This window comes from Sorangium sp. So ce375, assembly GCF_051473855.1.
In the GTDB taxonomy this organism is placed as follows: Bacteria; Myxococcota_A; Polyangia; order Polyangiales; family Polyangiaceae; genus Sorangium.
In genome coordinates this window covers 12634641-12692105 of the sequence record NZ_CP150335.1, presented here as the reverse complement: position 1 = coordinate 12692105, position 57465 = coordinate 12634641, and the positions used below count along the sequence as shown (strand labels likewise).

Below are 57465 nucleotides of genomic sequence, written 5' to 3'. Positions count from 1 at the left end.
GATCCGCGACGGCGGCCGCAAGTGGAACGGGCTCTGCAACTGCTACTCGAAGACAGGCACCGTCGGCGACGGCTGCGGCGAGATCAACGTGTTCGAGGTCGTGATGGACAACAACGAGTACAGCAACCGCGAGTTCATGAGCACCGGTGTCCGCTCGTACCAGGAGGGGCACGTCGGCGGCAGCGTGTGCGGGAGCGGCTGTGATCGCGACGCGCTCGCCGATGACGTGGAGGTCGTCGATGCGTGCGCGCAAAAGGCCTACGAGGAGGGGCCCGTCATCGAGGCCGGCGGGCGCTCGGACGGCTGCCCGACGTGGCGCCGGCCCATCGGTGATCGCTACTTCATGATCCTGCTCGACGAGGCGCAGCGCACGATCCAGGTCGCGGTCATCCACCCCGAGAGCATCCCCTCCCCCGCCGCCGAGATGCTCCCCGGCCTGCCAGGCAGGCTCTCGCGCGGCTCGATCGACGCCATGCTCTCGATGCGCCTGCCCGAGTGAGCCCCTTCACACACGTCGACGGCGTTGACCACACGCTCGCTCGCTCGCTCGCTCGCCTGATCCGCCGTGCGGCACCGAATTCTCGCACCACAGAAGCGGAGAAATCCGCTAGGCGTAAACGAGGAGGGGACGTACGTATGACGGATACGCCTAGCTCGAACGGCTCGATGGCCGCGCAGGCAAAGGGGCCGGAGGGCACGCTGGTCGAGCAGGGCTTCGACCTGGCGCCGACCATCCTCTGTGTCCTCGATGTCAGGGACAGGCGGATCGTCGCCCGCAATCGCGCCTTCGTCCGCGCGCTCGGGATCAGCGACCAGGAGACGCCAGAGCGCGCCTGGCAGACGCTGCTCTCTCGCATCCACCCCGAGGATCTCGACGCGTCAGCCGATCACGTGAGACAGCTCACGACTTCACTGGACGGCCAGCCCCTCGAGCGCGCGATACGCGCGCGGTGCACCGGAGACGTCGAGCGCTTCTTTACCCTGCGCTGCGTGGTCCTCGCGCGCGGCGACGACGGGGCGGCGCATCGGCTCCTCGTCTCGGCCGAGGATGTCACCGAGCGAGCGCGCCGTGAGGTGGAGCTGCAGAGGAGCGAAGCGCTGCTCCACGCGTTCCTCGAGTACATGCCTGCCATGATGTTTGCCAAGGATCCGGACAGCAGGTATGTCGTGGCCAACGCCCAGTTTTCGCGGTTCATGGGCGTCGGGCCACGAAGCGTCGCTGGCATGCGCGACCACGACATGTTTCCGGACGACGTCGTCGCGCAGGTGAAGGTCGCGGACGACGAGGTGAGGAACACCGGCGTTGCGACGTTGTTCGAGGAGAGCGTCCCTCACCCTACAGAAGGGATGAAGCTGTTCCATTCCGTCAAGTTTCCCGTCCGGGGTCCTGGCATCCCGGAGGGGACGATCGGGGGCGCGGCCATCGATATCACGGCCATCAAGCGGGCGGAGGTCGAGCGCCAGGAGGCGCAGCAGGCGGTCATCGCGGCGCAACAGGCGATCATCCGGGAGCTCGCGACGCCGCTCTTGCCGATCGCCGACGGGGTGCTCGTCATGCCGCTCGTCGGCGAGCTCGATCCCGAGCGGGCGGGCCGGATCATCGAGACTTTGCTCTCCGGGATCGGCGCGCACCAGGCGACGATCGCCATCATCGACATTACAGGGGTGAGATCGGTCGACACCCAGGTGGCGGGAGTGCTCATGCAAGCCGCTCGCGCGGTGGGGCTGCTCGGGGCGAAGGTCGTGCTCACGGGCATTCAGCCAGCCATCGCGCGGATGCTCATCGACCTCGGCGTGGATTGGCAGGGCCTTGTGACAGAGGCCACGCTGCGCAGCGGCATCGATTATGCGCTGCGGACCAGGGATCGCAGAGGGGGCTCCATCGCGGGCTGAGCGGCCACCTCGCCGCGTGGGCGACGTCGGCCGAACCGGCGTATGTGAACAAGACATCGCAGGAAGGGCGAGAGGACCGCAAGGGCGCGCCGTCGCCGGGCGGGCGCCCGGGGCCATCGAGGAATCGACCCGTCGCCTGTCACCTTCCGGCGCCTCCGCCGTAGAGGAGGGTGAGCCCCCGCGATGAGCTTCCTCTGGCCCTCCCGCGATGACCACCTCTGCGAGCTGATCGAGGCGTCCCGGCGCGGCGATCGCGGCGCGTTCCGGGCGCTCTACGTGGAGCTATACGACCCGGTGGCGCGCTTCGTTTCGCGGCGCGTGGGCCGGCGAGTGGACGCGGAGGATCTGGTCGCGCGGGTCTTTCACAGGCTGCTGGAGCGGCTGGGAGAGTTCGATCGGCGCAAGGGGACGCCGCGGATGTTCGTGCTGGCCATGGCCAGGAACCTGGTCATCGACCACGTGCGGGCGGCGCGGCAGGAGGCGCCGATCGACGATCTCGCGGGTGTGCTCGCGGACGAGGCGGGGACGCCGCTCGACGCGCTCGTGCGGGGCGAGGAGCTCCGCGCGGTCAGGGAGGCGCTGGAGGAGCTCGGGGCGGAGGCGAGAGAGGTGCTGGCGCTGCGGTACGGCGACGGGCTGAAACACCAGGAGATCGCGGAGCTGCTCGGGCTCCGCGCGGACGCGGTGAAGCAGCGCGCGTCGCGGGCGCTGCGCGAGCTCAAGGCGCGGCTCGAGGCGCGCGCCGAGCAGGATGCGGGTGAGTCCCGCGCAGAGGGTGTTTCCGATGTTGGACTTTGAGGTGCGACGAAAGCTGCGCCGGCTGTTCGGGGAGCCGGCGCCGCTCAGGCCAGAGCACGCGCGCGAGCTCCAAGGCGAGCTGATGGCGGCGTTCGGCCAGCTCTACCCCGAGCGGGAGGTCGTTCCGATGAAACGGCTCTGGTTGCGCAAGGCGCTGGTGGTGGCGGCAGCGGTGGTGGTGTGCGGGGCGGCGGCGTGCGTGGCGCCGGCGGACGTGGAGGTGCCCGTGGGGCGGAGCATCAGCATCCAGGTGGCGGACGGCGCGGAGCTGCCCGAGCCCGAGGCGCTCATGGCGGTCGTGCGCGGCGAGGGAGAGACGGAGCGGAGGGCGCGGGTCATGGTGCGGGGGCGACGCGGGGACGGGGCGACGACGCTGACGGTCGATATGTGGGGCGACGAGGCGCCGGAGGGCGACGTGGCCGAGCGGATCCGGGCGGCGTTCCCGGCGCTCGCCGGCGCGGAGATCCGGGAGGACGTGCTGGCGGGGACGGTGCGCGGGACGCTGGGCGCAAAGCTCGGGCACGAGCTGCTCGATCTGGACGTGCTCGACAAGAACGACGTGGAGGCGGCGCGCCGGCAGGTGATGGAACAGCTCGCAGCGCAAGGAGTCGAAGGGAAGGTCGACGTGCAGATCGAGGGAGACGGAGAGAAGCGGAAGGTGAAGGTGCAGATCAAGCTGGACGGCCCGCCGCAGGACGAAGCGGAGATGGCGCCTCCGCCGTAGCCGAACGAGGCGGAGGCAGACATGGCGCCTCCGCCGTGGCCGGACGAGGTGGAGGGCCCCGGCCGTGGATGCGGGTGTCCTCACGCTTGCTCGGGCACACCCCCCGGGACGCGCGCAGGCAACGGAAGCTCGACGCCCTCGGACAGGTTGCCCTTGCCGGGGACGTGGTTGATCTCGATCCGGATACCGTCCGGATCCTCGAACAGGACCGAGTAGTAGCCTGCCGCCCACGCACCCTCCTGCGGCGTGTGTACGAGCTTTCCGCCGAGCGCGGCCAGGGTGCTCTCGAAGAACTCGTGGAATGCGTCGATGTCCTCGCGGCTGCGGGCGCGGAAGCACAGGTGGTGCAGGCCGGGCCTGTACTGGTGAAAGCGGGCGCCGGCGTACTCCGGGTTCACGGGGCGAATCAACAGGCCGGTCTTGCCGCCGATGTAATAGAGGATGGGCCGTTCGTTCTCGCTGCCCGGATCGTCGTACTGGCACTGCATCTCGAAGTGCTCGCACAGCGCGCGGTAGAACGCGCGGCTGCGCGGGAAGTCAGTGACCGAAAGCTGGATATGGGCGATCCCGGCGAGGTTCATGGCGATCAGGGTAGCCGAACTCCGACCAGCGGAGCGCTCCTCGCGATCGGATAGCGCGCCGGGTCGTCCATTGTGTCGAGGCAGGCGAGGTCGGCCTGGAGCTCCGAGAGCATGTCGTCTCGGGCGGGAGCAGCCGACGCTCAGCGCGCGCAGCACCGCGGCATCGATCGATGTCCACTTCCGAGGAGGCGCGCTGGCCTGCAATTTGTCATCTGATCCAGATCGCCGCCAGATCGAGCTCCACCGCATCGAACGGCTCGGCCCTCACCTTCGCGTCCTCTTCGTAGGTCTCGAGCAGCACCCACCGCCCGCCCTCGAGTCGGTAGACCTCCAGCGTCCGCAGCAAGGGGCTGAGCAGCCACACGTGCCCCACGCCTTCGCGCCGGTAGATCCGCATCTTCTTTCCGCGGTCGACGCGCTCGGTACGCGGCGAGATCACCTCGCACACCCAGTCCGGAGGGACGTCGTAGTGCGCCGGCGTGTCCTCGTCCCCGAGGGCGTCCGGCATGCGCTCCCGCTTCCAGCCCGCGAGATCGGGTACCACCTTGTCGGGCCGCGGCCCGAGGTGGAGCTCCGGCTCATCCAGAAGCACCCAGCCGCCGGGCCCGCCATCGCCGAGGTCGAAGGCGCTGCCGAGCTTCATCGTGAGGCGCGATGCGCTCCGCGTGTGAGGGCGGCCAGGCCGCGGAAAGGTGAAGAGCTCCCCGTCGAGGATCTCTGCCACTTGCTCGGGCGGCACCGCCTCGAAGGCGGCCTCGACCTCCGGTGCGTTGCGGGCGGGATCCAGGTGGTGCGATAGCACGCCGGTGCTCATGGCCGACCCTACCACGGGAGCGCGGTTGCAGCCGGGGCAAGGGCCTGTTCCGGCGCCGTCCGAGGTCGGGCGCCTGGCTCACGATGCCACGTCCCCCGGTGGGGACGCAGCCGATCGCCGGAGGCGGCGTATGGAGGCGAGTCGACGTCGATACGGTGCCCTGGGTCAAATCCCACAGTGGCTACACGTGCTCCAGCTCTTGGCGCGCTAGCGGTCGTGCGGCTTCCGTAGACTTGCGGACCTCCCGACCGAGGCGGTGCCCTGGAGGCTGGCTGCTGGATGCGCAGGGGCGCTGCGCTCCTGCGGCGGGGGCGCAACGCGCCGCGATGGCCTACTCCGCGATGGCCTACTCGTGGACGGCGGCGTAGCGGCCGCTGGGCGTGACGACGACGTGGGCCGTGGGCGGGACGTGCACCTCCGCGGAGAGGTGGCGCAGCTCCAGGGTCATCGCTTCGTCCTCGCGGGTCGGCGTCGGGTCGCCGCTGGGGTAGTTATGGGCGAAGACGAAGCTGACGGCGGCCATGTCCAGCGCCGTGCGCAGGACGGTCGCGGCGTCGATGGTGAGGACGTCGGCGCCACCGCGGGCGAGCGGGCGCGTCTCGCGGACGCGCCCGTGGCTGTCGAGCGCTGCGATCCAGAGCTCCTCGTGGACGAGGGACGCGAGCCTCGGGCCGAAGTACCGCGCCACGCGGGCGGCGTCGGTCAGGAGCGCTCCCCGGCGCGCGCGGACGGTGTGGTAGCGGCGGCCGAGCTCGAAGGCGGCAGGCGAGCCGGGTCGCGTCGAACAGCGCGATCTGGGTGCGCTCGGCGAGGGCCGCGGGAGAGAGGCGACCGAGCGACGGCAGGGCGGCCGTGCCGAGGATGCGCGGCCCGACGCCGGGGAGGCCGAGCACCATTTCGATGAGGGCGGCCTCGGTCGCCGTCGGCAGCGCGGCCGCCGTCTCGGCGGGGGCGTCGATGGGGGCGCTGCTTCATCGGGCCACCTCCGAAAGCGGGTGAGGGCGCGGGCGAAGAGGCGGCGCGCGAGGCGGAGGCGGGTGGCGTCCGTGGGGCGCGGGAGCGAGAGGGAGGCGGCGATCTCGTGCAGGGAGAGGCCTGTGGCAGCGAGCGCGAGGACCTCGCGAAGCTCGGGGCGGAGACGGTGGAAGGCGCGGAGGAGGCCGCGCGCGACGATGCGGGCCTCTCGAGAGGGGGCGGCGAAGGCGGAGAGGCGATCGGGGTCGACCGCGGGGAGTTCGTGGCGGCGGTAGGCCTCGTCGCGGCAGTGCGAGGCCTGCCGCGAAGCGATCCCGGCGAGCCAAGTTTCGAGCCGAAGCCGGTCTAACAACTCGGTTCAGTTGACCGCGTAGTCGTTCGGCCTCGTGGACTGGAGCGACGCAATCGCCTGCGCGAGGTGAGCTCATGTGCGACGAGAGCGCGCCACAGCGAGTTTCATCTAGACGGACGGGCCGTCTGGCGACCTCCTCGGGGCGCTGCGCAAGATTTCAGTGGCCACGCCGATAGTTGCCTATGGTAGCGTCAGCAGCGGCGAGGTTGGGTCGCGTTGTGCTTCGCGCGTTGCAAGTAGGCAAGCTCTTTCACCGCACAGCATTCGGAGGAATGCCATGCCCAAGTCAAAGGCTCTCGTGAAGGCCGCTGAACACTCGATCAAGGTCGCCGCGGACGTGCAAAGGGGCATTGCGGCGTACGCGAAGGGCGACCCTGCGACCATCGTGGCCGTAGCCGCTGCCGCGGGTATCGCCGCCATCGGCGTCGGTCTCGGGGCCGGAGCATATTATGGAGCGAAAGCTCTCTTCGATCGCAAGGAATAACGCCCCCGCGGAGCTATCGGACGGCGGCGTCCCATAACCAGCATGAAGATCTACTCCGCGGCTGTCCTCGACGCGCTAGTCGACACCCTACGAACAATATACTGGTTTCAGAACGACCTTCGCTCGTTCCTCACGCGGGCGGGTGTGCCCACGGATGTTTTGGGTGCGCTGCCTTGGGGCCCGGGAACCTACAAGCGTGTCATTGCCCAGCGTCTCGTCGATCAACTTGCAGGCGAGCCAGCAACCGGCATGCCCATTATCAACATGATCATCGATTCCGTTGTCGAGATAGATGAGGCCATGCCACATCTCGTGCGGCTCGACGATGGAAAGAAGAAGGCCGATGACGCGCGCCGGGCCGTCCGCGCACTCAAGGATCTTCTGGGGCGAGAGACCATCGCAGAGCGAGCCGACCGGGCGCGTCGCGAAGCGCGAACCGAAGCGGAACGCGCGCGGGAAGCTCGCGTACAACGGCAGAGAAATCTGAAGGCGCTCAACGAGAGTTTTCTAGCTTTGAGCATGATCTCCGACGATGCGGCGAGCAAACGGCGTCGTGGATTTCAATTTCAGGAATTACTCCGAGACCTATTTGCTCTTCACGACATGGATCCTCGCGGCTCGATGGCCCGACCCGGCGAACAAATTGATGCCAGTATCGTCCTTGACGGCTCGTTCTTGGTCGTCGAGGCCAAGTGGGAGACAAAGCCTATTGAGCCGAAGGACGTACGTGACTTCCAAGGAAAGGTGCAGACCAAGCTCGACAACACGCTGGGCCTATTCGTATCAATGAGTGGTTTCACCAACCACGCGATCGAAGAGGCTGCACGAAGTGGCCGGATCTACGCCGTTCTTGTAGATGGAACCGACCTCGCGCAGGTCTTCCAAGGGCTCGTCGATCTGACGGAACTGCTGCGCCGCAAGTTGCGCCATGCGGCTGAATACGGTCGCGCGATGTACCACGTCGGCGACGACTAATTTGATGCAGCTTGTAGGACGACCGATGCGCATCACAAACGACATCCCGAGAAGACAGAAGATCTATTTCATTCGCCCCAGCCGGTACCATGTATTCGGCACCGATTTTGAGCAACGGGACACGATGTCCGACGATGAGGCTGTCCGCTGTTTCGACGATGCCTGGGATGCTACCATCAGAGACGCCATTGTTCGCGGCGATCCAGTCGACTACGAGGACGTGCTCGGTTTAATTCCGGAACCGTCTCGCCCGTTCTGCCATTATGAACATGAGCACCGGCGATTTCGACTCCTAGGCACGGTGTTTGTCGCGCAATTAAAAAAGCGAGATAACGACTTCAGCCACAACCAGATGTGGCCAGTCCCAGCCAAGAACTACGATACGCGCACGCTGTTCTTGACGTTTGCCACCCAAGCGGAGCGCGACGATTGGAACCGTCTGGCAACGCGCCTCGGCTACGACCCCGAGGAACTTGGCCTGCGAGTTCTACACGGGTTTGCGACCGCGTTTGAGGCCACCCAACAAGTCGTTGCAACCGACGGCGCCGGTAGCGACGGCCCAAGCCTTGGTCCGAGCCCTCAACCTCATGGTGCGCCCAACCGAAGGCTCGGGCGCCGCAGTTGAACGCCCACGGGTCGGGCGGGTGACCGTTGTACCAGGGAGAGCGTCAGGCAGACGCGACGACGACGGGGCGCGCCCGGTTTGGGGCGACCCGGGTTGGGGCGTCCCGGGGTCGGGCGGCCATCGCGTGGCGCCGGGGCGTCTCTGGCGACCCGGCACGGAACGGCTCCGCATGGCACACCGTTACTCCCGAGCGCTCCGGGATCTTCCCCTCTCCAGCCTCAACCATCCCATCAGCCGCTGCGCTCCCGGGACGGATGGGACCGCCTTTCTCCGCCGGGGTTCATCGCTCGCCGGCCCACCCCTATGCCGGGTGACGAGCCAGGGTCGCCCGAGGCACACTGCGCCCGATGAAGCTCGCCATCGACCTGTCGCCCGCGCAAGCCGACCGCCTCCAGGAACGCGCAAAGAGCCTCGGCTTGCAACCGGAAGAGCTGGCGCGCGCCGCCGTGGCGGATCTGCTGACGACGCCGGACGACGAGTTTCGTGCTACAGCCGAGGTTGTCCTCGAGAAGAACGCAGAGCTGTACAGGCGGCTCGCCTGAGCGTGCGTTACTCGACCTTGGCGGAGGTCCTCTTCACTCCACGAGCGGGTTCTTGAGGCGAGCGGTGGCGCCGCAGGCGTTCGTGACCTCCGCGCCGTCGAGGCAGCTGTGGCCCAGCCGAAGGCCACCTTCGGAGGTGAGGACCTCTATCCTACCGTCATCGCCAAGGCAGCAACTCTCTGCTTCTCGCTGGTGCAAGGCCACCCATTCATCGACGGCAACAAGCGTGTCGTTCATGCCGCGATGGAAGTCTTCCTCACGCTGAACGGGTACTCCCTTGATGCGCACGTCGATGATCAGGAGCGCATCATGCTCGCGCTTGCCTCCGGCGCGCTTTTGCGGGACCAGCTCCTCGCTTGGCTCGAACAGCATGTCCGGCAACGGGAACGCCCCATTTAACAGGATCTTGCACGTCGGGCGCGGGGAGCCGCGGAGGCCGACGTCTACCGTGACGCTTGTTCTGAGAGTCCGGGCTAACGCACCACCGGCGGCGGCCTGAACGCTGAAGAAACCTCGAAGCGCGCCGGAAACGCGCTGCCTGTGTGGCGTAAGCTGTCGCGCCCGATGAGCCGGACGCAGCGATCACCGGAGGCTCACGCGGAAGAAGCCCGTTCGACGAGGTCGGCAGCCACGGCCGCACCATCCACCGCCACGGCGCCTGCAATCGCGCCCGCGCGAGCGGCAACCCCATGCTCGAGCGCGCCCCCCAGCGCGGCCACGAAGGCCTCCGCGCTCAGCGCTCCACGCGCCACCGACTTCCCGATCCCGAGCGCCCGCACGCGCGAGGCCCAGTAGGGCTGATCGGCGAACATCGGCACGATCACCTGCGGCACACCCGCCCGCGCCGCGGTCGTTGTCGTCCCCGCCCCGCCGTGGTGCACCACCGCGGTGACCCTCGGGAACAGCGCCTGCTGGTTGACGTCGCCGATTGCGATGCAGTCGGCAGCGTCGTCGATCAAACCGAGCTCCGCCCACCCCTGCGACAGCAGGACGCGCCTCCCCGCTGCCCGCACGGCCTCGATGACGATGCGGCCGGTCTGCTGGTCCACTGGCATGCTGCCGAAGCCGACATAGACGGGCGGCTCGCCGGCGGCGAGGAACGCCTCCAGCTCGGGTGCGAGCGGCGCCTTGTCGGGAAGGAGCCAGGCTCCCGTCTGCGTGACCTCCTGGCCGGGCGTCGCCGGCAGCGGCCCAAGGACCGAGTCCGCCGCGAGCCACGGCGCCTTGCCCAGGATGTGGCTGTAAACGTCGCTCAGCGGACCCAGGCCAAGCCGCTCGCGATTGGCGTTGAGCCGCTCGAGAAGGCGCTCGTTCCAGCTCCGCGATTCGTCCTGCCAGCGTCGAAGGTTGGATTCCGGGTCGCCCCCGGGCTCCCCGCCGGGCGCATGGTCCGGCGACGGCAGGGTCACCGGCGCGTACACGGCGACCATGGACGGGATCCCCAGCCGTTCCGCGATCGACCGCGCGGCGTACTGGTGCGCTCCGCCGGCCACGATCACGTCGCATCCCTCGGCGGCCGCCGCGGTCGCGTCGAACTGGTCTCTCGCCAGGTGCTCGAGCAGCGCGCGGAGCTGCTCCGGCGTCGGTGGGGCGGCCTGCGCGGCGGCGGCCCCGCTCGGTTGCCGCATCGCGATTCCGATCGGGGTCGCCGTGAAGCCCAGACCGCCCACCCAGTCGATGAAGTTCGGCGGAACGCACAGCCTCACGTCGTGCCCCCGACGCCGCATCTCGACGGCCAAGGCCACAACGGGTTGCACGTCACCGCGAGTCCCCACTCCCGTCAGCAATACCCGCATCGTCTCTCTCCCTTCCGCCACGCACATCGCGTGGATGACGGAGACGACGATGGCACCGTGGATGCGTTTTTTCATCGTATCAACGCTTGAGTTCCGGTATACATGCTGAAGCGGGGGGCGGGGGGCGGGGCGAGGGCGCCGATACCACGGTTCATCCGTTCAGCCCGAGACGGCCGGAGCCTCCTGGAGCTGAGTTGCTCGTCGAGCCGTGTGAACGGAAGGTGCTCCTCCTCGGTGAGAGAGCAGGCTTGCTACGGCGCCGGCCAGGGAATCACGAAGCGGTCGATGGCGGCGACCTCGCTGCCTCCCTTGGGGAGCCCATGGAGCTCGACGGCGAGGCCCTCCGGGGCGGGCGCGATCAGCAGAAAATGAAATGGGCGGAGCGCCGGACCGCGGGCGAGATCGTCGGGGTGACGGCGGGCCGCGCCCTGGGCGAGCGCGGCCCGTGGGCCACCGCCGCCGCCAGCCACGATGAAGAGCTTTCCGCCTCTCAGAAAGCGCTCGTGGTTGTGCACGTGGCCGCTGATCAGCGCCAGCGCCTTCCGGGAGCGGAGGAGGGGCGGGACGATGTGGCGCTGCACGTGGAGCTCGTCGCCCGTCACCGTGCTGTTCGTGTACGGCGGATGGTGCGCGAGCACCAGCGCCGCGCGCGCTGAAGGATCGGCGTCGAGGCGGCGGAGCGCGCCCTCGTACCAGCGGATCTGGGCGTCCCACGCCGCGGGGGTGAGCTCGTCGATGTTGCTGTCGAGGACCACGACGCGGAGGGGGCCATAGGCGATCTCGTACCAGTGGCGCCCGCCGAGGTGCGGGAAGCGCGCGAAGAGGTGGCGCGCGTCGCCGCGGCCGCCCCAGTACTCATGGTTGCCGAACGCCGCGAACACCGGAATGCCGGCGTCGCGCACCGGCGCCATCAAGGCGTCGAGATCGGCCCAGTGCCGCGCCGAACCGCCGTCGAACACCAGGTCGCCGACCACGAACACGGCGTCGGGGCGAGCGGCCGCGAGCGCATGCACCAGCGCGGCGCGCTCGCGATCGTTCGACTCGCGCCAGAACTCCAGGTACGAGGTGCGCTGCAGATCGGCGATGACGGCGATGCGGCCGCTCGCGGTCTGAAGCGGCGCATCGAGGCTCCCCGCGAACTGGCGCGGCGCAGGCAGCGGCGCACACGCGGCGAGCAGCGCGCTCGCGGCGGCGAGCAGGGCGGCCGGGAGGACTCGCCTGCTCACGGCCCTGGCGCTCGGCGGAGGGCGGGGCGGCCCTCCAGGAAGACGCCGACGACGACGCCGAGGTAAGCGCCGGCATGGATCCCCCAGCAGACGAGGTACCGCGTCGCGGCGCCGCGGGACCACACGCCAAGGCTCGCCTCGCACACGCCCCCGGCCACCTGAGCACCTACCGACGCCCGAGCGCTTCCCGCATCACGCTGTCGTCGACCAGCGGCGCGAGCTCCGCGCGGGTGCGCGGGGTGCGGCCGGTCTGCGCGGCGACCCAGCCCTCTTCTTCCTCGAGCACGTCCATGATGTCGGGCACCAGCGTGCCCTGGAACCGCTCGTCCTCCCAGACCTGCTCGAGCACGGAGGGCTCGATGCCGATCGCCTCCGAGATCCTCGGCCAGACCGCTTCTGGCGTGGTGCGATAGACCTCCTGCGCGCTCGCGAGCGATCGCACGAACTCGACGATACCGCGCCGCTTCTCCGGATCCGCGAGCTTCTCGGCGGTGCTGTGGAGGTTCACGATCTCGCGGTAGAGCGAGCGATCCTGGAACACGACGGCGTCGCTCCCGATCGCGTTCGCCGCGAGCTGGCTCGAGGGCTCCCAGAGCGCGACGGCGTCCACGGTGCCCTCCTCGAGCATGGCCGGCAGGGTGTTCCTCCCGCAGGGCGCGGCCATGCAGATGCCGCCGGAGACAACCGTGTAGTCGGCGTCGGTGAGCCCCACGGTGCCCAGGTACTTGTGGATGAAGAAGGCCGCAGACGTGTTGGCGATCGAGCCGATCCGCTTACCTCGCAGATCCGCGAGCGAGCTGATCCCCGCCGCCCGATTGGCCACGATCCGGTAGAACGTCTCCGTCACCGTGAAGATGATCCGCAGGTTCGGGTGAGCCACCGACTGTCGCAGGGTCTGCGTCTCCGCGTTGGTGCCGAGATCGACGCCGGAGTCGTTGAGCATGCCCACGATGCCGCCTGACTGGACGGTCGCTTCACCGGGATAGAAGTCCTGCGCCGCGATCAGCGCCGGCGTGAACTCGATAGACGCCGTGTCGCTCGAGATCCTGAGCGGGGGAAACGACGCTGCCCCGCCCTGCCCTCCCGTGCCGGCGTTCGCCCCCGCGCCGGCCTCACCGCCCGCGCCGGCCTCAGCGCCTGTGCCTGCGCCCCCACCCGCACCGGCCTGGCCGCCGCTGCCGCTGCTCGCGTCGGCGGTGCCAGAGCCCGCTCCGCCCGAGGAGGCTCCACCCGCGCCGCCAGCCGTGAGCCCACCCGTCGTGCCGGAGCCTGCCGCAGCGACGTCCCCGCTGGGATCCGACCTGCCGTCACACGCGACAAGTCCAATCACAGAGAAAAATACGAAACGGAAGAGCGGGCGCATGTTCAGTCTCCTTCGGCCGGCGGCTTATAGCGCAGTCTCCGGCCGGCAGGGCTGCCCGCGTGAGCTCTCGAGGTACTACACTGCGCCTGATGAGGTTCGTCATCGACCTGTCGCCCGCGCAAGCCGACCGCCTCCTGGAACGCGCAAAGAGCCTCGGCTTGCAGCCGGAAGAGCTGGCGCGGGCCGCCGTGGCGGATCTGCTGACGATGACGGAGGACGAGCTTCGTGCTGCAGCCGAGCTCGTCCTCGCGAAGAACGCAGAGCTGTATATGCGGCTCGCATGACAGCGCGTTGCTCGACCTTGGCGGAGGTCTTCTTCCTCTACGAGCGGATCCTTGCGGCCAGCGGGGGCGCCGCAGGCATCGGGCGGCGGTTGCCATGAATCCCCTTCGCCACGTCCGCGCAGTCTGCTTTGATTGGGGCGGCACGCTGATGTCCGAGCAAGGCCCCGAAGACCTCCCCATGGGGGAATGGCCCGAAGTGCAGGCCATCGAGGGGGCAGCAGAGTGCCTCGAGACCTTGGCGGGCAGGCTTCCGCTGGCCATCGCCACCAACGCCTCGGTCTCGAGGCGCCCGATGATCGAGCTCGCGCTCTCCCGCGTCGGGTTCAAGAACTACTTCAGCCATATCTTCTGCTTCACCGAGCTCGGCTTCCGCAAGAGCCAGCCGGAGTTCTGGCAAGCTGTGGAGCGCAACCTCGGCGTGCCTCTCGAGAACGTCGCCATGATCGGCGACTCCTACGAGCAGGACGCCATGTATCCACGCCGGTTCGGCGTGCAAGGCGTCTGGTTCAACCACCGAGGCTCGGTCGAGCGAGATGAGGTCCGAGTCCCTGTGGTCGACGAGCTTTCCACGTTCGCACGCTGGGCCAGCAGCGCGGCCTGACCACTTCATCGAGCAGACAGGTCTGGCAAGCAGGTCCTTGCGGCTCATTTCGGGCGCAAGGCGGTTCAGGCGGAGGCACACGGATGCGCTGCCTGCTGCTGGATGTCAGGACGTCGAGCCGCTCCGCCCCTTCTGGAGCCGCCGCCCCAATCGCGGTTACATCGCCGGGGGCGGCGGGTTGCAGCCGCAGACCGACATGCGGCCGGGCTCGGTCGTCCTCCACTGACCGTTCCAGGTGACGCGGCGGAGCTGGCTCGGACATTTCGTCTGGGCGTCGTCGTTGTTCCAGATCGGCCCGACCGGCACGTCCACCCCCTGGACAGTGCCGCAGACCGACATCTGGCCAGGCACCGTGGTCGTCCACTGACCGTTCCACCTCAGGCTGCCACAGACCGACGGACATGTCGTCTGCGCGTAGGCGTTGTTCCAGATCGGACCGGCGTTGACGTCGAACGCCATGGCCGTGCGGAGGAACAACACGCCGCCGGCGATCGCAAGTACAGCAGCCACGCGCTTCGTTTTCATGATCGACGACTCTCCTTCGCTCTCGCCGGCGGCTCTCTGTGATGGGACCATCGTCCGTCCGCGCTGAATCGAGCGGCGCACGACGGTCTACAAGACACCTTGTGCCAGCCGACATGACGTCAACCTCTCGACGAGGTTTGCGCGGCGCCGGCGCTCGCATCGGCTGGAGGGGCAGGAAACCCGAGTATCTTTCCCCTGTGAGATCACCGAGCACCCGCGGCACGTGTTCTGCGGCCGCGCCGCGATACGTTCCCTCGTGGACGCGCGATGAGGGTGCGCAGGGCTCCACGGCGCGACAGCGCGAGCAGGGCTGCCGGCACAGGATGGCACCACCGCCATGCGCGACGCGCGCGTGAGCCCACGAGAACCTCGAGCCGGTCGTTCGAGTCGCCGTCGGCACGGTGTCTGCACACGCCCGTGCAGAGCTGGACCGCGTCGGGTCGCTCGAGGAGGAACTTCGATGCCTTATTCTCGCTTCACCGCGTTGACTCTCGCCGTCATGGGAGGCTTGGGCGCTCTCGGGTTCTCCCGTCCGAGCTCTGCCTGCTCTCCTCCGCCGGACGGGCCCTATGTGTCCAACATCCCGAGCGCCGTGCCGCTGGATGGGGTCATCGTGGCCCTAACCCGCTGTTACTCAAGCTGTCCGGCGAGCACGCCCGGGCTCGTGGTGAAGGACAAGGACACGGGCGAGGTCCTCACCGGCACCCAGGAGGAGGTCGCCGACGTGCCCGCGCGCGGGGACGACAGATTGCTCGTCTTTCGCCCCGCGGCCCCGCTCGTGAACGGCCACAAATACGAGGTCACGATCGAGGGACAGAACATCAGCGCCGAGCCCTGGGAGATCCAGGCCAGCGCCGCTATCGACATGAACGTGGGCGCCATGCCCATCCAGGCCAACGTCGGCCTGGCGGAGCGCTGGCACGGCGAGACGAGCTGCTGCACCGCCGATCGGGGCCCCGGGAGCTGCGGTCTGGAACAGGCCTGCGTGGCCGAGGAAGTGGAGCGTTACGTCACCGTCTCCCTCGATGCGAGCGGAGGGTCGGACCACGGCGTGAGCCAGCACGTGCAAATCTTCACCTTCTCGAGCCCGGACGGGGAGGTGCTCGACAAGAAGACGGTCTGGGGAGGGTACGTGAGCCAGACATACGACGTCGCGGCCACGGAGTACTGCTACCAGCTCACGTACAAGAGCCTCGTCGACGGCACGACGGTCGAGAAGGAGCGCACCTGCGTTCCGCACGGCAACGCGGGCGCGACGGGCGTCTTCCCGGCCAACGCGGCGCAGCTCCGCGAAGCCGTCGAGGCGTGCGCTTCTCCGCCCGAGGGCTTCGAGGAGGCCTGGTGCAGCGCGAGGGCGGCGTACTGCGGGACGCACCGCAGCCTCTGCGCCGACGATGACACGAGGGCGTGCGAGGACCCCGGTTCGGGTGCCGGCGGCTCGGGGGGATCCGGGGCGGGTGGTGGCGGTGACTCTCCGGCGGACCCGGAGGACGAACAGGTCATTGTCGGCTGCTCGGTGAGCGCGGGCCGCGGCGCATCGTCGGGCTGGGCGCTGCCCGCGATCGGGCTCGCGCTGTCCCTCGCGAGCCGCGCGCGGCGGCGTCGCGACAGCCGCTGAACTGGCCAAGCGCACCGTCGCAGTCGACCCCGCGCGGCGCGAAGCCGCCCGCTTCGGGCGGCGCTACTGGGCCAAATATCGGCGCCTTCGTACGCCTCGATGATGCTCTCCACCGCGCCGCGACAGGCGGTCCACGCAGCTTGGGCTCTCGAGGCAACGCCCGAAGATGAGCCCCGTCGAGGCCGCGCCGTTCGCGAAGTCACCCTGGTATGCGAGCTCGAACAGCGCGATGTGGCGCTTGCCGGAATCGCGGAAGGGCTTCCTCGAGAGGTCCATCCCCCACGGGAGCATCGGCGCATCTGGCCTCGATCAGCGCGATCAGGCGGCCTTCGGCGCGCGGCGCCGCCGCACGAGCGCGGCGAGCGCGAGCGCGAAGAGCGTCGCGCCTCCGGTGCGCTCCTCGCCGCCGGCCGTCCGGCAGCCGCAGCCATCCGCCGAGCTGCCCGGGCCGCCGCCGCTGCTCGTCGTCGACACGCCGGTCCCGGGCTCGCCGCCTCCTCTGCCGCCGGTCCCCGCCGCCGGGTCGCCGCCCGCGCCTGCATTGCCGCCGCCGGTCCCCGCCGCCGGGTCGCCGCCCGCGCCCGCATTGCCGCCGCCGGTCCCCGCCGCCGGGTCGCCGCCCGCGCCCGCATTGCCGCCGCCGGTCCCCGCCGCCGGGTCGCCGCCCGCGCCCGCATTGCCGCCGCCGGTCCCCGCCGGGTCGCCGCCCGCACCTGCATTGCCGCCGGTCCCCGCCGCCGGGTCGCCGCCCGCGCCTGCATTGCCGCCGCCCGCGCCTGCATTGCCGCCGGTCCCCGCCGGGTCGCCGCCCGCGCCTGCATTGCCGCCGCCCGCGCCTGCACCGCCGCCGCCGCCCGCGCCTGCATTGCCGCCGCCCGCGCCTGCACCGCCGCCGCCGGCCGCGCTCGCTTCGCCTCCACCGGCCGCGCCCGTACCGCCGCCGCCAGCAGCACCACCGGCGCCGCTGGCCCCGGCCGCCCCCACGCTCCCGCCCGCGTCGCCATGACCGCCGCTGCCGCCTGCACCGCCCGCTCCGGAGCTCGACGGCTCGGGCGGCATGGTCCCGTCCGCGGTGAAGAGGTTCAGCTTGATCGCCGTCCCGAGCCTGTCGATATCGCTCGTCTGGTACGCGACGATCCCGCGCGCGTTGCCGGTCGAGGCAACTACGGCGCTACTGAAGCCCTGGTTGTTGAAGGTGATGCGGCCGCCGTCCGCGGCGTCGCCCTCTATCGGATCGAGCGCGCGGTCGAAGCGCCGCAGGCGAAGGGAGAACCCGCTGCCGTCTTCGTCCGGGCCGCGCACCACGACGCAGAACGCCTCGCCGTCGAACAAGAACGCCGAGACCGTGCGATCGGCGGCGGCGGTCACGAGGACCTTCTCCGTCCCGGCCACCGGCAACCCGCTCTCGGCGTCGACGAACACGCCTTCCCAGTCGCCCGTGCCGACGTCGCGGCTGATCACGGCGATACGGGTTCCGTCCGACGCAACGATCGGAGCCGTATGATTTTCGGCGATCACCGTGCTGCGGAGCAGCGAGCCGGTCTGCGAGCGCACACGCACGGCGGCGACGCTCGTGATCAGGTCGCGCTCCACCGTGCCGACATAGAGGAATGTGCGCCGCTCGGGCGGGAGCGCGTAGTCGGCGGCGACCCGCGGAGCCGACTTCCAGGTCACGCCAAGACTCCGGATCCGCGACTCGCCCGCAGGCAGCGGGTCGGGCGCGACAACGTCGCCGTCGCTGTCGAAGCGGGCGTGATAACCGTTCCACGCGACGCCGTAGTAGCTGCCGCCCCAGGTGACCTGGGCCCGGGCGCTGTTCCCCGTATCGTAGGCCACCCCGGCTTTCTCCACGCCGAGCGTCCCGGTGGCGCGCACCTCGCGGGCGCGATACCGAGTCCCGCCGGCCACGGGCGCACGCCACAGGACCAGGTAACTGCTGCCGTCGGAGCTGACGGTGGGATCGTAGCCGATGCCGATCGGGAGGGGGGGATCGTCGAGGTACGCGCCCGTCGCCGGATCGATGCGCGTCGCCAGGATCTCATACCCATACTCGAGCGTGCGCGACTCCCGCGAGAATACCACGAGGGAGCCATTGCCGTTCGATGCGACCGCCGGATCCATGCGGGGGTAGGTCCGGAAAGACACTACCCTGTCCGGGCCAAAGCTCGTGGGGTAACCGGCCTGGACCCTGCCCGTGCGCAGGAAGGTGTCATCGTTGACGAGAAAAACGCTCTCGCCGAGCGGATGGAGCTCGAACGTCGGGTAGTGGAGGATCGCCGGAGCGAGCTCGAAGGCGATCGTGCGAGGCGACGTCCCGTTGATGGGCAGACCGGTCGTCAGGTCGACGCGGATCGCGTCCACCTTGCGAGCGTCGTAGCCCCAGCTCGCCACCACGTCTCCGCCGAGGTTCGTCACATCGACGACGCCCGTTGTCACCGTGTTCCGTAGGGTCCGGAGCAACTTCGCTCCCGTCAGCTCGTTGAACGTGTCGTCGGGATCGAGCACCTCGCCCGTGGCGGCATGAATGCGCGAGCCCTGGACAACGTCCGCCACGGCCCACACGAGCTGATAGACGCCGTCCTTGTAGACGCCACGCGTCAGCCTCGAGTAGCCCTGGCTGTAGCGAGAAATCACGAACGGGGCCGGATCGAGGGCGGCTCCGGTAGCCTCGCTGATCCGCAGAGCATTTCCGTAGCCGACCACGAGGTACTGCCCCTCCCCCGGGATCAAATCGTCCATCAGGGTCGGAGTGAGCGGAAAGATGACGGGATCGCCCACGGGGTTCAATTCCGCGTCGTAGAGGCGTACCTCGCTCTCCGATCCGGCGGAGGGCGTGAGGAAGAGATAGCTCGCGTCCGTCGCAGCGACGAGCGTCGGCGCAACGGCGGGCAGGCGCGGCGTCGGGTCATCGAGCACGCGGCCGTCGCTCCCGCGGATTCTGTAGTAATGGACGCTGTTGTCCGGGTGATCTCGAACGGTCACGACCAGAAATTCGTCGGCGCGCGCCACGACCTTCAGCACCGACTCGCCCCTACCCAGCCGGATGCGCGGCGTGTCCACGAACGCCCCGGTCCCGTCGATACGCGTCGCGAGCACGTAGGCGCCCGTGGTGGAGAACCTGTACGCCGCCAGGCAGCGCTGGGACCCGCACGCGAACTTGAATGGGCCCGGATGCGAGAGATCGAAGTCGGTCGGGTAGTCCTCCACGTCGAACGGCCCTGAAACGCGGACTTCGAGCGCGGACGCGGCCTGTGCCGTCGGTTCCTGCCGATCCGCCCCGCAGCCCATCGTCGCGAGCACGGCAGGCAACCACGAGGAGATTGAGAGAAAACGAAGTGCTCGTTGCATATTTCCAGATTATGCACACCCCCGGATCGCACGTCCAGCCGACGACCTCCACCCGGTAGATGTGGGCTGAGCGGGGCGCCCGCCACCGGGCCGCATCGCGGGCAGCGGCGGCGTCGCGACCGCCGCTGAACGGTCCAGGCGTGCCGTCGCAGTCGACCCGGAGCGGCGCGAAGGCAGAAGAGCACGGACATGGGCTCCCGGATATGCTGCCGCGACGCGAGCGCTCATGACCACCCCCCCGATCGCCCCAGCACCGACGGGCCCCGGCGCCCCCGCCCTGCGCCCTTACCAGCGCGCCGCCGTCGACGCCGTCCTCGCGGCCCGCAGGCGCGGCGTCCGGCGCATGGTCGTGTGCCTGCCGACCGGCGCTGGCAAGACGGTCATCTTCTCCCATCTCGCCCGCCTCGCGAGGCGGCAGGTGCTCGTCCTCGCCCACCGGGAGGAGCTCCTCTTCCAGGCCAAGGACAAGATCGAGCGCGCCCTCGCCGGACAGGCCACGGTCGCCGTCGAGCAGGGCGAGCTCCGCGCCCCGCAGGACGCGCGCGTCATCGTCTGTTCGATACGCTCCCTCCACGAGAAGCGGCTGGAGCAGGTCACCCGCGGCCGCGATATCGGCCTCGTGATCTACGACGAGTGCCACCACGCACCCGCCGAGGACAACCGCCGCGTCCTCCGCCAGCTCGGCGCATTCGACCCCGCGTGGACTGGCACCCTCCTCGGGTTCACCGCCACGACGGCGCGCGGCGACGGCAAGGGCCTCGACGATGTCTTCGAGGCGATCGTCTACAGCCGCTCCCTCCCCGAGATGATCGCGGACGGCTACCTCGCCCCGCTCACCGGCTACCGCGTCGCCACCGCCACCGACCTCTCCCGCCTCGACGCCGGCGGCCTCGACTTCGCCACGGACGAGCTCGAGGAGGCCGTCGACATGGACGAGCGCAACGCGCTCGTCGCCCGCTCGATTCAGGAGCTCGCCCGCGATCGCCGCACCATCGCCTTCTGCGTCACGGTCGCGCACGCCAGGAACCTCTCGAAGGCGCTCAACCACCTCGGCGTCCGGGCCGCCTATGTCCACGGCGACATGCCCTCCGATCTCCGCGGCCGGATCCTCGCCGATTTCCGGGAAGAGCGCGTCCAGGTCCTCACCAACGTCGCTGTCCTCACCGAGGGCTTCGACGACCCTGGCGTCTCCTGCGTCGCGATGGCCCGCCCCACCCGCTCGGACGGGCTCTATGCCCAGTGCGTCGGGCGCGGCACCCGCCTCCATCCAGGCAAGAAGGATTGCCTCATCCTCGATTTCGTCGACCTCTCCTCGCTCCAGCTGTGCACGCTCCCCTCGCTCTTCGGCATGCCGCGCGACCTCGATCTCGAGGGCAGGGACGCCGCGGAGGCGAGCCGCTTCTTTCGGCAGGTGACCTTCGATTATCCCGGGTTCGAGGTCGAGGCGGGCCGCATCACGCTGCGCGAGATCCAGGAGCGCGCCGCGCACTTCGATCCGCTGAGCCTCCGCGTCGACCCCGAGGTGATGGCCATCTCGCGCAATGCGTGGGCATCTCTCGGCCGCTTCGGGCTCGCGCTCCATTTCGAGAGGAAGCCCGGCGCGATCAGCGACGTCGTCGTCCTTGCCCGCGGCGCTCGCGGGAAGCGGTGGCACGTCCTGCTGGACGGCAAGCAGGTCGAGCGCTTCTCCACCCTCGAGGAGGCGGTGGCCGCTGTCGATTACGAGGTCGCGCGCCGCGGCCCCGCGGCCGGGGCATCGGCGCGCCACGACGCGGCATGGCGCAGGGGGAAGCCCCCCGTGCCCCTGCCGGCCGAGCCCCCGAGGGGCCATTCCCCGCCGAGCACCATGGAACAGGCCTTGATCCTCGCGGTGTGGGCGAGGGTCACCGCGCCGCGCGAGCAGCGCTGACAAGGCCCTTCATCGCGACGCGACGATCTCCTCTTTGCCATCGCGTTCCCGGCCCTCTCAGCAGCCGCCTTCCTGATCGCCGCTCGCTTCGCGGGCGCCTCGCCCCGCTTCCGCCCCGGCCTTTCAATGCCCGACCGCATGACGTAGCATGCGGTCATGTCATTCGGCGTGAACGTCCTCCGGAAGCTCATCGAGCTCGCCCACGAGCGCGTCAGCAAGGACGAATCCGTTATAAGAAAGAAGCTTCGCGATCACTTCGCGCTGGACCCCGCAGCGCTTCCCATCGTGGAGGCGAGCTTTCCGGAGTACGACCGTCCGAACGTCCAGGTCGCGCTCGACGGGATGCTGGAAGAGGGGGGACGATCGCACGCGCTCCTCGGGCTCATTGGACGCGGCGCCTACGACCGCATTCGGCTCGGGCAGCTCGCCACCGCGACCGAGGCGGGCCTGTTCGAGGGTGGCCCCTCCATCGGCCCCGTCGAATACAAGACCGTCGATCTCGATGCAGGCCAGAAGGTCTCGTGCCTTCAATGCGGCCTTCTCCTCGTACACACCCCCGAACGCCTCGCCGTGCTCGTCGGCGGCAGCGACAGACCATGGGACGGCGGCCTCACGGTCAGCGTCATGGCGCCGGAGCGCGAAGCGGGCGAGCGCTTCCTCGCAAAGCTCCGCCAGACGATGCGCGAGCGCAACGTCTACCGCGGCAAGGTGGTGTCGCTCGACCAGGTGGACCGCGGCACCATCGCGGTGAGCTTCCGTCCGTTGCGAGAGGTCGGAGAAGGGGACCTCATCCTGCCGGGAGACCTGCTCCGGCGCATCGAGCGCTCCACGATTCGCATTTCGGAGCACGCGCGCCCCCTCCTCTCCGCTGGCCGGCACCTGAAGCGCGGCGTTCTGCTGCACGGGCCTCCGGGGACCGGGAAGACGCTCACAGCCATGTATCTCGCGAGCCGCATGGAGGGGCGGACGGTCATCTTGCTGACGGGCCGTTCCCAGGGCCTCATCCGGCAATCGTGCGCCATGGCGCGCTTCCTCCAGCCCGCCACCGTCGTGCTCGAGGACGTGGACCTCGTCGCGGAAGATCGCACGCGGCCGGACCAGTCATGCAATGGGGTGCTCTTCGAGCTCCTGAACGAGATGGATGGCCTCGGGGAAGACGCTGACGTCCTGTTCCTCCTGACCACGAACCGCCCGGATATCCTCGAGCCTGCGCTTGCATCGCGACCCGGCCGCGTCGATCTCGCCGTCGAGGTGCCGCTGCCGGATGGCGAAGGCCGCCGCAGGATGTTCGAGCTCTACGGACGTGGGCTGACGCTCAAGGGGGTCGATCTGCCCCGGTGGATCGCGCGCACCGAGGGGGCGAGCGGCGCGTTCATCCGCGAGCTGCTCCGCAAGGCGGCCGTCTTCGCCGCCGAAGAGGGGCAGGAGATCGTGGTGGACGATCGGCACCTCGACGACGCGATCCGGGAGCTCGTGTTGTGCGGCGGCGGTCTCACGAAGAGCCTGCTCGCAGCACAGAAGATGACCGAGTGAAGGTGATCGCCCGGCCATCGCCACGGGCACGGCCGCGCGCGGCTCGCGCTGATCACCGACGGCTACCTGGCGAAGGAGCTCGGGCCGCGGACGCTCAAGATCCCCTCTTCGCGGTCGCCTTCCCGGGCCTCTTCGCAGCCGGTTTCCCCGCCTTCTTCGCCGGTGTCTTCTTCGCCGGCGCCTTCTTCACCGGTGCCTTCTTGACCGGCGCCTTCTTCGCCGGCGCCTTCTTCGCCGGCGCCTTCTTCGCCGGCGCCTTCTTCGCCGGTGCCTTCCCTGCCTTCTTCACCGGCGCCTTCCTCGCCGCCTCCCTCTTCGCCGGCGCCTCACCCCGCTTCCGCCGCTCGCCCGGCACCTTCCCGATGCGCGGATCGCCAGACCGGATGAGCGCGCAGGCCCGCAGGGCGGCTTCCTCGAAATCGGGCGCGTCCGCCGGGAGCACCTGCCAGCCCGTCACCCCGCTCCCGAGCACCTCGATGCTCCGCATGTTCGGGAACTCAGGGCGCAGGGCCGCGTGGTGCTCCTCCGTCGTGGCGAGCCAGACGCCGTTGTCCTGCGCGGGCGCGGGCTTGTCGCGCAGGATGAGGACGATCTTGTCCTCCACATAGACCGCCACGCATCCGAACATCGGCCGCGTCTCGGGCCCGAGCGGGGCGAGCGCGTCGAGCACGAACTCGTGCGGTACGGGCTTGCGCTTCCTCGCAGCGAACACCTCCTCCGCCGACGCGACTCCGCCGCTCCTGCTGCGCTTGATCATGGCGACCAGGATAGACGAAGCGGCGGCCGCCCGCACCGCCAGGCTGGTGCCCGCACGACGCCCCGAGAATACCCGAGGGCCGGAGCCCTGCCGAGAGGACCGCGGCGCGACAGCCCAGCGATGCTCCAGCCGCCGTGAGGCTCCAGCCGAAGCGGACGGGGTTGACACCTGCCCCCGCCCGGTGACACTCCACCGGTGGAACATCGGACGGTCTTGATCTCGGGTGCGAGCATCGCCGGTCCCGCGCTCGCCTTCTGGCTCGCGCGCCACGGATTCCGACCCGTCGTCGTGGAACGCGCCAACACACTCCGGCTCGGCGGGCAGAACATCGACGTCCAGGGCGCGGCGCGGAAGGTCGTGCGCCGCATGGGGATCGAAGGTGACATCCGGGCCGCCACGACGGGGGAGCAGGGGCTCCGCTTCGTCGACGAACACGACGTGACCAGGGCCGAGTTCCCCGCGGAGAGCTCGGACACCGGTGGGTTTACCAAGGAGCTCGAGATCCTCCGCGGTGACCTCGCCAGGATCCTCTACGACCGCACCCGAGACACGACGGAGTATGTTTTTGGCGACCAGATCACGGGCCTCCGGGACCACGGCGACCGGGTGACGGTCTCCTTCGAGCATGGCGCCGCGCGCGAGTTCGACCTCGTGGTCGCCGCCGATGGCATCCGCTCGCGAACCCGTACGCTCATCGTCGGGGATGAGCCCAGGATTCGCCCGCTCGACCTGTATGCCAGCTACTTCACGATTCCCCGCGGAGCATCCGACGGCGCATGGGCTCGCTGGTACCACGCCCCCGGCGGGCGATCGATACTCCTGCGTCCAGACAATACGGGTACCACCCGGGCGTCGCTCTGGTTCCTGTCGCCCCCGCGCGGCTATGAGACGCTGAGCGTCGCCGAGCAGAAGACGGTCATCGCGCGCGTCTATGCCGACGCCGGCTGGGAATCGCCGCGGGTGCTCGCGGCGATGGCAGACGCCGAGGACGTCTATCTCGACGCGGTCAGCCAGGTCATGGCGCCACGCTGGTCGAACGGTCGCGCCGCGCTCGTGGGTGACGCTGCGTACTGCCCGTCGCCGGTCAGCGGAATGGGCGCGAGCCTCTCTCTCGTCGGCGCTTACGTGCTCGCGGCAGAGCTGTCGCGGCACGCCGACCATCGAGACGCCTTCGCGGCTTATGAGAAGCTCATGCGCCCCTATGTCGACCTGGCCCAGAAGCTCCCACCAGGCGTCCCCTGGATCGCGCACCCGAGGTCGAGGCTCGGCGTTTCACTCCTCCACCGGGTCCTCTGGCTCGCTTCCACTCCCCTGTTGCAACGCCGTGAGGGGTGGTTCGGCTCCTCCGCGGCCGATGAGATCGAGCTCCCCGACTACTCGAATGGAGGCTGACGGCCGCGTGACCCTGGCAGCAGATCTCGCCGCGGCTCTCGACGACCTGGCCGTTCGTTCGAGCCGACCAGGAGCGCAGACGATGTAAATCTCTCTGGAGCGCATCGATGTGGTGCTCGAATCGAAGGACGGCCGTGAGCGCGTCGTTCAGAACGGATGGCAGAACGACCGCGTCGACGCCAAGCTGTCGGAGCCATGGCGATCGGCGGCGTCAACCACGTGACCCTCGCGGTGCGAGACCTCGACCGCTCCGTGCATTTCTACGTCCAGGTGCTCGGCGCGAGGCGGCGAGCGCGGTGGGCCAAGGGCGCATATCTCGAGCTGGGGACGCTCTGGCTCTGTCTGGAGCTGGACGCGCGCGCCGTTCGGCAGGTCGACGACTCGCACCTCGCGTTCTCGGTCGATGCACGGGGGTTCGCCTCCCTGCAGGAGGCCATTGGCCTGAGCGGAGCCCGGATCTGGAAAGAGAACCGCTCCGAAGGGGCGTCGCTCTACTTCGAAGATCCGGACGGACACAAGCTCGAGATCCACGTCGGCGACCTCCGGACGCGCCTTGCGTCCTGCCGCGACGCCCCCTACGAAGGGATGGAGTTCTTCGATGACGGAGAGAGCGAGACCCCGGCGACGTGATCCGGGGCCCGTCCGGCTCGCGGCGCGATGCGCCCGGAGCCCAACCTGGATCATGGCCGTCGACCGGCGACGCGATGCGATGCGAAGAGGCGAAGCCGCGGTCCGCCCGGCAGGAAGAGCAGCGGCTCTGCCTCGCGCAGGAAACGCACGGCGGGCGTGCGACAAACGAGCAGAATTATTCCATTGCATTGGCGAGAAGTCCAACCTGCGGGAGGCGCTGCTGCACGTTGCTTCCCGGGCGCGCCCGCCGGCAAGGTGAGGGTGGAGAACCACGTGAACGCGCTCCAGTAAGGTGCAGCGGCAGCCAGCGAGGGAGGAGAGCGTATGGCAACGAGAGCGAAAAGGATCCTGGTCATCGGCAAGAGGGCCGATGTCCTCGAGCGGGGCGTGGCAGCGCTGAACAAGCAGGGGCACTCGGCTGTAGGCACGTTGAGCGCGTCGCCGGACACGGAGTTTCACGCCGGCGACTTCGACCTCATCACGATCGGCGGCGGCGTGGACGCCGCCGCCCGGGAGCGCCTCCACGCGCGCTTCAAGGAGCAGAACAAGGACGTGATGGTGCTGGACGTGTACGCCCCGATCGCCGGCCAGCAGATCGCCTGGGCGCTCAAGAGATCTTCCGTCGAGGGAGAGCTCGGGAGCGCCTTCTCGGTGACCGAAGGCAATGACGCGTTCGTCGCGCGCGCGACGGTCGAGCGCGCCTGCACGCTGCGCCTCGAGATCTACAGCTACCCCGGCTCCGCCCTGGAGCCGGAGATCGCGCGCATCGCCGACACCTCCGTCACCCCGGGGACGCACGAGTTCAGGGTCGAGGAGGAGCTCGCGCGTGACGGGTTCATGGCGGTGCTGACCTTGAACGGCGAGGAGCACCACCTGCACCGCCTGAAGCAGCACCCGGGCTGAGCCGCGCGGCGCGCGCGTCGACCGCGAGCCCGCGACACGGCCGCCGCGGCGCCACACCCCCTCGGCGGCATCACCCCACGTGCGATGCAAGCCCTCGTGGGTTCGGCTTCGAGAACTATCGCGTTAAATAGCGCAAAGGAGCATGAAGTTCACGCATGCTCTGCCCAACAGAGCGCCTTCCGCGTCCGGCGACGGTCCGATAGCGGGGAGCGCGAGCCGTCACGTCCGCCCCGCCGGCCAGAGCCGGACGATGAGCGCGCCGGCCGCGGCCGACGAGGCGAGGACCGTCACCGAGAGCCAGCCCCATTGGGCGAAGAGCACGCCGCCCAGCGCGGCTCCGGAGGCCATACCGACGAACATGCCCGAGACGAGCACGGCGTTGACACGGCTGCGCGCGCCGGGGTCGATGCCATAGACGATGGTCTGATGCGCCACCAGCGCGGCCTGGATGCCGAGGTCGAAGGCCACGGCGCTGGCGCCGAGCAGCCACAGCCGTCCCTGGACCGACAGCATGGGTGACAGCGCCATGGCGGCGAAAGCCACCATCGCCAGTCCGGCGCCCATGCGCGTCACCCGTTCGGGCCCGCTGCGGTCGGCGATGCGGCCGGCCAGGGGCGCCGCCACCGCGCCGGCCGCTCCGGCCAGGCCGAAGGCGCCCGCCACCGCGCTGCCGAGGTGGAACGGCGCGCCGTGCAACATCACCGCGAGCGTGGACCAGAACGCGCTGAACCCCACCGACAGCAGCCCCTGGGCCAGCGTCGCGCGGCGCAAGGCGCCGTGGCGCCTCCACAGCTCGGCCAGGGAGCCGAGCAGCGCGGCGTAGCCCAGCTGCGTGGTCGGCTTGAAGCGCGGCAGGCTGCGCCACACCGCCGCGCCGAGCAGGGCGATGCTCGCGGCGGCGGCGACGAACACCGCGCGCCAGCCGAAATTCTCCGCCACGAACCCGCTGATCACGCGGGACAGCAGGATGCCCAGCAGCAGGCCGGTCATCACGGTGCCGACGACCTTGCCGCGGTGCGCCTCGGGGGCCAGCGTCGCGGCGGCGGGCACGATGTCCTGCGCCAAGGTCGCGGCGAGGCCGGTGACAAGGCTGGCGACCAGCAGCGTGCCGATCGCGTGCGCGGCGCCGCCCAGCAGGAGCGCAGCCGCCAGCACGGCGGCCTTGGCCAGGATGATGCGCCGCCGGTCGTAGCGGTCACCGAGCGGCGCGAGCAGCAGGATGCCCAGCGCATAGCCCAGCTGGGTGAGGGTGGGCACGAGGCCGAGCGCGCGGCCCGTGGCGCCGATCTCGGCCCCCAGCACGCCGAGCATGGGCTGGCTGTAGTAGATCGAAGCCACGGCCAGGCCGGCTCCCGTGGCCAGCAGCAGCACCAGGGCGGCAGGCAGGGGCGGCGCGGCGGCGGCGGGCGGCGATGGGCTGGCGGCGGTCGTATGCATCAGCGGAATGGTCTGCATGATACACCGAGTTTGTGCAGCGTCGCTCCGGCGCTGTAGTGGCGTCGAACGCACAACGGTCATACCATCGACGTATGACCAGGCCGGCACCACCTTCCTCCCTGTCGCTGGACCGCATCGCCTTGCTGCAGACGTTCGTGAGGATCGTCGAGGCGGGTAGCCTGTCGGCCGCGGCCACCTTGCTCGGAACGACGCAGCCTACCGTGAGCCGCCGCCTGCAGGCGCTGGAGCGCTCGCTGGGCCTGCCGCTGCTGCAGCGCTCCACGCACACGATGAAGCTGACCGAGGACGGCGAACGGTGCTTCGAGCGGGCCAAGGCGCTGATGGCCAACCTGGAGGCGTTCGCGTCGGACATGCGGGGCGACCGCGACCAGCCCGACGGGACGCTGCGCGTTGTCGTGCCGCACGCGTTCGGCCAGCACCAGCTGGTCAAGCCGCTGGCCGACTACCTGCGCCGCTACCCGCGTGTCTCGGTCGAGTGGCTGCTGCACGACGGGCCGCCGAGCTTCATCGCCGACGGCATCGACTGCGCGATCGTGGTCGGCGCGGTGGCCGATCCGGCGGTGGTGGCGATCCGCCTGACCGAGGTGCCGCGGATCGTGGCCGCCGCGCCGTCGGTGCTGGGCCGGGCCGCGCCGCCGGTTCATCCGTCGGACCTCGCCGACATGCCTTGGCTGGCATTGCGCACCTACTACCGCAACACGATCGCGCTGACCCATGCGTCGGGCGGCGAACGGATCGAGCTCTCGATCCGCCCGCGCATGAGCACCGACAGCCTGTATGCCCTGCGCAGCGCCGCGCTGATGGGCCTGGGCGTCTGCGTGGCCTCCTCATGGCTTTTGGCCGACGACCTGGCGCAGCGGCGGCTGCTGCACCTCGCGCCGTCATGGCAGGCGGCGCCGCTGCCGGTCCACCTGGTCTATCCCCATGCCCGCTTCTATCCGGCCCGCCTGCGTCGCTTCATCGAGGTGATGCGGGAGTCCGTGCCGACGGTGGTCGACGGCGCGGCGGCGCGGCGCGGCTGAGCCGCCGCCTCACGCGACCGATCCGCCCTGGCAGCTCACTTGCCGCATCTGAGCGTGCTATGTTCCGGCTCGCTCGCTCTCCTCTGCTCGATGAATAGACATTCACCATGAACCCCGCCTCCTACGATCCCCGCAGCTCAGCTCGACCATCAGCAGGCTCGCGGCCCGTAACGACGCTGACGCTGCTGTATGGCGGCATCATCATCGTGCGAATATTGCTGTACGCTGGCCGATACTTGGCACCTGAGGCGCTGCAACCAGCGGTCGACAAAGCCAACTGGGCACAGGTCGCGCTGCTCGTGGCCGGAGTCATCGTGGGAGTGACCTGGCTCGAGAAGGCGTGGACGCGAGTACCGGAGCCAGCGCGCTTGACCTACGACAAGCGGCGCGTCGCCCCTGCGACGGCCGTCTCGAGGTTGTTCATCCCACTGTACGGTCTGTACTGGATGTTCATCGCGAATGTCGGCCTGTGCGGCGCCATAGAAAACCACGCTCGTCGACAAGGCATCGAGCGTCGCGCGCCCTCGACCGCTGCGATGGTCGCGTGCATCGCGCAGATCACGCCGTACGTCGGCTTTTTCTTCGGCCCGCTGTTCTGGCTGCCGTTCATGATAAAAGTAGACCGAGCCCAGCGTGAGCTTGAGGACTGAGCACCACGGCGATCGCAGAGAGTGAACGGCATGGCGAAGCTTCACGAGATCCGAGCGGACTACGACGCGGAGACCATCGTCATGTACCAGGCCTACGCGCCCGCGATCGCTGAGCCCGCGCTCGCTGCCCAGCGCTTCGTCGCGCCGTTCTCGTTCGGTCGCATGACCTGGATCAAGCCGTCGTTCCTCTGGCTCATGCACCGCAGCAACTGGGGGCGAAAGGCCGGGCAGGAGCAGGTCCTCGCCGTCCGCATCCGGCGAGCGGGCTGGGAGCGGGCGCTCTCGCTCGCCGTCCTCACCTCACCGGAAGCGACGGTGTTTCGCTCACCGGACGAGTGGAGCAAAGCGTTCGCCGAGGCCAAGGTCCACATTCAATGGGATACCGAGCGGAACCTCCGAGGCGGCCCGCTGCCTTACTACAGCATCCAGGTCGGCATCGGCCGCGATCTCATCCGCGAGTACGCAGAGAGCTGGGTCGTCGCCATCGAGGACCGAACGCCCCTGGTCCGGAAGATGTACCAGCAGATACAGGCCGGCCACTCGGACAGCGCGGCGAAGCTGCTACCTCGCGAGAGGCCGTACGCGGTTGACGAGGCGGTCGCCAAACGGCTGCTCATCGACCGGTGACGGGACGCGGCGCCCAACCAAGCAATGCGTGCGCAGCGTCGCTTCGCTCGGCGCAGCGCACAGCGGCACACCCGCAAGCTGCTCGGCGGACGAGCCCTGGACCTGCCGAATACAGAGGAGCATGCTCGTATTTCTTCATACAGCCCACGTCCACATCGAGACCTTCAGCCGTCTTGTACGGGACGTAGACGCCACGATTCCGGTCCGGCATGAGGTTCGGGAGCGCCTCCTTGCGGATGCGCTGGCGGCCGGCACGATCACGGACGACATCCGTTCGGCTGTCGCCGCGGTCGTTCAGGCGCTCGCCGATGGCGGCGCGAAGGTCATCGTGTGCACCTGCTCGACCCTCGGCGGCGTCGCGGAGGCGGTCCCCGTCTCGCACTGCGTCGTGATGCGGATCGATCGCCCGATGGCAGAGCAAGCCGTCGCGAGCGGCCGCCGGATCCTCGTCGTGGCAGCGCTCCGGAGCACCCTCCAGCCCACCGGGGTGTTGCTGCGTCAGATAGCCTCTGACGCGGGGCGCTCGATCGAGGTCGTCGAAGTCCTGTGCGGGCGAGCATGGCGGCTCTTCGAGCTGGGTGACCACCCTGGCTATGCCGGCGAGATCGCCGAGACGATCGAGGCGACGGCGCTCCCTGGCGATGTGGTGCTCCTGGCTCAGGCGTCGATGGCCCCCGCAGCCGAGCGGGTCCGCCACCTCGGGATCCCTGTTCTGAGCAGCTCGAAATCAGGCGTGGAGGCTGCCGTGTCGAGGTATCGCCTGCGGTGACAACCAAGCCCCGGTTCGGCGACCCGGCGCCATGGCGGCAGACCCGGCGGCGCCGGGGCTCCACCAGCCCTCAACGGTTCGCGCGTCCGCGAGCCGCCATGGCGCCGCCACCTGCTCGCCGCACACGCCTACTCCGTTTCCCCTTGGTTTCAGCCTCGCCCGCCCCTGGTACGCGCTCTGCCATGGACGCCCAGCATGGGAGACGCTGACATCACCTTGCGCCACCTCGCCCGCAGGCGCCCCGAGGAGCTGGTGCGCGCCCTCGTCCCCGAGGGCTGCCCCATCGAGGTCCTCGGCTGGGTCGACAGCCAGGTCACCAGCATCGAGCGCCGCCTCGACAAGGCCCTGCGCCTGCGCATCGACGGCGAGCCGCGGGTGCTCCACGTCGAGTTCTGCTTCGCGCTCCGCGACGACGTCCCCGATCGGGTCGTCGAGTACCTCGGCTTCCTCTTCACCGCGCTCCGGCGAGAAGCTCCCCGCCAGCCGGTGCCGCCCATCGAGAGCGTCGCCGTGGTCCTGTCGGGTGGTAAGCGGCGCTTGCCGGCGACAGGCCAGCGCCGCATCGCCTGGCCGGGACGGCCGTTCAGCGGCGTGCGCTTCCGCATCGACGCCGTCTACCAGCGCACGGTCGCCGAGCTGCGGGCGCGTGGCAGCATGCTCTGGCTGGTGTTCACGCCGCTCGCGCGCGACGCGACCGCGGCGGCGCTCCGGGAGATCGTCGCGGAGATCCACGCGCAGGCCGCGAGCGCCGAGGAACGGGCCGAGCTGTATACGGCGCTCCTGGTGATGGCCACGATCGATCCCTGGGGGCATACTCTGTACAAGGAGCTGGTCGAGATGGTGGAAGACAAGGAAGAGGGGCTGCTCCGGCGCACGCCGATCATCGGCGAGATGATCAGCGAGGCCGAGCAACGGGGCGAGCAGCGCGGGGAGCAACGAGGGGAGCAACGGGGCAAGCAGCAGGCGATCGTCGAGCTGCTCGGTCGCCTCTTCGCGCGGCGGCTCGGCCGGCGACCGACCGCCGAAGAAGAGCGCTCGATCCTCGAGCGAGCCCGCACGATCGGCCCCGGCAACGTAGAGGATGCCTTGCTCGATCTCGAGAGCGAGGAGCTTGTCCGCTGGCTCGCGGAGCCGATCCGCACACCGTGAGCTCCACATCCGGGCAGGCGAGCATCGGACCAGACGGAAACTGAGGAGCATGCTTGCCAGGCGTGGATGCCGCCGTGTCGCGGCATCGATTGAAGGCACAACGCGATATCGCCTACCTCCGTGTCGCATTCGACGCGACGTGGCCATCCCTCCGCTCCGGCCACGCCGGTGAACACGAGGTCGAGAGAGCTCTCAGCCGGGAGGCGCGGTATTCTACTCGGGATCGTCGAAGTGGGCGATCCTCGCGAGATCCTGCCGCAGCTGGAGGTCGCGCTCCACGAGGAGGAGATCGAGCTCCTCGTCGGAGGCGTACGCCAACCTTCGATGGCGCTCCGCGACCCGGCTGTCGATCGCCCGGACCATGCGCACCGCGAGCCACGCAGCGGCGATCGACGCCACGTCGGACGCGATGAACATCGCGCGGGACCGGATGAACTCCGCCGCTGTCAGAGCCGGCACGGCAGAGGCCGCCCACCCGAGGCCGCGGCTCGCGACATAACACCCCCACCACACGCCGAGCGCGGCATGGCGTACCGCGCCCGCCCGCGGGGCGTGCGCCACCTCGACGCGCCGGTAACCCCCCGCGCCGTCCAGGAGCGGGCGCGGAGCAGGCTCCGGCACACCCGCCGGAGCAAGGCCGTCGTGGAGATCTCGCAGCACCCTGTACGGCTGCACCAGGTTCACGACGGGGATAAGGAACGCCAGGACCGCCTCGGAAGGCGTCCAGGCAAGACCCCGTACGGGATCCAGCGCACCAGCCGCCGCGACCGCCCTGGCGAGCCAGCGCAGGAACACTACCCCCGTAACGAGCCCGAGCCCCAGCTCGAGCAGCCCCCCGACCTCACGGAGCGTATTGGCAAGCCGCCACGTCGACTCCGAGACCTCCATCCCGCCGAGCAACAGAATGTGCCATGCCCCGGCCAGCGCCGTGAACACCGCCGCCGCCCCCATCGCGATCAGCCCGGCAATCGCCACATGAGCGCTCCGGCGCACGACGCGGACGTCGCGACTCCACCCCTCCCGCGCCTCCGTCCACCCGCCCACGACGAGCGAGACTACCAGCGCGGCTCGCCGCATCGCAAGCGACGTGGCCGCGGAACACACGTGAGAAACGTGCGTTTCGAGGCCCCCGCTCCTCGCCCAGCGCCACGGACCGCAGGGCGGCGATACGTCAGCTCGCCATCGCCGGCTCGCCCCGCCGCGCGAGGTCCTCCAGCTCGAAGAGCGCGGCCCGGAAGCTCTGGATGGTCGCGTAAAGCCCTTGCCGGAGCGGCACCCGCGGCTCGAACCCCAGCGTCCGCCGCGCCAGATCGATCGCCGGACGCCGCCGCGCCGGATCGTCCTCCGGCAGCGGGCGGAATCCGATCCGGCTCGCGCTCCCCGTGAGCCGCACGATCTCCTGCGCCAGATCGAGCACCGTCACCTCCACCGGACTCCCCAGGTTGACGGGCCCCACCTCCGACGGGTGCTCCATCAGCCGCAAACACCCGTCCACAAGGTCGTCGACGTGACAGAAGCTCCGCGTCTGCGACCCGCTCCCGTAAACCGTCAGCTCCTCCCCCCGGAGCGCCTGGACGATGAAGTTGCTCACCGCGCGCCCGTCGTCGATCGCCATCCGCGGGCCGTACGTATCGAAGATCCGCGCGATCCTCCCCCACGCCCGCCCCTGACGGTGGAAGTCCATCACGAGCGACTCCGCGCACCGCTTGCCTTCGTCGTAACAGGCGCGCACCCCGACCGGGTTCACCCGCCCGACGTAGCTCTCCGGCTGCGGGTGGACCTCCGGATCGCCATACACCTCGCTCGACGACGCCAGCAGGAGCCTCGCGCCGTGCCGCTCGGCGCATAGGAGCGCGTGCAGCGTGCCCGTCACGTTCGTGATCGTGGAGCGCACCGGATCGCCACGCCAGCGCGCAGGGCTCGCCGGCGACGCCAGGTGATAGACCCTGTCGACCTCGTAATCGAACGGCACGGCCACGTCGTGCTCGACCAGCCAGAAGCGGCTGCTGCGCATCAAATGAGCCACGTTGGCCGGCGAGCCCGTCGAGAAATCGTCGAGCGCGATGACCTCGTGGCCGTCCGCGAGGAGCCGCTCGCACAGGTGCGAGCCGATGAAGCCGGCTCCCCCCGCCACCAGGATGCGCATGCCGCTCCCCACGACCCTCCCGTCTGCGTCACCCATCGGAACACCTCCGTCGTCGCAACACCGCCCCTCGTGAACCGCCGAGACCACCCCCCGCCGCGCGCCGCCTCACGCGAGCGGGCTCCGGCAATGCTCCGGGTCGCAGCGGCGAACGCCGGACGCAGGGCCGCTCCGCTCCACGTCGTCGTCCCCTCGCTCGTCGAGCGTGTGGCACGGCCGCAAGAGGAGCTCGTCGACGAGGTCGAGGAGCGCGTCCACGCGGTGCGCGCACGTGTGGCGCGCCAGCACCGTCCTGCGCCCGTGCTCGGCGACGCCGCGCGCGTACTCCGGATCCGAGAGGAGCGCGCGGAGGTGCTCCGTCATCTCCGCGCCCGTGCGCGCGACGAGGAAGTCGCGGCCAGGCGAGAAGAGGCGCTCGACGTCGGCCCACGGCGCGCTCACGAGCGGGATCCCGCAGGCGAGCGCCTCGAACGGCCTGATCGTGGGGATGCCGGGGAGCAACGCGGCGTACGGCCTCCGCGGGACGTGCACCGTGACCCGGGCGCGCGCGTAAGCGTCGGGGACGAGGTGGTTGGGGAGCCAGCCGGAGTACTCGATGCCAGCGTCCGAGAGCGCCGAGAGCGCGCGATCGGGGTAGCGCACGCCGTGGACCCGCGCGCGGAGCCCGAGCGCCCTCACGGGCTCGACGAGGAACTCGTGGAGCTCCGCCGTCCGCTCGCCGTCCCCCCAGTTGCCGATCCACACGAGATCGCGCTCCTTCTCGACCTCTGGCAGCGGCCGGAACAGGCGCACGTCGGCGGCCTCGTGCCACACCACCGCGCGCCGCGCGACGCCGCGGGTCAGGTAGAGATCGCAAATGCTCTTTCCAAAGCCGAGCACGCAGTCGTACCCCGTGAGATCGCGCCGCACGATCGCGGCTGGATCGGTGATGAGCCCGTGGTGCGTGTCGTGGAAGAGCAGGCGATAGCGATCCGTGCGCGCGCGGTGCTCGCCGAGGCGCCGCACGAGCTCCCGGTCGCTCCGCTCGTGGACGAGCACGACGTCGACCCCTGCGAGCGCCGCGTCGAGGTCCAGGGTGGAGAGCGCGTAGCGGCGCGGGCGGAGGCGCGGATAGACGGCGGCCGCCTCGCGCAGCGCGTCCGGGCCGTACGCCGCGACGAGGCCCAGGGCGCTCCAGGCGTCCTCGGGCTCGAAGGCGACGACCTCGTGGCCGCGCGCGTCGAGCTCGGCCGCGATCCCGCGGAGGAAGTGCGCGTCCGGATGGTCCCAGTCGGAGAGCAAGGAGTGGCAGAAGAGGGCTATTCGCATGGTGCTCCAGGGGGCGTGGGCGCAGGAGGTGAGCCGACACGCCGGGGCGCCGGCGGCCGGGCGGCGAGCGCGACGGCGTAGACATCGAGGTAGCGGCGGGCCATGGCGCGCGGGCTGAAGCGCACCGCGCGCCGGCGGGCGAGCGCGCCGAGCGCCTCGCGGCGCGCGGTGTCCCGGACGAGGTGGGCGAGCGCGGCGTGGAGCGCGCGCGGATCGTCCGCGGGGACGTAGACGGCCGCGTCGCGCCAGATCTCGCGCAGGCTGGGCAGGTCGCCGAGGACGAGCGCGCAGCCGGAGAGGGCGGCCTCCAGGATGGCCATGCCGAACGGCGCGTACCGCGCCGGGGACGCATAGATCGCGGCGCGCGACATCCACCACGCGAGCTCCGGCTCGTTCACCCACCCGAGCGAGCAGAGGCTCTCCCCCGCGCGGCGGCCGACGCCGCCCGGCGCGACGTCGCTCCCGGCCACGAGCACGGGCCAGGCGAGTTGGGGCGCGACCCTCTGGAGGGCCGCGAGGTTCTTGGCCTCGTCCCAGATCCGGCCGGCCGCGAAGACGAACCGCTCCTTCGGCGCCGGCACGAACCGCCTCCGGTCGCGCGCGTGCGGGATGACGTGGCCGCGGCCCAGGCCGAGCGCCCCGTACTCGCCCGCGAGGGCGCTCAGCATCGCCGCGGTCGGCGCGACCACCGCGTCCGCGGCCCGGAGCCCCTCCGCGACCCGCGCGCGGTAGCGCTCGTAGCGGACGGGCGCCGGCCGGCGGTGGACCGCGCGCCACCACGACAGCACGCAGGAGTGCGCCACGACGACGCGAGGCGCCCGGAACGGCAGGGCCGCGTGGCAATAGCCGTTCAGGTGGACGAGGTCCGGCCGCACCCGATCCTCCAGGTCGAGCAGCCAGTCGCCGGCGGCCGCGACGTCGTCCCACGGATCATCCATCCACTCGAGCCGATAGGCGCTCTCGACGAGCTCGAGGCCCGGTATCGCGGCGGCCGCCTCGCGCGCCGCGGGCGACAGGGGCCCGCCCATGATCGCGAGCACCGTGGCCACGCCGGCGCGAGAGAGCGCGCCGGCGAGCTCGATCGCGGCCGTCCACACGCCGCCCTGCGCGTCGGCCGTCATCAGCACCCGGCCGGGCCGCAGCGCCGCGGCGCCCGTGGCTCCCCCGTCAACGCGCGCCATGCTCGAGCTCCGCGAGCGGCAACGGCCGGCTGTCCGGGAGATCGCCGACGGTCCGGTGCTCGGCGATGTAGTAGGCGTGCGCCCGCTCCCAGGCCCCGTCGTCCGGCGCCCCCCACCGCCGGGTGTACGCGGGGGAGCCGGGGTACGGGAACGCGGGGACAGGCTCGTTGGCCCACACGCCGAGCCCGAGGAGGCGCTGCCGCCACGACACCGCCTCGGCGGGATCGCCGGAGCCCGCGTCGCTCAGGTTGGCCTGCACGAAGGGCACGCTCCGCCGGGCGTGGACGAGCAGCGCGGTGAGCTCCTCGATCGAGGCGCTGCACCGCCTGGCGAGCGCGTCCATCCCGTCGATCGAGGGGCGCTCGACGCCGGCCTCGATCGATACGCAGCCCGCGCGGCCGAGGAGATCGAGCATCTCGCGCGACCAGCTGTCGATCCTGAGCTGGACGCCGAACACCACGTCCCGCGCGCAGAGCGCCTCGAGCAGGGCCCGGTCGGGCAGGAAGCGCTCGTCGATGAAATAGACGTGGCGCACGCCCTCGGCGAGGAGCGCGTCGAGCTCGTCGAGCACCGTCGCGAGCGGGCGCTTCCGGAGCCTGTCGCGCGAGCCCTCCCTGGCGCAGGAGGCGCAGCGGCACGGGCTGCCGCGCGAGGTCTCCATCTCGGCGCTCGGCCCCTCGGGCACGGCGTCGAAGCGGTGGTGGTGGTGGACGTGACGCGCGATCGTCGCGCCGTCCCACCGCAGGGCCGGCAGCGTCCTCAGGCAGGCGGCGTACGGGCCGCCCTGCACGTGGTCGATGCCGTTCCTGCGGTAGGCGATCGACGGGATCTGCCAGAAGCGCGACTCGGTCGCGCCGGCGAGCATGACGAGGATCTCCTCGCACTCGCCGAGGACCACGACGTCGACGCCGAGCTTGCGGAGCGCCGCGCGCGGGGTCGCGGAGCCGTGCGGCCCCACGGCGACGAGCAGACCGCCGTGGCCGCGCAGGGCGGCCACCGCCGCCATGGGCACGCGCAGCTCGGGCGGGGGGCTGCGCCACGAGAGGTAGCTCGGCGCCGTGGCGATCACGGTCATGTCCGGGCGGAGCGCCGCGACGTCGTCGCGCAGCGCGACGAGGTCGATGCCGCGCGCCTGGGCGTCGATGAGGGCGGCCTCGTGCCCCGCGCGCTCGAGCAGCGCCCTGGCGTACCCGAGCTCGATCGGCAGGTGCGGCTCGCGGCAGCCGAGGTAGACGCTGCCGTGGAAGGTCCAGGGCGGGTTGACCAGCGCGACCTTCACGACGCGGCCTCCAGCCGGTCCAGCCGGGCGGAAGAGGGGATGTCCGAGTAGACGGCCCCGAGGCGCGCCTCGACGCCGAGGCGCCATTGATAGACCGCGCTTAGCCCGTCGCGCAGGGCGACGCGCGGCGCCCAGCCGGTGAGCGCCTGGAAGGCGCGGCAGTCGGAGACGTAGTACCGCGGATCGCCCGGCCTCCACGAGGCGAGCGAGACGACCGGGCGGCGCCCGTCGAGCTCCGTGAGCAGGTCGAGCAGCTCGACGAGGCTCACCGCCGCCTCCGGGCCGCCCCCGATGTTGAAGGCGCGGCCCGAGGCGGGCTTGAGCTTTCGCCGCGCGAGCAGGAGGGCGTCGACGAGGTCCTCGATGAAGAGCGCGTCGCGGACCTGCAGCCCGTCGCCATAAAAGGTGATCGGGTCGCGGCGGATGGCGCGCGCGACGAAGTGGGCTATCCACCCCTGGTCCTCGTTTCCGAACTGCCGTGGGCCGTAGACGCAGCTCACCCGGAGCACCGCGGCGCGGAGCCCGAAGGTGCGGGCGTAATCGAGGACGTACTGATCGGCGGCGCCCCTGGAGCACCCGTAGGGGCTCGTGAGATCGAGCGGCTGCGCCTCGGAGATGCCGTGCTCGCGCGCGCGCGCGCAGAGGGGTCGATACCGCTCCTCGCCGCGCTCGAGGGGGAGCTCGCGCAGCGCGCCATAGACCTTGCTGGTGGAGGTGAAGAGGAGCGGCGGAGGGCGGTCGAGCTTCCGGAGCGCCTCGAGGACGTTGAGGGTGCCGCGCGCGTTCACCTCGAAATCGTGCGCAGGGTCCGCGACGCTCCTCGCGACGGCGACCTGCGCGGCGAGGTGGAAGACGAACGAGGCGCGCCGCACCGCGTCGCACACGGCCTGCTCGTCCCGGACGTCGCACACCCGGATCTCCACGCCAGCGCCGTGACGCCCCTTGAGGAGCTCGACGTTGCGCTCGACGAACGCGCGCGAGAGGTTGTCGAGGACGAGGACCGGCTCCCCCTTCCGGAGCAGCTCGTCGGCGAGGTGAGAGCCGATGAACCCGGCTCCACCCGTGATCAGGACATGGTCAGGCATAGGATGCTCCGTTCCGGTCTGGACGAGCAGCGGGCGGCGAGAGAGCACCTCGCTTGCGGACGGCGCACGGCGGCGCGGCGGCGCGGCGCGACACGCAGACCGAGCGCCCGCACGCCGCGCGATGTCCCCCCCGGCTCCGCGCCTCGCTGCGCAGGAGTCGCTGAGGAGACACCGATTAACATGCGCCCTGGAGACCCGCAATCGATCGAAGGAGCTTTGTCTCACGATCGGTATCGTGCCTTCCGCGCGCCCTGGAGAGGGTACGGCGCCGCCGGATGGCAGCGGAGACTCGATGTGTCGCGAAGGGGGTTTAGGGCGAGGAGCGCCCCTCGGACACGCGATGAGAGCGGCCGCGGACGGGGGCGGGAAGGGAGGAGCGCGCTCGGCGCAGGGCGGAAAGAGAGGGCGCCGCGGGCGCGAGCCCTCGTGAGGCTCAGCTCGCGGTCGGCTGGCCCGTCAGGCGCAGGTAGATGTACGCGAGCCCGATGGCGACGATCGGCCCGGCCACGAGCGTGCCGAGGCAGCAGGCGAGCACGCCCGCCAGCATGAGCGCGAAGGCGAGCAGGCCATAGACGAAGAGACCGCCCTTGTGGCCGGTCGTGATTCGCCAGCTCTCCTTCATTGCGTCGATGGCGCCCAGGTTCTTATCGACGATGCACAGGGTCGTCATGCTCAGGCCGAGCGCGAGGATGACGCCGGGGACGATCAGGAAGACCATGCCGATGCCGACGGCGAGGGCGGTCAGGAGCTGGGCCCCCAGGATGGACGGGAACCACCGCCCGCCGCCGAGGACGTCGCCGAACGAATACGGCTGGCCGCGCGCGACCTTCAGCAGGAGGTTGTTCAGGCCTCCGGCGAAGTAGCTGCCGACCACGAGGGAGACGAGCTGCATCAGACCCCGGATGGCCAACCCCGCCCCGGGCGCGTCTCTCGCGAGCGCCGCCTGGATGCCTCCGCCGATGCCGTTGGGGATGCCCGACGCGAATCCGACGACGACGATCGCGCCGATGAGGATCGCCGGGTCGCGCTTCACCCGCTCCCAGCCGAAGGACGCCGCATCTCCCGCTCCCCACGACGTCGCGCCGTCCATTCCCGGGGGTGAACCGTAGCCGCCGCCTGGAGGCGGCCCGTAGCCCCCGCCGCCCGGAGGCGCACCGAAGCCTCCGCCGCCCGGGGGCTGGCCCCAGCCGCCGCCGCCGCCCGGGGGCGGACCGTAGCCCCCGCCGCCCGGAGGCTGGCCCCCGCCGCCCGGAGGCTGGCCCCCGCCGCCCGGAGGCTGGCCCCAGCCGCCGCCGCCCGGGGGCGGACCGTAGCCCCCGCCGCCGCCCGGGGGCTGGCCCCAGCCGCCGCCGCCCGGAGGCTGCCCCGGCGGCTGACCGTAGCCGCCCCCGGGGGGCTGGCCGTAGCTGCCGCCCGGAGGCTGCCCCGGCGGCTGGCCGTAACCGCCACCCGGAGGCTGCCCCGGCGGCTGGCCGTAACCGCCACCCGGAGGCTGCCCCGGCGGCTGGCCGTAACCGCCACCCGGAGGCTGCCCCGGCGGCTGACCGTAACCACCACCCGGAGGCTGGCCGTAGCTGCCCCCCGGGGGCTGCCCCGGCGGCTGGCCGTAGCCGCCGCCCGGCGGCTGACCGTAACCGCCCCCCGGCGGCTGGCCGTAGCTGCCCCCCGGGGGCTGCCCCGGCGGCTGGCCGTAGCCACCGCCCGGCGGTTGACCCTGGCCAGCGCCCCCGGGCGGCTGTCCGTAACCGCCGCCCGGCGGCTGGCCGTAGCCACCGCCCGGCGGTTGACCGTAACCACCACCGCCCTGACCGCCCCCTGATCCCCCGCCCCAGCCACCTTGGCTCATCTTGTCTCCACTGGGTGTGAATACCGACTACGCCCAACCAAGTACCCCCCAACTATACGTGGAGGGCGCCGGCACGGAACAACTAACTTCCGGCGCCGTGGCGCCTCCCCTGGTGCGCGTGCGCGCCCGCACCGCGCCGCGCCGCCGCGCAGAGGAGCGACGGATCAATGCGCCGCGCGCGTCCGCGATTGCAGCGCTGTCCGCAATCACGGGTCGCGCGCGGTATTCGCCGATGGACAGCGATTGAGCGCTCGATGCTTATTGTGGGACGCGCGAGCGAGCCGCGAGCGGATCACCTCGGCGGCGGGCCGTCCAGGCACAGCCCGGCGATGCTGCTCGTGAACGACGTCCCATCCGCTCGCCGGACCGCGGCGGAGTTGCCCGTGAGCGGCGACGAGAACACCCCCTCGACGACGCCAGCCCCCTGCTTCGCCGTCACGGAGCGGCCGACGAGGGATCCGGGCGACACGGCCTCGATCGGCTCTCCCGGGGCGACCGCCTGCTCCTCGGGCAGCTCCGCGCGCCGGAACCCGCCGAACCGCACCACCGTGCCGCCGCTCTTTCCTGGCATGATCTTCCCGATGCACCGCCCGAGCGGCGCGCTGACGACCGCGTAGCTCACGGCGGCGTCCACCGGCAGCCGCCTCGACTCGCCCACCAGGGTGACGGCGACGGCGAGGACGAACGCGGCGACCGGGACCGCGAGCGCGGTCGCCACCACGACCGCGGCGGCGCCGGACGTCGCACGGCTGAACGAGGCGAGCTCGGCGCCCACCGCCTGCTCGAACGACCGCAGGATCACGACCTGGCGCGCGCGCACGCGCTCGAGGACGGCCGGCGCGACAAGGTTGTCGGCGGCGCAGAAGCCGCACCGCGCGATCGCGCCGTCGCCTGCGCCGAGCGGCGCGCCGCACACATGGCACGCCGCCGGCTCGCCCGGGGCCGCCGGGGGGCGCGCGGCGCACGCCTCCTCGAGCCGCCGCTGCCGGCGGCGCATGACCGCGAGAACGGCCGCGCCGGTCCCGACGGTGCCGAGCCACGCCGCCGTCACCATGCCGCCGGTGACGAAGTTCCCCTCGGTGTCGGGGCTGACCCAGACCCCCAGCACGACGAGCGCGGCGAGCGACGTGATGGGCACCGAGGCGAGCGCGAACACGACAAGGAGCCGCGCGTGCCGCTGCGACGCCGTGACCAGCTTCCGCCGCAGCGCGTCCGAGAGCTGGCGGCGGCGCACGTCGGTCTGGAAGACGACGTGCGCCGCCGCGCGCAGGCCCTGCGCAGCGTCCGCGGGCGGCGGGCCGCGGTAGTGGCACGCCGCGCAGTCCATCAGGTCCGGGCTGGCGAGCGATACCGGCGCGGGTCGCCCGCAACGCGGGCAGTGCACGGCGAGCATCGTGCCGATGCTACGCCAGCCGCGCCTCGGCGCGTCAAGGTGCCTCGGCGCCCGCCTGACGCCGCCGCTCGCGCCCCGACGCCTGGCCGATCTCGCGGAGCGCCGCCGCGAGCGAGGAGAACGTGGCCAGCGCGCCGAGGTCGACGTCGATGAGGCTCTCCGCGATCTCGGGGCGCACGCCGACCAGGTAGACCTGCGCGCCGAGCAGGGCGGCCGCGCGGCTGGTCAAGCCCAGGAAATGAGCGACCTGGGCGTCGACGAACGGGACGCCCGTGAGGTCGAGCAGCACCGACAGCGCCTCGTGCCGGCTCACCCCCTCGGCCACCTTCTCGAGCACCTGCTGCGCGCGGCCGTTGTCGAGCATGCCGATCAACGGCACGAGCAGCACGCCGGCGAGGAGCGGGATGATCGGACAGCCCAGCTCCCGCACGGTCTGCGACAGCGCGCGCTCGCTCGCGAACGCCTGCTGCAGGTCGGCGTGCTTCGTCGACAGCGACTCCAGCAGCGCGTCGCGCTCGAGGGCCGCCCCGAGCAGCGTCCCCCAGATCGCGACCGTGCCCTCGTCCCCGGTCATCGCGACGACGGCCGGGCCGATGAGCACGAGGATCCCCCAGTCGCGCTCCACGGAGCGTATCGGCAGGAGCAGCACCGTGTACGTGCCGTCCGTGGCCGAACGCGGCAGCATCTCCGCCGGCGGGAACGCCTCCAGCCCATAGCGGCTCCCGTTCGGGGGGACGGCGCTGCCGTCGCGGCTGTAGGCGCCCACGACGACGAGGCCCGTGCGCTCCGCCGGGTCGTCCCACAGCGCGAGGCAGCCCCAGACCATCGTGGTCGTCTCGAGCCACGAGAGCGACCGGTACTCCTGCTGGGTGCCCCCCAGCAGGGCGAAGCTCACATCGTAGTTGGTCCTCGCGAGCACGCCGAGCTGATGGACGGCGTGGGTCTCGGCGTCGAGCCGCGCCCGCGCGCTCGCGAGGCGCGCCAGCTCCACGAAGTCTTGCGCCCGCCGCCTGGCCGCGGCGTCCAGGGACATGCCGCGCCGCTCGGGGAGCTGGTCCATCAGGCGGGCCGTCGACAGCAGGGAGCCCAGATCGGGCGTGACCGCGATGGCTTGCCGGTAAGCGCGCTCCAGCTCGGCGGCCGGGACGGGCGCGGCGCCCTGGAGCGCCGAGAAATACATGTCGACCACGCGCGTGACCGCCGGCCACACCGCGGTCGGCGGGGTATCCGGCGGGAGCGGCCGCGGCAGGAGCAGCAGCTCGACCATCTGTCGGGCCAGCGTTGCGCGGGTGTCCTCCTGGGAGGCCGCGCCCTCCGACTCGAGGAAGTTCTGGACCCTGCTGCAGCCGCACGAGCTCCGCAGGACGAGCGCGTTGGCCGTGCGCACGCCCTCGGGCGGGAACGGCTCGCCGGCGATCATCGACGCGAGCAGGTCGCACGCCGCGGTCCCCATCATCTCGAACCGCTGGCGCACGGTGGTCAGCGGCGGGTCGGCGCTCTGCGCCTCCACGACATCGTCGAAGCCGATGATCGCGAAATCCTCGGGGATACGGACGCCCGCCGCCTTCAGCTCGGACATCATCCCGAGCGCGTTCTTGTCCGTCCCGAAGACCGCCGCCGTGCACGAAGGCAGCTGCGCGAGCAGCGCCGGCGCGGCGTCCCGGCCTCCGCTGTACATGTTGTTGTCGCACGGGATGACCAGAGCGGGGTCGAAGGGGATCCCCGCCTCGGCGAGCGTGCTCTCGTACGCGTCGCGGCGCTCGCGCACATCGTACGCGGCCAAGTTGCCGACGAACGCGATGCGCCGGTGCCCGTGCTCGATCAGGTGGAGCACCGCGCTCCGGATGCCCCCGTGGTTGTCCGGGAGCACGGCAGGACAGGGGATCTCGGCGGGGCGGGCGCCGAGCGTGATGAACGGGACCCCGGCGCGCGCGAGCTCCTCGAGGCCTCCGAACTCGATGACGACGATCCACCCGTCCACCTGCTCCCTGGCGAGCGAGGGCGCCCGGACCTCGGACGGCGTGCCGCGCAGCACCAGCGTGCGGATCCCGCGCCGCTGGGCCGACTCGTGGATGCCGATCAGGATGGGACCCCAGAACGCGCCGGAGAGGAAGGGCGCGACGATGCCGAGGGTAGGAGGGCGGGCCGCCGCGCGCTCCCCCTCGGGCTGGCGCGCATCGGGGCCGGAGGCGCCGGCATTTTCCCTGGTCTTCCACCTCGCGGCGCCGGGTAGCTCGCCCCACTGCTCCGGCAACGGTACCGCACTGCCCTGGCGACCCTGACCCATTCCGAAGGCCTCCTGCTCCACGAGTGGCCGCCCTCCCCACGACCGCTGCGAACCCGCCACATCGTACACGCGGAGCCCGCGGCGCGCGCGAGGAGTCTCGCGTTCTGCCGCGGAATCCGGAACGGACCGTCAGACCGCGGACACGTGCACCTCACACCGCCCGCGTTTTCGGCCGCGGGCGCGCTGCGGGCGCCTCTCGACGCGAGCGCGAGGCGCTCCGGCCTGGTGGCCGCGGGCGAGCTGGTCGGTGGTATCTTCCTGCGATGCAATACCGCGACGAACGAGACGCGCTGCGCGGGCGTGTGGACAGCCTCGAGGAGGAGCTCGCGGCGGCCAGGAAGCAGCTCGACGAGCACCGCGACGGCGATCGGGCGGCGCGCGTCGAGCAGCTCGAGCGCCAGATGGCGGAGGCCCGTCGCGTGCTCGACCAGCTCGGCCGCGAGCTCGACGCGGTGCGCGGCCGGCCGAGGCGGTCGTCGGCGGCGCCCCTCCTGGCGATGATGGCGGGCCTGGGGCTCTGCGCCATGGTCGCGAGCTATCTGCTGGCGCGGCCGGGGCGCGAGATGATGGCGGTCGTTCAGCAGCCGGCCGCGCCCCCGCCTCCCCTTCCCCTCCCGGCGGAGCCAGCGCCGGCCCCCGAGCCAGCGCCGGCGCTGCCCGAGCCGGCCACGCCGGCACCCGAGGCGCCGTCGCGGACCGCGACCGCGACATGGAACGCGGCCGTCACGCGCGCGACGGGGCTCCCCCTCGCGGCCGGCGCGGCGTGCACGGTCGAGGCGGAGCTCGCGAGCTCGGGCGGCGACATCCGCGTGCCCGCGCTCCAGGTCGTCTGCGGCGGAAAGCCGATCTACCGATCGAGCGATCCGCTGAACGGCATGTCGATGTTCAGCAGCGGCGTCGAGGAGGACTCGGGCACGGCCGCCGGCACCTACGCCTATGCGATCTCCTACGAGGACAAGGGCTCGCGCGCCGGCGACCGGGCCGAGGTCTCGCTCGACAGCGTCCGCAGGACCGGCGCCGTCTGGCGCGACTCGGCGCCCGCCTATCGCGTCGAGTTCATGCTGGCTTACCAGAGCCTCCCCGTCGCGGGGGAGCCGCTCCTCGACGCCACCCGGAGGGCGCTGCGCCGCTCCGCGCGCGTCACCGAGGCCACGGGACCGAGCCCGGTGAAGGCGGGCGCGAGGTGCTCGCTGCTCGTCTCGCCGCTCCCGCAAGGCGGCAAGTGCCTCACGCGCCTCGCGTGCGCCGGCCGCATGCTTTACGGCGCGGGCACGACGGGCGTCTCCGAGTGCACGGTGGAGGGGGACCAGGTCGTCCGCGTCCACGACGGGAACACGACCCCGAACGGCGGCGATCCGGCGTTCGATCTCGACCTCGCGACGGGGCGCGTCACCGTCAAGGACGAGGCGGGCGGCGCAGCGTGGACCGTCGGCGTGCAGCTCGATCCGAGCGGCTGAGCCCCGATCGCCGATCTCTCCGCGCTTCTTCGGCCGAGAAGTCAGCGCGATGTCGAGCGGCGCCGCGGCGTCCCGGTCTGCTCGATGAGGTGCCACGTCAAGGCCGACCGCGCTACCGCGTCACGCCTCAACACCACTGCCCGCCTCGAGCGACCGCGCGATACACCGGGTTGCCGAACCACACCTCACCCGAGGGCGGCAGCCTCGCGATCTGGCCACGCACCGACGCGTCCGTGAGCGCGCCCTGGGGGAGCTCCAGCCGGGAGAGCTTCGTGAGCGAGCACAGATCCGCCGGCAGCTTCTCGAGCGGGTTGCTCGTCAGATCGAGCCGCTCGAGCTTCGTCAATGTGTTCACGCCCGCGGGCAGCTCGGAGATCCGGTTGTTCATCAGGAACAGCTTGCGCAGCGACGTCATCGCGAACACCGCGGAAGGCACGTGATCGAGCGCGTTGCTCTCCAGGCGCAGCTCCTCCAGGCCGGTGAGCGCGGCCATCTCCGACGGCAGCGACGTGAGCGCGTTCTTCTCGAGCTCGAGCAGCGTCAGGCGCGTGAGCCCGCCGAGCCACGAGGGGACCGCGGTGAGCTTCGCGCCCCACAGGTACAGCGAGCGAAGGCTCGTGAGCGGGCGGATCGCCTCCGGCACCCGCGGAAACGGGTTGTTCCCGACGGCGAGCACCTCGATCCGGCCGAGCTTCGCGAGGCTCGCGGGCAGATCGGTGAGCTTGCAGCTGCGCAGGCCGAGGATGCGCAGCGCGGGGAGCTCCCCCGCGGGCGCGGCGTCGACGCGCGCGTTCTTGTCGAGCTCCAGCGCATCGAGCGCGGCGAGGCGGCCGAGCTCGCGAGGCAGCGCGGTCAACCGGTTTGTCTGGAGCGACAGGTCACGCAGCCTCGGCAAGCGCGTGATCTCGTCCGGGAGAGCGCCGAGCTGGTTGTTGCCGGCGCACAGCGTCTCCAGCGAGGCGAGCTCGGAGATCTCGGCGGGCAGCGAGGTGAGCTCGTTGCCGTCGACGTAGAGCGACTCGAGGCGCGAGAGCTTGCCTATTTCGCGTGGCAGCACAGTGATGCGGTGACCACGGACGTTGAGCCTCTTCAGCCCGGAGCAATTCCCTATCTCGGGCGGCAGGCCGGTGATCGAGCGGCCGCCCACGGTCAGGCACGTGAGCCCCGGGATCCGGAAGACCTCGCGCGGGATCTCCTCGCCGGTGACGGAGATCTCGAGGTACACGAGATCCGGTAGGCGCGAGATCCCCGTGACGTCGGCGTCGCCCGAGACCCCGGTGAGCTTCAGGCTCCGGACCCCGGAGGGGCTCTTTAACGCCGCGCGCAACGACTTCGCCGTGCCTGCCATCGGCCACGATGGTACCGCAGACCGAGCCGCCAGGCCTCGACCGGGCGGATGAAACCGCTGCCCGAAGGTCGAAGGCGCCTTACGCGCGTCCTCCCGCTCCTGAGCCGTCACCCTCCGGGGTGCGCCATGGTCCCGGTCACCCGCTCCTTCACGGTCACCTCGAACCGCGCGGGCGGCTCGGCCTCCAGGTCGGCGTGACGTCCCGCACCGAGGCATAGGCAAATATGCCCATGCCTCGTGCCGGAGGGCTCGTGTACGACCTCGTCGCGGTCACCTTCATCGGGTGATTCGAGGACGGATGGCTATCTTGAATTAGAGAGGCGGGGACGAATGGACACGCTTCGCAATTTCGGTGGGATCGTTGCGATCGCGGCGTTCGCGGCGGTGGCCTGCTCCAGCTCGGTCGATGGGACGAACGAGGCGACTTCCGGCGGCGACAGCGCTGGAGGGCCCGGCTCCGGTGCCACGGGAGGCTCGTCGACGACGGGTGGCTCCTCGACGACGGGTGGCTCCTCGACGAGCGCCTCTTCGGGCGTGGTCGATGGCACCGGCAGCAGCGGCGGGCCCCCGGCCTCGGGGAACGCAGGCGCGGGCGGCGGGGGCACCGCCGGCTCCGGATCGAGCGGCGCTGGAGGAGAGACGCAGAGCGCGGGCTGCGGCAGCGCGACCGCGCCGAAGAGCGGCCTTTTCAGCATCGATGTCGGGGGCACTACGCGCGAGTACATCCTCGCCGTACCGGACAACTACGATTCGAGCAAGCCTTACCAGCTGATCTTCACCTGGCATCCCCGCGGCGGCTCGGCCGAGCAGGTCGCGACCGGGTTCGGCGGCGGATACTACGGGCTCCAGAGCCGCGCGAACGGCTCGGCGATCTTCGTCTCCCCCGAGGGCATCAATGAAGGCTGGGAGAACACGGGTGGCCGCGACATCGCGTTCCTCCGCGCCATGCTCGACCGCTTCCGCGGCGAGCTCTGCATCGACCAGAGCCGGATCTTTTCGACGGGATTCAGCTACGGCGGCATGATGTCCTACGCGATCGGCTGCGCCATGGGCGACACCTTCCGCGCCATCGCCTCCATGTCCGGCGCGCTGTACAGCGGCTGCGAGGACGGCGACCACCCCGTGGCCATGTGGGGCGCCCACGGCGACGCCGACAACGTGGTTCCGTTGGAGAACGGTCAGAGCGCCCGCGATGTCTTCCTCGAGAGAAACCACTGCGGGCAGCAGACCACACCGGTCGAGCCGAGCCCCTGCGTCAGCTACGAGGGCTGCGACGCGGGCTATCCCGTCGTCTGGTGCGAGTTCAGCGGGGGCCACGCGCCGCAGAACAACTCCGGCGAGTCGATCTGGCGCTTCTTCTCGCAGTTCTGAATCGGGCTCTGCGGGATACTGCGCCGCATTTCCGGGGCGCAACGAATCGCAGCGTGGATTGAATGGATGGGTCCGCAATGGTGATCAAAAATCTGCCAGCGAAGCTCTTGATAACTGGAATCCTGAGCATCTGCTCTGGAGGGTGTGGTTCGTCGACCGACGATACCAGCGGAGGGACGACGAGCAGCAGCTCCGGCGGCGCGGCGTCGGTCGGCTCCGGCGGCGCGGCCGGCACGGGCGGCGACGCCGGCACGGGCGGCGCGGGCAGCGGAACCACCGCGGGTAGCGGAGCCACGGGAACCGGTGGCGCTGAGGAGACGGGCAGCGGCGGCAGCGACGGCGCAGGCGGGATGCCCGGCGCTGGCGGCGGCAACAACGGCAGCGAAGAGGCGACGATCGTCCCCGATCCCTCGTGGACCTGCGGGATGCCTGGCGGCATTCCGCTCCCCACGCGCGGCAAGCTCGCCTTTCGGGCGACGCTCCAGCTCGGCGAGACCCACGATGTCGGGACGACGCAGTTCGGACACCGCCGCCTCCTCGATGTGAAAGGGGGCACGCTCGCGGGCGACAAGATCCAGGCCACGTTCCTCACGGGCGGCATGGACCTCGAGCTCACGCTGTCGAACGGATCCGTCGAGCTCGAGGAGATCAACATCCTGAAAGCGAGCGACGGCAGCCTCATCTTGCTGCGGACCTGCGGCGTGGCCGCCGCCGGCGATGGGGTCGTCCGGATCGTCCCGGACTTCGAGGTCGCCAACTCGAGCTCGCTCGCGTGGCTCAACACCGGGAAGTTCGCGGGCACCCGTGTCGTCGACGCCGCGGCGGGCACGATCCAGCTCGACATCTACGACATCAGCGAGGTGGCCGCCGGAGAGCCGAAGATCCAGCTCAAGGATCCCGAGGGCGTCCCGAACCAATCGTGGGAGTGCTCGAAGGCGACCGGGGCGAGGGGCTCGAGCGTGTTCACCGAGTCCGTCTCGCTCGGCGCTTCCGTGTCTGTCGGCGCGAGCAAGCGCGGCACACGCAACATCATTCCCATCACCGGGGGCACGGTCACCGGCGGAATGCTGCTGAGCGGCCTGTCGGGCTCGGTGCTCCCCGGAGGCGCGGACTATCAGCTCATCGGATCGACAACGGTGCTGGACGCCCGGTATGCGCTGGAATCGAAGGACGGCGAGGTCATCGTGGTGAGGAACTGCGGACCGTTCGGCGCGCTCATTCCTGTCTTCGAGACGCGCGCGGACGGCCCCTATGCGATCCTCAACACGAAGTCCTATGTGAGCTCCGACCCGGGTGGCGCGGCGGGGGGCGGGGTGAGCCTCACCTTCTACGAGCGCAAATAGAGCAAGCAGAGCCGCGGTGACACCGGCGCCTCCGGGAGGCGTAGCGGATCGGCCGAGGCGGCAACCTTGTACAAGCTGAAGGCGGTCGGGGTCGACCGAGGGGGCAACCGCTACCAGGGCCTCGGGATGTGGTCGGCCATCTCCGCCGACGTCTTCCGCGCGGCGCGGACCGCCGCGAGCCAGTGGACCTGGTCCGGGTCGCCGTCCCACGGCGGCGCCTCGCGCCAGCGCGCGTCCCAGTACTCGCGTGCTGCCGCCTCGGCCGTCGCGAGCTCGCTCTCGCCCTCGGGCGCGTCCTCGACGCGATCTGCGAAGGCCAGCCATGGCTTCGCGTCGTCGTGGAATGGCCTCAGCGAGGGTGGCGCAGGCTCCCCGTCGAGGATTCCGTCGCTGCTGCGGAGATAGGCCTCGTAGGCGCTCTGCGCCACCGCGTCGCGCCGGTGGATGGTGACCCAGTGCGCGCACGTCTCGCGGTACGCCTCGGCCCACGCGCGATCCTCCTCGGGCACATCATCCCGCCAGGCGCTCGAGTGGAGCTCGTGCAGAGCTCGCTGGCTCGCCTCCACGTCTTCATGACTCGCGCCGCTCGCGCGCCACGCGGCCACGAGGGCTCGCTCGCGAGCTGCGCTCGGTCCCGGCAAGTTCGCCTCCGCCTGCTGGCGGTACCAGTGATAGGGAGGATCCACCATCCGGGGGATGTTCCTCTTCGTGGAGAAGGGTCTCTCGCTTCGTCCTAGCCGGAAGCCCCGCTGGAAAGCGCGGAGCGCCTCGGGGCCGTGGCCCTGGGCCACATCCTCGGCCGTCAGCAGCTTCCAGAGATAGGTCCTGTCCAGGCGCGCGAGCGCCTCGGCCTCGGTGACGGGCTTTCGCTCGAGAGCCCCATAGCCGGCAACGAACGCGCGCTTCACGGCGGCGATCAGCATCGGCCACGGAGGGGCGGCTCTGCCGTCGACCCAGTGGTTGAACTCTTTCCGGTGCGCCTCGGCCCACGCGCGATCCTCCTCCTCTGCCAGATCGTCTCGCCATGCCGTGCCGCACACCTCGCCCAGGTTCTGGAGGTAGGACTTCCATTTTCGTGGATCCTTGGTCATGAACATGACCGACCCATTGCCCGCCTCGTGCACGATGAGATGATGTTTCACGGTTGATCCCCGCCAGGAGGGTCCGTGGGCTCTCCGCCCGTGGGGAACGAGTCGGACGGTCTGGGAGGGCATCCCCAGCCCTCCCCTGCGCCGAGCGGGCAGAGAAGCGGCGCGAATTGAGGAATAGCCCACCCTGGAGGCGGCCCCGGAAGGGTGATCATGGCTTGGATGATATCATCCGACTCGATCGCATCTATGTCGACCATCTTCGGATCCAGCTTCTCGGGCTCGTATCGAAAATCCCACACGTACTTGCACTCGATGTCGGTGTACGCGGGCAGCAACTTCTCGATCTCCTTCTTCGCGTCAGGAACCACCCACGACGCAAATTCTTCGGCGCAAAAGAGATAGTTCGGAAGATTGGGCTTCCCCCTGAGACAGGAGAGCATATCCGCCACGGTGATGTACTTATTCGGACGGTCGTACCATCCGCTCCACAGTCCACCCTCGTTGTCGCGGCACACTACCTTGCCCACCTGGTCGTTCTCGTCCCTTGTCTCCAACCATTCCTTCGCCAGCTCGTGCATGGTCCAGCGCTTCATCGCGATCAGCTTGTCGTGCGGCAGCATCGCGATCTGACGTCTCAGCTCCGCGCGATCTTCTGGGTCCAGGATCGAGCAGCCGACGACGAGCGAAACGAGCACGGCGACACCCAGACGTCTCATACGCCTCCCCCTGAGCGTAACGCACGCTACACCGCGCCGCGTCTCCGGACAAGACCTCCCGCGGGCCGTACAGCGCGAGCGGCAAGACTCCCCTTGTGAGCACGGCGCCCGCAACGTCGGCCTTCGTGATCCCCTCACCTGCGGCGACGACGGCAATCACCAGGATCAACGGCGAACCGTGGCACAGCGCCACCAGCCACTGCTTGTCGGGTGGACGAAATCGAAAGCCGAACGTTCACCTATTGAGCAGACGTTCGCTGTCGTGTTCGGCGGAAACTACCCCCCGAGCACCTCGTCATAGAGGTCCTCGTACGCGCGCGCCATGCGGTCGAGCCCGAACCGCTCCATCACCCGCGCCCGCCCGCGCAAACCCATCTCCGCGCGATCGCCCCGCACCGCCACCGCCTCGAGCGCGGCCGCCAGGGTCTCCGGCGCTCCAGGCGGCACGAGCAGCCCCGTCTCGCCCTCCAACACGATCTCCGGATTGCCCCCCACCCGCGTCGCGACGATGGGCAGCCCCGCCGCCGCTGCCTCGATGAGCGTGAGCGAGATCCCCTCCGTCAGCGACGCGAGCGCGAACACGTCGAAGGCCGGCAGCAGCTCCGCCACGTCACCGCGCGTCCCCGCGAACACCACCGCCCCGCCGAGCCCGAGCCGCGCCGCCTGCGCCTCGAGCGCGGGCCGCTCCGAGCCGTCGCCGATCAGCGTCAGGCGCGCGTCGGGCCGCACCGCGCAGAGCCGCGCGAAGGCGTCGAGCAGCGTCGCGTGATCCTTCTCCGGCGAGAGCCGCGCGACGCACCCCACGTGGTAGCCCGTCGCCGGCACCCCGAGCCGCGCCCGCGCCGCGCCCGCGTCGCCCGGCCGGAACACGTCCGTGTCCACGCCGTTCAAGATCGTCACGACCTTGGCCGGATCGACATGCTCCACCTCGAGCGCGACCGCGCGCGCGTCGTCGCTCACCGCCACCACCCGATCCGTGAGCGCCGCGGCCAGCCGGTTGACCAGCACCTTCCGCTTCTCCTTCGGGTAGTTGCGCCCGTGCTTCGTGTGGACGACGCGCGGTCCGGCGCCGCCCAGGAGCGCCGCCGCCCGCGCGAAGCCCGCCGCGAGCGCGCCATAGAGGTGCGGCCCCGGGTTGTGCGTGTGCACGAGCCGGATCCCCTCGCGCCGCAGCCACGCCGCGAGCCGCACCGGCAGCCCCGGGTCGAGGCCAGGCCCCCGCGGGATCACGACGAGCGGCACGCCGAGCCGCGCGAGCTCCTCGGCCAGCGCGCCGGGCTCCTCCAGCGCGCACACCACCGGCGCGAACCGGTCGCGCGCCATCCGATCGAGCAACCGGAGCACCACCCGCTCGAGCCCACCCACGTTGAGCGAGAGCACGACGTGGGCGACCTTCACGGGGCGGCCCGGCGCGGCCCCCGGCGCCGGCCGGACCCCGGGCGCTCCGATCACGCCGCAGCCCCGCGGCCGAACTCGATCGGCACCTCGGACACGGTGAAGCGGAACTTGCCGCCCGAGGTGACCGGGATGTCGCGGACGAGCTGCACGCGGATGTCCGCCCGCTCTCCGAGGAACCGGCGCAGATCGCGCTCGATGGCCTGCGACGTCTCCGGCCGGTACCCCTCGTTGGGGATGATCTTGATCGTGATCGCCCGCGTCTTGTCCTGATAGACCTGATAACGATCCACCGTCGGGTTGTCCTTGAAGAAGTAGGGGAAGAACACGGACGAGAGGAGCTGGCCGTCCGGCCCGACGATCATGTCGAGCACCCGCCCCTCGACCGAGGCGAGCAGCGGCAGCCCGCGGCCGCACGAGCAGGCCTTCTCGGCCGCGATCACCACGTCCTCGTTCTTGTAGCGGAGCAGCGGCATCGACCGGCACACGAGATCGCTCAGGACCACCTCGCCCGGCTCGCCGGGCCGCGCGTGCCGGCCGCCGTGCAGCACCTCGACGAAGACGTTCTCGACATTGAGGTGCTTGCCCTCGTGGCGCTCGCACTCCGCGCCGATCAGCATCATCTCCCTGCAGCCATAGCGGTCGTAGACCGGCGCCTGGAACGCCCGCTCGATCACCTCGCGCTGATGAGGGAACAGGCGCTCCGCCGTCGCGATGATCCCCTTCGGCGTCGGCAGCCGGCGCCCCGTCTCGACCGCGTAGCGCGCCGTGTAGTAGAGAGGGCTCGTGTACCCCACAACGAGGGCTGGCTGGTAGCGCCAGATTTCGTCCACCACCCCCGCGAGCCGCTCCTCCGAGAGGTTCCACGCGCTGACCGTCTTCTTCCGGATGAGCGCCTCGTGCAGCGTCCGCTTCGCCTTCTTCCAGCGGGGCTCCAGGGTCGGAATCCCCCAGATGTACAGCTCCTTGTCCCCGATCCGGCCGCCAGCCCACGCGTCGGAGCGCAGGGCGGCGGCGCTGCGACACTCGTACGTCGTGTGATCGTAAAAGAACCGCGCCGGCTCTCCAGTCGATCCGCCCGTGCCGCTCCTGAAGAGCTTGCCGCGCCACCCATCAGCGATCAGCTCGCTGCCGTGCGCGCGGAGATCGGCTTTGGTCAAAACCGGAAAACGCGCGAGATCCTCGGGCGCGTGTACGTCCTTGACCCGCACCCCGTATTCGGCGAAGCGGCGCCGGTAGAAGGGGATACTCTGCTCCGCAAAGCGGAGCGCCGCCATCATCTTTCGCCAGCTGAGCTCCCTGAGCTCACGCTCCGGACGCCACTGCGACCGCTCCAGCTCCCCCAGGTAGGCCAGCGTGGCCCTCCCTCGGAGTTTCGTCTCGTACAACGGAAAGAGCACGTTCCGAAAGAGGACCGAATACATGTCTGCTGACAATTCTTTCCAACCTCGGCCGCACAGTCAAGCTGCCGCGGCCAAGGCGCCGCGCGCCACGCCCACGTCCACGGTGCGCACGCTCCGCTACCCGCGGCCACGGTTGGTTACGGAAGAGATGTCGTGAGCGAACTCCTTATGACAGCGGCGCCGCTCGACGCGCGCACCGCGGCGCGGTGACACGCGCGCTGCGCGCGTCGAGCGGCGCCGCTGGCGCGGCAGGGCGACCCAGCACACATCCACTCTTCCGTCCTCGACGCGGCCGCGACTCGACGGCTCACTGCACGGTGGGCTCTGCTTCTTGCTGCCAGAGCGCCGCCAGAGCGAACGTCTTGGCGTTCTCCGGCACAGCCTGGCAGAAGCTCTGGCGCCGCGCCGGGTCGTGGATCCACTGCGCCCGCGCGACGAGCCGCTGCATCGCCACCGTGATCGACTCGCGCGCCGCCTCGTGGTGCCCGGAGGCCCGGAGCGACTCGGCATAGACGAGCCGGATCTGCGCTTCGCCCTCCTCGGTCCCGCCCACCGACACGAGCAGGCCGAGCCCGCGACGGGCCGCGTCGAGCGCCTCCTCTGCGCGCCCCTGCTCGAGCAGCACCCGCGCGCGCACGGCGAGCGCGAGCGCCTGGAGCGTCGGCACGTGCGCCAGCATCGCCACGGCCGCGCCCGCCTCGTTGTCCGCCGCGCCGAGGTCGCCGAGCCGCGTCAGGATCGCGGCGAGGTACGCCCGCGACCGCGCCTCCTGCCGCCGGTTCGCCTGCGCGACGAAGGCGTCGATCGCCTCGACCGTGGCCGCGCGCGCCGCGCCGAGATCGCCCTGCTGGATCCAGAGCAGGCCCTGGTTCTGCCTGGCGAACGCGGCCACGTTGTAGAGCCCGAGCCGCCCCGCCTCCGCGAGCGCGTCGCGCAGCTCGGCCTCGGCGCGGCCGTACACCCCGAGCTGCAGCAGGCAGTGCGCCGCGTTCACGCGGCTCAGGCACGCGTTCCTGAGATCGCCGGTCTGGAGGTAGGCGGGGATGCTCTGCTCCGTGCACGAGAGCGACGCCGCCGGGTCGCCGTAGCAGAGCGCCCGCGACGCCCGGAGCGCGTGGATGCGCGCGGCCACCGCCGCGTCGCGCTCGGCGAGCGGCATCGCCACCCGCGCGAGCTCCTGCACGATCTCCTCCGCCGCCGCGTACTGGCCCCCGTGCAGGAGCGACCCGGCGATGCGCGCCAGCGCGCTCACGGAGGCGCCGGTCGCCTCCTGGACGTCGATCCACGAGCCGCGCTCCCCGCTGACCGGGCCGGGCCCGCGGAGCTCCTCGACGAGGTCCGCGAGCCGGTCGCCCATGCCGAGGCGCACGCGCATCGACGCGACCTCCCCGGCGGCGGCATACCAGAGCGCGCTCTTCCGGGGGAAGCCCCGCATCGCCATGACGGCGCACCGCTCGGCCTGGGAGGCCTCGCCGAGCCACTTGTGCGCCTCGGCCTGCACGAGGCGCAGCGCCGCGAAGAGCTCCCCGTCGACGTCGGCGCTCGCGGCCCCCTGCTCGGCGCGCTGGATCGCGGCGCGGAAGTCGTTCGCCCCGAGGGCCTGCTCCGCCGCGCGCCGGAACCAGACGACCGCGCGCTCGGCGTCGCCGCCGCGCTCGAAGTGGTCCGCCAGGAGCGCCGCGTCGCGCTCGCCGGCCGCGTCGAGCCACTCGCCGGCGAGCAGGTGGCCGAGCGCGCGGTCGGCGTCCGTGAGCGTCGCGTACGCCGCCTCGCGCACGAGCGCGTGCCGGAACGCGTACTCGTCCTCGCCCTGGAACCTCCCCTCGCCCCGGCGCGCGATGAGCTCGCGATCGACGAGCACCGCGAGCCACCCGTCCACCTGCGGGGAGCGGCGCTCGCCGCCGAGCAGCGCCATCAGCCCGCCGCGCCAGAACTTCTGGCCGAACACGCTCGCGGCGCGGAGCACCCGCCGCGCCTCGCCGTCGAGCGACTCGAGGCGCGCCTGCACCATCGACAGCACCGTCTCGGGGAGCGCCTCGGTCCGGCCCGACGCGGCCGCGCGGATGAGCTCTTCCAGGTAGAACGCGTTGCCGCCGGCGCGCTCGCACAGGCGCGCGCAGAGGTCGGGCGTCACGGCGTCGCCGAGCACCTCGCGCACGAGCCGCTCGCTCCCCCGCCGCCCGATCTCGCGCAGCCGGAGCTCCTGGACGCCGCGCGAGACCCACACCTTCGGGAAGACGTTCTCGACCTCCGGCCGCGCCAGCGCGAGCACCATGAGCGGCTGGTCGCTGAGCGCGAGGGCCGCGTCGATGAGCTTCACCGTGGGCACGTCGCCCCACTGGAGGTCCTCGAGCACGAGCAGCACCGGCTGGGCCCGGCACTCGGCGAGCACGAAATCCTCGAAGGCGCGTCGGATCTGGTCGCCCATGAGCATCGGGTCGCTCCGCGCGGCGCGCAGCTCCACCCTGCCCTCGTCGGAGAAGCGGATCCGCGCCA

The 57465-nt window shown here is 70.8% G+C and carries 50 protein-coding genes and 2 pseudogenes (2 of these 52 running past the window's edge); 26 read left to right on the top strand and 26 right to left on the bottom strand.

Features of this window, described 5'->3' with window-relative positions:
- The 4 genes from WME90_RS47205 to WME90_RS47190 all read left to right on the top strand — a co-directional run.
- Positions 1-499 carry the 3' portion of a DUF2403 domain-containing lipoprotein gene (locus WME90_RS47205; protein WP_437278681.1) on the top strand. The gene continues 845 nt to the left of window position 1, outside the view, so 499 of the gene's 1344 nt are visible here — the last part of the coding sequence; the start codon falls outside the window, past its left edge; it ends in the stop codon at positions 497-499.
- 137 nt (positions 500-636) lie between these two features.
- Positions 637-1893, top strand: a complete 1257-nt coding sequence (locus WME90_RS47200; RefSeq protein ID WP_437278680.1) for a PAS domain-containing protein — start codon at positions 637-639, stop codon at positions 1891-1893.
- A gap of 183 nt (positions 1894-2076) precedes the next feature.
- On the top strand, positions 2077-2691 hold the full coding sequence (locus WME90_RS47195) for an RNA polymerase sigma factor (RefSeq protein ID WP_437278679.1): 615 nt from the start codon (positions 2077-2079) through the stop codon (positions 2689-2691).
- Positions 2678-3415: a hypothetical protein gene (locus tag WME90_RS47190; protein WP_437278678.1), complete on the top strand. Its 738-nt coding sequence runs from the start codon at positions 2678-2680 to the stop codon at positions 3413-3415. Before WME90_RS47195 ends, WME90_RS47190 begins: the two co-directional genes overlap by 14 nt.
- A gap of 80 nt (positions 3416-3495) precedes the next feature.
- On the opposite strand, the gene WME90_RS47185 is transcribed toward WME90_RS47190, so the two are convergent.
- The 3 genes and pseudogenes from WME90_RS47185 to WME90_RS47175 all read right to left on the bottom strand — a co-directional run bounded on the left by WME90_RS47185 (position 3496) and on the right by WME90_RS47175 (position 5769).
- Positions 3496-3996 carry a VOC family protein gene (locus WME90_RS47185; protein WP_437278677.1) on the bottom strand — a complete coding sequence of 167 codons (501 nt, stop codon included), beginning with the start codon at positions 3994-3996 and terminating at the stop codon, positions 3496-3498.
- A gap of 208 nt (positions 3997-4204) precedes the next feature.
- Positions 4205-4810, bottom strand: coding sequence for a Uma2 family endonuclease (locus WME90_RS47180; RefSeq protein WP_437278676.1), 606 nt, complete (start codon positions 4808-4810; stop codon positions 4205-4207).
- Positions 4811-5156: 346 nt separating this feature from the next.
- Positions 5157-5769: pseudogene (locus tag WME90_RS47175) on the bottom strand (JAB domain-containing protein).
- Between the two features lie 122 nt (positions 5770-5891).
- Between WME90_RS47175 and WME90_RS47170 the strand changes: the two are divergent.
- The 6 genes and pseudogenes from WME90_RS47170 to WME90_RS47145 all read left to right on the top strand — a co-directional run.
- The gene (locus WME90_RS47170) at positions 5892-6134 is read left to right on the top strand and encodes a hypothetical protein (protein WP_437278675.1); all 243 of its coding nucleotides are present in this window, start codon (positions 5892-5894) and stop codon (positions 6132-6134) included.
- A 280-nt stretch (positions 6135-6414) separates the two neighbouring features.
- Complete coding sequence (locus WME90_RS47165; RefSeq protein ID WP_437278674.1) at positions 6415-6621, top strand: hypothetical protein; 207 nt, start codon at positions 6415-6417, stop codon at positions 6619-6621.
- Positions 6622-6663: 42 nt separating this feature from the next.
- Positions 6664-7596 (top strand): restriction endonuclease, encoded by a 933-nt coding sequence (locus WME90_RS47160; protein ID WP_437278673.1) that lies wholly within the window; start codon positions 6664-6666, stop codon positions 7594-7596.
- A 25-nt stretch (positions 7597-7621) separates the two neighbouring features.
- Positions 7622-8221, top strand: a complete 600-nt coding sequence (locus tag WME90_RS47155) for a hypothetical protein (RefSeq protein WP_437278672.1) — start codon at positions 7622-7624, stop codon at positions 8219-8221.
- Between the two features lie 347 nt (positions 8222-8568).
- Complete coding sequence (locus WME90_RS47150) at positions 8569-8763, top strand: DNA-binding protein (protein ID WP_437278671.1); 195 nt, start codon at positions 8569-8571, stop codon at positions 8761-8763.
- A gap of 93 nt (positions 8764-8856) precedes the next feature.
- Positions 8857-9162, top strand: a pseudogene (locus tag WME90_RS47145) (type II toxin-antitoxin system death-on-curing family toxin); the annotation flags it as partial.
- Positions 9163-9356: 194 nt separating this feature from the next.
- Here WME90_RS47145 and WME90_RS47140 read toward each other — a convergent pair.
- The 4 genes from WME90_RS47140 to WME90_RS47125 all read right to left on the bottom strand — a co-directional run bounded on the left by WME90_RS47140 (position 9357) and on the right by WME90_RS47125 (position 13148).
- Complete coding sequence (locus WME90_RS47140) at positions 9357-10559, bottom strand: glycosyltransferase (protein WP_437283754.1); 1203 nt, start codon at positions 10557-10559, stop codon at positions 9357-9359.
- A 251-nt stretch (positions 10560-10810) separates the two neighbouring features.
- A complete protein-coding gene (locus tag WME90_RS47135) occupies positions 10811-11785 on the bottom strand; it encodes a metallophosphoesterase family protein (protein ID WP_437278670.1) in 975 nt (324 codons plus the stop codon).
- A complete protein-coding gene (locus tag WME90_RS47130) occupies positions 11782-11943 on the bottom strand; it encodes a hypothetical protein (protein ID WP_437278669.1) in 162 nt (53 codons plus the stop codon). Before WME90_RS47130 ends, WME90_RS47135 begins: the two co-directional genes overlap by 4 nt.
- 8 nt (positions 11944-11951) lie before the next feature.
- Entirely contained in the window at positions 11952-13148 is a 1197-nt protein-coding gene (locus WME90_RS47125; RefSeq protein ID WP_437278668.1) for an ABC transporter substrate-binding protein, read from the bottom strand.
- A gap of 89 nt (positions 13149-13237) precedes the next feature.
- Between WME90_RS47125 and WME90_RS47120 the strand changes: the two genes are divergently transcribed.
- On the top strand, positions 13238-13432 hold the full coding sequence (locus WME90_RS47120; RefSeq protein ID WP_437278667.1) for a DNA-binding protein: 195 nt from the start codon (positions 13238-13240) through the stop codon (positions 13430-13432).
- Positions 13433-13526: 94 nt separating this feature from the next.
- The gene (locus tag WME90_RS47115; RefSeq protein WP_437278666.1) at positions 13527-14033 is read left to right on the top strand and encodes an HAD family hydrolase; all 507 of its coding nucleotides are present in this window, start codon (positions 13527-13529) and stop codon (positions 14031-14033) included.
- A gap of 156 nt (positions 14034-14189) precedes the next feature.
- Here the strand turns inward: WME90_RS47115 and WME90_RS47110 are convergent, their stop codons facing one another.
- Positions 14190-14558 carry a mannan-binding protein gene (locus WME90_RS47110; RefSeq protein ID WP_437278665.1) on the bottom strand — a complete coding sequence of 123 codons (369 nt, stop codon included), beginning with the start codon at positions 14556-14558 and terminating at the stop codon, positions 14190-14192.
- Positions 14559-15018: 460 nt separating this feature from the next.
- On the opposite strand from WME90_RS47110, the gene WME90_RS47105 reads away from it, so the two are divergent.
- Positions 15019-16176, top strand: a complete 1158-nt coding sequence (locus WME90_RS47105) for a hypothetical protein (RefSeq protein ID WP_437278664.1) — start codon at positions 15019-15021, stop codon at positions 16174-16176.
- A 318-nt stretch (positions 16177-16494) separates the two neighbouring features.
- Here WME90_RS47105 and WME90_RS47100 read toward each other — a convergent pair whose 3' ends face one another.
- Positions 16495-19476: a hypothetical protein gene (locus tag WME90_RS47100; RefSeq protein WP_437278663.1), complete on the bottom strand. Its 2982-nt coding sequence runs from the start codon at positions 19474-19476 to the stop codon at positions 16495-16497.
- A 274-nt stretch (positions 19477-19750) separates the two neighbouring features.
- Between WME90_RS47100 and WME90_RS47095 the strand changes: the two genes are divergently transcribed.
- A complete protein-coding gene (locus WME90_RS47095) occupies positions 19751-21433 on the top strand; it encodes a DEAD/DEAH box helicase (protein WP_437278662.1) in 1683 nt (560 codons plus the stop codon).
- Between the two features lie 156 nt (positions 21434-21589).
- Entirely contained in the window at positions 21590-22966 is a 1377-nt protein-coding gene (locus WME90_RS47090; protein ID WP_437278661.1) for an AAA family ATPase, read from the top strand.
- A 94-nt stretch (positions 22967-23060) separates the two neighbouring features.
- Here WME90_RS47090 and WME90_RS47085 read toward each other — a convergent pair whose 3' ends face one another.
- Positions 23061-23723 carry a hypothetical protein gene (locus tag WME90_RS47085; protein ID WP_437278660.1) on the bottom strand — a complete coding sequence of 221 codons (663 nt, stop codon included), beginning with the start codon at positions 23721-23723 and terminating at the stop codon, positions 23061-23063.
- Between the two features lie 195 nt (positions 23724-23918).
- Between WME90_RS47085 and WME90_RS47080 the strand changes: the two genes are divergently transcribed.
- From WME90_RS47080 to WME90_RS47070, 3 genes are all read left to right on the top strand, one after another.
- Complete coding sequence (locus WME90_RS47080; RefSeq protein WP_437278659.1) at positions 23919-25115, top strand: FAD-dependent monooxygenase; 1197 nt, start codon at positions 23919-23921, stop codon at positions 25113-25115.
- A 195-nt stretch (positions 25116-25310) separates the two neighbouring features.
- Entirely contained in the window at positions 25311-25745 is a 435-nt protein-coding gene (locus WME90_RS47075) for a fosfomycin resistance glutathione transferase (protein WP_437278658.1), read from the top strand.
- 324 nt (positions 25746-26069) lie between these two features.
- On the top strand, positions 26070-26648 hold the full coding sequence (locus WME90_RS47070) for a hypothetical protein (RefSeq protein WP_437278657.1): 579 nt from the start codon (positions 26070-26072) through the stop codon (positions 26646-26648).
- Between the two features lie 219 nt (positions 26649-26867).
- On the opposite strand, the gene WME90_RS47065 is transcribed toward WME90_RS47070, so the two are convergent.
- Positions 26868-28103 carry an MFS transporter gene (locus WME90_RS47065; protein ID WP_437278656.1) on the bottom strand — a complete coding sequence of 412 codons (1236 nt, stop codon included), beginning with the start codon at positions 28101-28103 and terminating at the stop codon, positions 26868-26870.
- A gap of 74 nt (positions 28104-28177) precedes the next feature.
- Between WME90_RS47065 and WME90_RS47060 the strand changes: the two genes are divergently transcribed.
- The 5 genes from WME90_RS47060 to WME90_RS47040 all read left to right on the top strand — a co-directional run bounded on the left by WME90_RS47060 (position 28178) and on the right by WME90_RS47040 (position 32323).
- Complete coding sequence (locus WME90_RS47060) at positions 28178-29128, top strand: LysR family transcriptional regulator (RefSeq protein WP_437278655.1); 951 nt, start codon at positions 28178-28180, stop codon at positions 29126-29128.
- Positions 29129-29235: 107 nt separating this feature from the next.
- The gene (locus tag WME90_RS47055) at positions 29236-29778 is read left to right on the top strand and encodes a hypothetical protein (RefSeq protein WP_437278654.1); all 543 of its coding nucleotides are present in this window, start codon (positions 29236-29238) and stop codon (positions 29776-29778) included.
- Positions 29779-29808: 30 nt separating this feature from the next.
- The gene (locus WME90_RS47050; protein WP_437278653.1) at positions 29809-30405 is read left to right on the top strand and encodes a DUF4291 domain-containing protein; all 597 of its coding nucleotides are present in this window, start codon (positions 29809-29811) and stop codon (positions 30403-30405) included.
- A 28-nt stretch (positions 30406-30433) separates the two neighbouring features.
- Positions 30434-31174 (top strand): aspartate/glutamate racemase family protein, encoded by a 741-nt coding sequence (locus tag WME90_RS47045; protein WP_437278652.1) that lies wholly within the window; start codon positions 30434-30436, stop codon positions 31172-31174.
- A gap of 195 nt (positions 31175-31369) precedes the next feature.
- Complete coding sequence (locus WME90_RS47040; protein ID WP_437278651.1) at positions 31370-32323, top strand: hypothetical protein; 954 nt, start codon at positions 31370-31372, stop codon at positions 32321-32323.
- A 213-nt stretch (positions 32324-32536) separates the two neighbouring features.
- On the opposite strand, the gene WME90_RS47035 is transcribed toward WME90_RS47040, so the two are convergent.
- From WME90_RS47035 to WME90_RS46995, 9 genes are all read right to left on the bottom strand, one after another.
- Entirely contained in the window at positions 32537-33298 is a 762-nt protein-coding gene (locus WME90_RS47035; protein WP_437278650.1) for a DUF4328 domain-containing protein, read from the bottom strand.
- A 196-nt stretch (positions 33299-33494) separates the two neighbouring features.
- The gene (locus WME90_RS47030; RefSeq protein ID WP_437278649.1) at positions 33495-34505 is read right to left on the bottom strand and encodes a UDP-glucuronic acid decarboxylase family protein; all 1011 of its coding nucleotides are present in this window, start codon (positions 34503-34505) and stop codon (positions 33495-33497) included.
- Between the two features lie 69 nt (positions 34506-34574).
- Positions 34575-35774 carry a CgeB family protein gene (locus tag WME90_RS47025; RefSeq protein ID WP_437278648.1) on the bottom strand — a complete coding sequence of 400 codons (1200 nt, stop codon included), beginning with the start codon at positions 35772-35774 and terminating at the stop codon, positions 34575-34577.
- Positions 35765-36955, bottom strand: a complete 1191-nt coding sequence (locus WME90_RS47020) for a glycosyltransferase family 4 protein (RefSeq protein WP_437278647.1) — start codon at positions 36953-36955, stop codon at positions 35765-35767. The genes WME90_RS47025 and WME90_RS47020 overlap by 10 nt, the downstream gene beginning before the upstream one ends.
- Entirely contained in the window at positions 36942-38234 is a 1293-nt protein-coding gene (locus tag WME90_RS47015) for a TIGR04295 family B12-binding domain-containing radical SAM protein (RefSeq protein WP_437278646.1), read from the bottom strand. The genes WME90_RS47020 and WME90_RS47015 overlap by 14 nt, the downstream gene beginning before the upstream one ends.
- Entirely contained in the window at positions 38231-39319 is a 1089-nt protein-coding gene (locus tag WME90_RS47010; RefSeq protein WP_437278645.1) for an NAD-dependent epimerase/dehydratase family protein, read from the bottom strand. Before WME90_RS47010 ends, WME90_RS47015 begins: the two co-directional genes overlap by 4 nt.
- 433 nt (positions 39320-39752) lie before the next feature.
- Complete coding sequence (locus tag WME90_RS47005) at positions 39753-41165, bottom strand: YciC family protein (RefSeq protein ID WP_437278644.1); 1413 nt, start codon at positions 41163-41165, stop codon at positions 39753-39755.
- Positions 41166-41457: 292 nt separating this feature from the next.
- Entirely contained in the window at positions 41458-42558 is a 1101-nt protein-coding gene (locus tag WME90_RS47000) for a hypothetical protein (protein ID WP_437278643.1), read from the bottom strand.
- 34 nt (positions 42559-42592) lie between these two features.
- Positions 42593-44845 carry a substrate-binding domain-containing protein gene (locus tag WME90_RS46995; protein WP_437278642.1) on the bottom strand — a complete coding sequence of 751 codons (2253 nt, stop codon included), beginning with the start codon at positions 44843-44845 and terminating at the stop codon, positions 42593-42595.
- A gap of 263 nt (positions 44846-45108) precedes the next feature.
- Between WME90_RS46995 and WME90_RS46990 the strand changes: the two genes are divergently transcribed.
- The gene (locus WME90_RS46990; RefSeq protein WP_437278641.1) at positions 45109-46302 is read left to right on the top strand and encodes a hypothetical protein; all 1194 of its coding nucleotides are present in this window, start codon (positions 45109-45111) and stop codon (positions 46300-46302) included.
- Positions 46303-46429: 127 nt separating this feature from the next.
- Here WME90_RS46990 and WME90_RS46985 read toward each other — a convergent pair whose 3' ends face one another.
- Positions 46430-47650, bottom strand: a complete 1221-nt coding sequence (locus tag WME90_RS46985) for a leucine-rich repeat domain-containing protein (RefSeq protein WP_437278640.1) — start codon at positions 47648-47650, stop codon at positions 46430-46432.
- 330 nt (positions 47651-47980) lie between these two features.
- Here WME90_RS46985 and WME90_RS46980 point away from each other — a divergent pair, with 330 nt between their 5' ends.
- Together WME90_RS46980 and WME90_RS46975 are read left to right on the top strand one after the other, a co-directional pair.
- On the top strand, positions 47981-49021 hold the full coding sequence (locus WME90_RS46980) for an alpha/beta hydrolase family esterase (RefSeq protein WP_437278639.1): 1041 nt from the start codon (positions 47981-47983) through the stop codon (positions 49019-49021).
- Positions 49022-49098: 77 nt separating this feature from the next.
- On the top strand, positions 49099-50364 hold the full coding sequence (locus WME90_RS46975; protein ID WP_437278638.1) for a DUF3237 domain-containing protein: 1266 nt from the start codon (positions 49099-49101) through the stop codon (positions 50362-50364).
- Positions 50365-50474: 110 nt separating this feature from the next.
- Here WME90_RS46975 and WME90_RS46970 read toward each other — a convergent pair whose 3' ends face one another.
- The 5 genes from WME90_RS46970 to WME90_RS46950 form a co-directional block, all read right to left on the bottom strand.
- Positions 50475-51506, bottom strand: coding sequence for a hypothetical protein (locus WME90_RS46970; protein WP_437278637.1), 1032 nt, complete (start codon positions 51504-51506; stop codon positions 50475-50477).
- A complete protein-coding gene (locus tag WME90_RS46965) occupies positions 51503-52150 on the bottom strand; it encodes a hypothetical protein (RefSeq protein WP_437278636.1) in 648 nt (215 codons plus the stop codon). Before WME90_RS46965 ends, WME90_RS46970 begins: the two co-directional genes overlap by 4 nt.
- A 297-nt stretch (positions 52151-52447) precedes the next feature.
- Entirely contained in the window at positions 52448-53623 is a 1176-nt protein-coding gene (locus WME90_RS46960) for a glycosyltransferase family 4 protein (RefSeq protein WP_437278635.1), read from the bottom strand.
- Positions 53620-54954: a phenylacetate--CoA ligase family protein gene (locus WME90_RS46955; protein WP_437278634.1), complete on the bottom strand. Its 1335-nt coding sequence runs from the start codon at positions 54952-54954 to the stop codon at positions 53620-53622. The genes WME90_RS46960 and WME90_RS46955 overlap by 4 nt, the downstream gene beginning before the upstream one ends.
- A 322-nt stretch (positions 54955-55276) precedes the next feature.
- Positions 55277-57465 carry the 3' portion of a protein kinase domain-containing protein gene (locus tag WME90_RS46950; RefSeq protein WP_437278633.1) on the bottom strand. Its footprint extends 1753 nt past the window's final position, so only the last 2189 of its 3942 coding nucleotides appear in the window; its start codon lies off the right edge, out of view; it ends in the stop codon at positions 55277-55279.

Bases quoted from the DNA above. Each gene is read 5' to 3' on its own strand.
- WME90_RS47120 (WP_437278667.1), top strand. From the start codon at position 13,238: ATGAGGTTCGTCATCGACCTGTCGCCCGCGCAAGCCGACCGCCTCCTG.
- WME90_RS47110 (WP_437278665.1), bottom strand. From the start codon at position 14,558: ATGAAAACGAAGCGCGTGGCTGCTGTACTTGCGATCGCCGGCGGCGTG.
- WME90_RS47000 (WP_437278643.1), bottom strand. From the start codon at position 42,558: ATGCTCGCCGTGCACTGCCCGCGTTGCGGGCGACCCGCGCCGGTATCG.
- WME90_RS47040 (WP_437278651.1), top strand. From the start codon at position 31,370: ATGGGAGACGCTGACATCACCTTGCGCCACCTCGCCCGCAGGCGCCCC.
- WME90_RS47055 (WP_437278654.1), top strand. From the start codon at position 29,236: ATGAACCCCGCCTCCTACGATCCCCGCAGCTCAGCTCGACCATCAGCA.
- WME90_RS47160 (WP_437278673.1), top strand. From the start codon at position 6,664: ATGAAGATCTACTCCGCGGCTGTCCTCGACGCGCTAGTCGACACCCTA.
- WME90_RS47070 (WP_437278657.1), top strand. From the start codon at position 26,070: ATGGCAACGAGAGCGAAAAGGATCCTGGTCATCGGCAAGAGGGCCGAT.
- WME90_RS47125 (WP_437278668.1), bottom strand. From the start codon at position 13,148: ATGCGCCCGCTCTTCCGTTTCGTATTTTTCTCTGTGATTGGACTTGTC.
- WME90_RS47095 (WP_437278662.1), top strand. From the start codon at position 19,751: ATGACCACCCCCCCGATCGCCCCAGCACCGACGGGCCCCGGCGCCCCC.
- WME90_RS47090 (WP_437278661.1), top strand. From the start codon at position 21,590: ATGTCATTCGGCGTGAACGTCCTCCGGAAGCTCATCGAGCTCGCCCAC.
- WME90_RS47195 (WP_437278679.1), top strand. From the start codon at position 2,077: ATGAGCTTCCTCTGGCCCTCCCGCGATGACCACCTCTGCGAGCTGATC.
- WME90_RS47005 (WP_437278644.1), bottom strand. From the start codon at position 41,165: ATGAGCCAAGGTGGCTGGGGCGGGGGATCAGGGGGCGGTCAGGGCGGT.
- WME90_RS46990 (WP_437278641.1), top strand. From the start codon at position 45,109: ATGCAATACCGCGACGAACGAGACGCGCTGCGCGGGCGTGTGGACAGC.
- WME90_RS47140 (WP_437283754.1), bottom strand. From the start codon at position 10,559: ATGCGGGTATTGCTGACGGGAGTGGGGACTCGCGGTGACGTGCAACCC.
- WME90_RS47065 (WP_437278656.1), bottom strand. From the start codon at position 28,103: ATGCAGACCATTCCGCTGATGCATACGACCGCCGCCAGCCCATCGCCG.
- WME90_RS47180 (WP_437278676.1), bottom strand. From the start codon at position 4,810: ATGAGCACCGGCGTGCTATCGCACCACCTGGATCCCGCCCGCAACGCA.
- WME90_RS46980 (WP_437278639.1), top strand. From the start codon at position 47,981: ATGGACACGCTTCGCAATTTCGGTGGGATCGTTGCGATCGCGGCGTTC.
- WME90_RS47010 (WP_437278645.1), bottom strand. From the start codon at position 39,319: ATGCCTGACCATGTCCTGATCACGGGTGGAGCCGGGTTCATCGGCTCT.
- WME90_RS47020 (WP_437278647.1), bottom strand. From the start codon at position 36,955: ATGGCGCGCGTTGACGGGGGAGCCACGGGCGCCGCGGCGCTGCGGCCC.
- WME90_RS47105 (WP_437278664.1), top strand. From the start codon at position 15,019: ATGCCTTATTCTCGCTTCACCGCGTTGACTCTCGCCGTCATGGGAGGC.
- WME90_RS46985 (WP_437278640.1), bottom strand. From the start codon at position 47,650: ATGGCAGGCACGGCGAAGTCGTTGCGCGCGGCGTTAAAGAGCCCCTCC.
- WME90_RS47050 (WP_437278653.1), top strand. From the start codon at position 29,809: ATGGCGAAGCTTCACGAGATCCGAGCGGACTACGACGCGGAGACCATC.
- WME90_RS47185 (WP_437278677.1), bottom strand. From the start codon at position 3,996: ATGAACCTCGCCGGGATCGCCCATATCCAGCTTTCGGTCACTGACTTC.
- WME90_RS47085 (WP_437278660.1), bottom strand. From the start codon at position 23,723: ATGATCAAGCGCAGCAGGAGCGGCGGAGTCGCGTCGGCGGAGGAGGTG.
- WME90_RS47025 (WP_437278648.1), bottom strand. From the start codon at position 35,774: ATGCGAATAGCCCTCTTCTGCCACTCCTTGCTCTCCGACTGGGACCAT.
- WME90_RS46995 (WP_437278642.1), bottom strand. From the start codon at position 44,845: ATGGGTCAGGGTCGCCAGGGCAGTGCGGTACCGTTGCCGGAGCAGTGG.
- WME90_RS47200 (WP_437278680.1), top strand. From the start codon at position 637: ATGACGGATACGCCTAGCTCGAACGGCTCGATGGCCGCGCAGGCAAAG.
- WME90_RS47190 (WP_437278678.1), top strand. From the start codon at position 2,678: ATGTTGGACTTTGAGGTGCGACGAAAGCTGCGCCGGCTGTTCGGGGAG.
- WME90_RS47060 (WP_437278655.1), top strand. From the start codon at position 28,178: ATGACCAGGCCGGCACCACCTTCCTCCCTGTCGCTGGACCGCATCGCC.
- WME90_RS47165 (WP_437278674.1), top strand. From the start codon at position 6,415: ATGCCCAAGTCAAAGGCTCTCGTGAAGGCCGCTGAACACTCGATCAAG.
- WME90_RS47030 (WP_437278649.1), bottom strand. From the start codon at position 34,505: ATGGGTGACGCAGACGGGAGGGTCGTGGGGAGCGGCATGCGCATCCTG.
- WME90_RS47155 (WP_437278672.1), top strand. From the start codon at position 7,622: ATGCGCATCACAAACGACATCCCGAGAAGACAGAAGATCTATTTCATT.
- WME90_RS47075 (WP_437278658.1), top strand. From the start codon at position 25,311: ATGGCGATCGGCGGCGTCAACCACGTGACCCTCGCGGTGCGAGACCTC.
- WME90_RS47115 (WP_437278666.1), top strand. From the start codon at position 13,527: ATGAATCCCCTTCGCCACGTCCGCGCAGTCTGCTTTGATTGGGGCGGC.
- WME90_RS47150 (WP_437278671.1), top strand. From the start codon at position 8,569: ATGAAGCTCGCCATCGACCTGTCGCCCGCGCAAGCCGACCGCCTCCAG.
- WME90_RS46975 (WP_437278638.1), top strand. From the start codon at position 49,099: ATGGTGATCAAAAATCTGCCAGCGAAGCTCTTGATAACTGGAATCCTG.